A 57,671-nucleotide genomic window follows, 5' to 3' on the forward strand; every position below is an offset into this window, starting at 1 on the left:
ATTTTTGCTTTGGCTTGTTGCTTCCCTGATCTGCTTTTGCTATCTTTGACATGGGCTGGTTTTGGTTGGGTTTTTCTTCGCAAAAGCAAATTTAACCGGATCAGCCTATTTTTTTAGCGGAGATTCATGCAACAACGCCAATTTGCGTCAAAGCAGAGGACATATGTAAGTGAACCAGAAAAGGAGGAATATGGCGTAGATTATGAATACATTGGTCAAATTCCTGCTATCAATAAGTATGTAATTCGAGCGATATACTGGGAAAGTTTGGAATACATATTGATTGATCGAACTAGTGGAGAAGAGTCGATCCGGCCGAATGAATTTCCTCATTTATCGCCAGATGGAAAGTTCCTAATTGTCTTTGACGATGACGTCTTCAAATTTCACCATGAAGTGGAACTTTATACCGTAAATGAGACTACCATTGAGCCAATTGTAAATCTGGCTTTTGCAAATTGGACGCTCCCTGAAGAGCCTGGAAGCAGTGGATTTTGGGGCAAGGATGGTTATTTTTACATCCCGGTCATTCATCGCAATTATCATGAGGTTTACGGAAATGAAATAAAGGATAAAGTTCAGTACATGCGAATCAAAATTTTATGAATCAGCTCGTTTCTAGTTTTCTCATCCTTTTTACCATTGCTGCAATTTTGCAGCCTTTAATCTTATTTTACTCTTTTCGAGGGGACTTAATGGCTGCTCTATTCCCCGCCGTTGGACTCCTAGGCACGCTGTTTTTAATTGGATTCAATTATTGGCAAATAAAAAACTTGCCTAAAGTATTTTTTCCCTGGAGTATCATTATTTTTTTGATCGGTTTGGGAACATTCTCCATTCCAGAAAGGTGGATATATACTGCAGATGGGTTGCTACTGCTCAAACAACGGGAGGAAATTGTAGCTGAGATTAAAAGAAGCCAAAATAGGAATTCTATTTACAGCCAAAAAGGGTGGTTGCCTATTTCGGTTAACAATCAAATTCAAATTCAGGTTGAAGCTGGTGTTTATCGTGAAATCACGTTTCCTACTATAGGCAATTCCTTTTTTGGGTACTTTCAAAAAGGTGTATTGTATAGTGAATTAGCTGAACAAGATATCCCGTTTGATCGGCAGGAAGAGGCAGGAGGCGTGATCACGGAAAGTAAATTGACCTTGCGAAAGATTAAGCCTAGGTGGTATTTTTATACGTACCAACGATCAACAATTCAGGATTAATCGGACGCATGCATTTAACCCCCTACTCCAACAAAAACTCAATATCCCCCCTTGAAAACTCCGACCGATTCACATTTTCAATGATATCTTCCGCCAACTTCGATTTTTTATCCTGCAATTTCAGGATCTTTTCCTCGATGCTGTCTTTGGTGATGAATTTGATGGCGATCACACTTTTTTCCTGCCCGATCCGGTGCGCACGGGCAATCGCCTGTTGCTCGGTGGTGGGGTTCCACCAGGGATCGAGGATGAAGACGTAGTCGGCGGCGGTAAGGTTGAGTCCGGTGCCGCCGGATTTGATGGAGATCAGGAAGGATTGCACCTCGGGGTTCGCCTCAAATTTTTTGATTTCTTCCACCCGTTTGTTGGCGGTCAGGTCACCAGTGAGCCAGGAGAATTGCTGTTTGCGTTGCTCAAATTCCTCGCGGAAGAGGCTGAGGTATTGCACAAAGGAGCTAAAAAACAGTGCCTTGTGGTTACTGCGGCGAATGGTGTCCCATTGCTCCAGGATGTCGTTGAACTTGCCACTTTCTTTGGTATATTCTTCCGAAACCAGGCGCGGGTGGTTCACCAATTGGCGCAATTTGGTCAACGATTGCAGCACCAAAATACGGTACTGTGGACTATTGGCGTCGTAGTTTTCCAATAAGAAATTTCGGGCTGCACTTTTTTCCCGCTCGTACAATTTCTTCTGCTCCGGGGTCATTTCGGAGTAGAAGACCTGGGTGGTAAGTGGCGGCAGGTCTTTGGCTACTTCCTCCTTGGTGCGTCGCAACATATACGGCGCAACCAGGTTCCGCAGGCGCACTTTTTTGTCGTCTACCTGGTGTCGTTCAATCGGGGTAATGAATTCCCGTTTGAAAAAAGAATAATTGCCGAGCAAGTCTGGGTTGATGAACTGCATTTGGGCCCAGAGGTCACTCAAGGAGTTTTCGATGGGGGTACCCGAAAGGGAAACCCGGTGTTTGCCCCGCAAATCGTGAACCGACTGGAAGATTTTGCTCTCCCGGTTTTTGATCTGCTGGCTTTCGTCCAGGATGATGTATTCAAACTCCATTTGCCCCAACAATTCCACGTCGCGCAAGGCAGTTTGGTAGGTGGTCAAAATCACGTCAAACCGCCGCAACAAGCGGATATCGGTGTAGCGCCGCTGGCCCACGTGTTTGTAAATGCTGAGGGTAGGGGCGAATTTTTTGATCTCGGCTTCCCAGTTGAACACCAGCGAAGCGGGCAGGACAATCAGGGCATTGAGCGCTTGTAAAAACTCCTCATCTCCGGCGCTGGTGGCAAACAAATCCATTTGATTACCCGTCGCACCAGGATCTGGGGCTGCTGCTTTTTGTTCTTTGGCATAAAGCAGCACTGAGATGGTTTGTAGGGTTTTCCCCAAACCCATGTCGTCGGCCAAACAGGCACCAAGGCCATTGCGGTACAATTTGATCAGCCAGCGCACCCCTTCGAGTTGGTACGGGCGCAGGTCGGCTTTGAGTTTTTTGCCGGGGACGTAATCGGCGAGGTCGGTGGCCTCGTCTTCGGCACCACTTTTTTGAGCGATGCCCAACTCATCGATCAGCGTATACTGGCTTTTGTTGAGGCGCAAGGCATTGCCTTCTTTGCGGGCAAATTGCATGAGTGCGCGGAATTTTTCCATCCACTCCAGGGGGATGATGAAAAATTCGCCGTTGGGCAGGGGGTAAAAGCGGTTTTCTTCGCGGATGTTGCGAGCCAGGGCCAGGAAGGGGATACTGAATTCACCCACCTGCACTTCGCCATAAATATCGAACCAGTCGTTGATGCGTTCGGAATGGATGCTCAACTGCGCTTTGGCCAGATAGACCTTTTTTTCCTCCAGCTGAACGGGAGCCACTTTGAAGCCCAACTTGGTCAGTTCCTCCCGATTGTCTAGTAGCCAATTGAGCAGGTGAAAGGGGTCGGCACCTTTGTCTGGCGCAGTAAAGTAAGAAGCTTCGGGATTGTTTAAACCCAGGTTTTTGATGGCGGTTACAAAACGTTTTTCCTGCCCCAAATTGCGGCGCACCTGATTGATGCGCACATCGTCTTCGCCAAATTCGAGGCTGGTGCGTTTGTCCCGTCTATCATTCCAATTGAAACTGGCCTGAGCGGGATAAATCATGTGCATGGACAACACCCATTCCCCGCTGAATACACTGGGCACCAGTTCCAATTGGCAGGCTTTGAGCTCGTCCCAAACTACTACATCAAACCCCTCGGCTTCAATGTCGACCTTGGCGGCTACTTTGAGGATGAATTTTTGGAAGTAGGTTTTGACCGAATTGGCGGGAATGATGACCTCGTCGCGTTTTTGGAAAGGTTTGACCATGTTGCCGTTGATTTCAGCAACCTTGCACAAGCGGTAATCGATGAACAACCAGGCCGGATGATTGGTGATGGGGATGACTTCTTTTGCGCTGACTACCCAGGGCTCTTCCTCACCTTCACTCAGGCGGAGGCGGTATTGGACATTGTCCTGGTTTTTTTTGAAATACAAGTGCACGTCTAATTCCGCATTTTTCTCTGGCAATTGCATCACAAAATCCTTCACCAGCCCCCGGCGGTCCACGTTCCAGGTGAGTGGCAAACGGTGCTCCACCACCTGACCCAGCAGTTCATCCAACTTGCGGTGTACAAAGAGGGAGATGGGGCCTTGGATGTCTTTGTCCGCCCAAAGTTCCTCCAGCGGCTTGACCTTTTTTTTGGGCGGGCTGTATTTTTTTTCGAGGTTTTTGGGCTGTAGCTCTTCAATGATGGCGAAAAGTTTGCTGCGAACGGCATCCAACTCCAATTTGAAAGCCCCAATGGTATCGTCCAGGGCTTTTTGCCGGATGTGTGCAAATAAGTTGGACTGATCCACACTGACGATGTAGGCATTGGGCAAATAAAGTCCATCCGCCACTTCCATCAGGTTGTAGACCACCTCGTGTTTGCCCTGTATTTCTGCCGTATTTGAAAACAATTGCATCCTCATCAATCAACAAAATAAATGTTCGATTTTTTGTGCCAAAACCCTGGCATGGCCTTCGTTGGACTCTACGGAACTTCCGCCCAAATGGGGCGTCAGCACCACGTTGTCCGCTTTGCGTAAATACTGAAAGGGCTCGGGAAGTTCTGTTGGTTTGAGGTTTTCGAAAGATTGCTCTTCGTACTCAAAAACGTCCAAAGCTGCACCCAGTACTTTACCCGACTGGAGGTTTTGCACCAAATCAGCCGTGTTCAACACCATCCCGCGGGCAGTGTTGATGAGAAAAATGTTTTTTTGAAAGCGCTGCAAAAAAGTGTGGTCGACGAAATGGTAATTTTCGGGCAGATAAGGAATGTGTAAGGTGACAATATCGGCTTCCGCCCAGATTTGTTCCAGCTCAACTTCCTCTACCAGCTCGTCAGCGTAGTTGGTTTTAAATTTATCGTAGGCGATTAGGCGAGCACCAAAACCGCGAATTTTTTGCGCAAAAGCCGAGCCCATGTTGCCATAACCGATGATGCCAATGGTTTTTCCCTTGATTTCGATGCCTCGATTGGCGGCTCTAACCCATTGTCCATCGCGAATTTGGCGGTCGGCCAGCCCCAGGTTGTTCATCATCATCAGGAGCATCCCTATGGCGTGTTCGGCTACCGTATCCCGACTTCCTTCGGGTGAAGGGATTACTTTTATCCCCCGTTTTTCAGCCAATTCAACATCAATGTGTTCCAATCCGACCCCGCTGCGCGCAATAAATGCTAAATTTTCTGCGCGACTGATGAGCTCGGCATCTACACGCAAGCGACTGCGCAGCACCAGGCCAAAACAATCGGACAATTGAGTTGAAAGTTCTTCACGTGAGGTTTTGTAATGGGCTTCACAATCAAAACCTAAGTCACTAAGGTGTTGAAATAGAAAGGGATGGGTGTTGTCAACAAAGATGACCCTTCTTTTTTTGCTCATGTACTAGATCCTTCAAAATTCAGACAAAATGTAAATATGCAGCGTCTTGCGCAATTGTGCAAGCAAAGCAGGACAACTAACAATTATTTAATCTATTTCACACCCAGTATTTGATTTTTCCCCGGGGCACTATAACTTTGCGCTTCTGATCACTTCTTTTACGTAAGGTGTGATTTTATACAGAAGAGGGGAGAGAACGGGCTCGATGAACCTCTGGCAACCATGCAATACTAAAGATGAAAGATGAGAGATGAAAGATGAAAGGAAAGCACTGTGCTTTTTTCATCTTTCATCTCTCATCTTTCATCTCTTAGGCAACGGTGCCAAATCCCGCCATTAATGGGCATATAAAATCGCTTAAAGTCAATGGCCGAATCACCCAAACTATGGAAGCTTGCACAAGCTTTCCATTTGGAATGTGGCACTACGTTGCCAGAAATCGAAATCGCATACCATACCTATGGTCAACTTTCACCTACAGGCGACAACGTCGTGTGGGTTTGCCATGCCCTGACGGGCAATTCCGAAGCAGCAGACTGGTGGGATGGATTGGTAGGCGTGGGTAAACTTTTTGACCCCGAAAATTATTTCATCATATGTGCCAACATGTTGGGCTCTTGCTACGGGAGTACTGGCCCACTGAGCATCAATCCACTCAACGGCAAAGCTTACGGGCACAATTTTCCGCTGGTTACCGTACGGGATATGGTGGCGGCGCACGAATTGCTGCGGGAGGAACTGGGCATTCAAAAAATCCATGTCGCCTTAGGCGGCTCGATGGGTGGTCAACAAGTGCTGGAATGGGGCATTCAAAAGCCGGATTTGTTTGAGCACCTGGTGCTTTTGGCCACCAACGCTCTGCACTCCCCTTGGGGTATTGCTTTCAACGAATCGCAACGCATGGCCATTTATGCGGACAGTACCTTGTTGGAAGAAAGCAACCCCGAAGCGGGTAAAAAAGGATTGGAAACTGCTCGTTCCATTGCCATGTTGTCCTACCGCAGTTACGACACTTATCAATTGTCACAAACGGATGATGCTGATAAACTGGAAGATTTTCGGGCAAGTTCTTATCAACGGTATCAGGGCTTAAAACTTTGGCGGCGTTTTAATGTTTTCTCTTACCTGGCTTTGAGTCGCGCGATGGACAGTCATAACGTGGGCCGGAGCCGGGGTGGTGTAGAAAAAGCACTCCAGGCGGTAAAAGCAAAAACGCTGGTGATCGGCATTGCTACAGACATCTTGTTTCCGATTCGGGAGCAGGAGCAAATTGCCAAAGGTATTACCGGTGCGCAGTATACCGTGCTGGAAAGTATTTTCGGACACGATGGGTTTTTGGTTGAATTTCAACGCATTGAAACCTTGATTCGCCTTTTTTTATTCTCCCCCGAGGCTAAGGTAGACGCCAGTCCCAGACCTTCGCAGGCTTGGACGGTGTCGAATGTAGCGCTGCCGGGGTCGGAAAAATTCTAATTAGCGTTGAGGAAGGTTTAGGGAGGTTTAGGGAGGTTTAGGCTACCGCAGCGACTCAGACAAGTACATTGTCAAAATCCCTCGCGGTAGCCTAAACCTCCCTAAACCTTCTAAACCTCCCTAAACCTTTTAATCCAAACAAATGCTCATTCAACTCGAACGTCTCGACGATGCCTTCAACCTGAAGGCGACCAATGAACAAGGAAATACTGTAGAAACCGACGCTTCGCCAGCCATTGGCGGCGGCGGCAAAGGTATGCGCCCCATGGAAATGCTGCTGAGTAGCCTGGGGGCTTGCAGCTCCATTGATGTGATCGATATCCTGCGCAAAATGCGCCAACCGCTGAACGACATCAAAGTGACCCTGAACGGCGAACGCGAAAAGGACAAAACACCAGCACTCTTTACCGATATCCATGTAACCTTTAACCTGTATGGCGATCTGGATATAGACAAAGCCAAAAGGGCGGTAGATATGTCGATGGAGAAGTATTGTTCGGTGGCCAAAATTCTGGAAAAAACGGCGAAGATTACTTGGGAAACAAATATTTTGGAGAAATAAATCCTTTCTCTTAAATTGCAACAGTAAACTTGTATTTTAAACTCCAGGTTACTTGCCGTATCCCCACTTCCTGCTGCAAGCAATCCTGATAGACACTGTTGTAATTACCATGAAAAAGACAACCCTGTTGCTATGCCTCAGCTTGAGTAGCCTATTCCTGGCCACTCGCTTTGCCGCTGCACAAACCCTCGTTGCCGACATCAATCCATTGTCCCGAGGATCCAATCCACAATTCATTCGCACTGCGCCCGGAGGGGTAGTTTTTTTAGCCAATAGCGCGGACTATGGGCTGGAGCTATTTTACAGCGATGGCACTGCCGCTGGGACCAAACTGATCCTTGATGCCGCAAAAGGTACAACCAGCGGCAATTACCTTTCCCTGGAAGTGATCAACGAACGGGCTTATTTTCTCACGCATCAAGGCACGACCATGACCTTGTGGAGGTACAATTTTTTAAATGGCCAACTACAAGCTCTGAAAGATTTTACGGGAATCAATGATGCTAATTTGGGCAATCATGGTTTATTTACCCGCGCGGGAAATGAAATTTTCTTTTGGATCAAAGTGAACAATGGGGGCGAGTTGTGGAAAATTCGCGCCAATTCCACCCAGGTTGATTTGGTGACGAGTTTTCCTGAGTTGATTCAGCCAGTCGAAATGGGGAGTGTAGACAATACTCTGGTTTTTAGTGGCCGTCACTTTACTGGAACGGTACAAGTGTGGAGCAGCAAGGGCACCAATGCCAGCACTCAATTGCTGAAAGAATTTACGGGCAGCAACCCGATGGCTTCAGGCATGCGGTTGTACAAAGGTAAACTGCTGTTTATTGGTCGGGAAGAATCTTATGGTCAGGAGATTTGGTCAACCGATGGCAACACGGCCAGTATTTACCTGGATGTGTTGCCTGGATCAACCAGCAGTTTTGCGCAATACCTCGTGGTGAACAACCAGACGCTTTTTTTTGTGGCGCAAACCACCAATGGCGGCGCAGAAGTGTGGCGCAGCGACGGCACAACCAATGGCACCCGACCAACGGGTAATTATTTTTCCAGCAAACAAAGCAGCGGCCAGTTCCGCTCAATCCAGGCGTTTGATCTGGGGGTTTTCACAATAGTATACAACGATAGTATCCGTTCCGACGAATTGTGGTATTTTGATGTGTTTGGCTCGCGTCAGCTCAAGGTTAAGACATTATCTGAGCCAGGCTTTCCTGACGGAAAATTCCTGCAAGGGCTTGTTTCCGCCAATGTATTTTATTTCATGGCCAGAGATGCTCAACGGGGAACGGAATTGTGGGCCATCCGCAATACGGTACAAACGGCACCCCGGCTGCTCAAAGATATTTATCCCGGTAAAGGTTCACCCGGTATTCGCAGCATGGCCGCCGCAAGTGGACGCTTGTTTTTTAACGCTGAAAATGAGCAGCAGGGCCAGGAGTTATGGATGAGCAATGGCACTGATAAAACCAATCTGGTTAAGGTGTTGAACAGTACCAATGGCGACTCTAATCCGGGCAACTTTTTTGTACACCAAGGCTACCTTATTTTCAACGCAACCCAACCTGCTTCAGGACATGAACTATGGGTAAGCAAAGGACTCCCAGGCAGTACCGTGCTGTTAGCTGACATCAATCCTGGCCAGGGCAGTAGCGCCCCTACTGGCTATCTCCCACTGAAAGACCTCAGTTTTACTTTTGCTGCCACTACTGAATCTTCTGGCCGAGAGTTGTGGCGCAGTATGGTGTTTAACGAAAAAGCGACTTTGGTTAAGGACGTAAACCCTGGAAATTTGTCAGGGGCGGTTTCGGTCAAAATGGGCAAACTCAAAGACAAGGTTCTTTTTGGCGGCCAAACACCCGAACAGGGTAGTGAACTCTGGATCAGTGATGGCACTGATGCCGGAACCAAATTGTTGAAAGACATTTGGCCAGGCGTAGCATCTTCTCAGCCTATTTTCTTTGGTGAGGCGGGTACTTTCGGTGACAGTATCCTCATTTTTAAGGCGGACAATGGCAGTTCTGGGATAGAATTCTGGCGTACCAATGGCACAGCAGCTGGAACCTACCTTTTGGCTGATCTGAATCCGGGAATACTGGGCTCGGGCTATTTTCAAAACATCACCCGCATTGGTAGATACGCCTATTTCAACATAATAGACAATAATTACAACATTCAAACCTGGCGCAGCAATGGCAAAACCGTTGAGCTGGTCGTCAATGGATATGGCGATCAATTCGTGGGGTACAAAGGGAAAATTCTGTTCAACGGACATGCTCAGCTTAGTGGCCAAGAGCTGTGGAGTTACGATACCTTGACAAAAGTGAGTAGTCTGGTGCTGGACATCAACCTTGGGGTGACTTCTTCCAACCCTACAGATTTAAGGGGTTTTAATGGCCTGGTATATTTCAGTGCTGACGATGGGGCGAATGGAAGAGAATTGTGGAAAACGGATGGAACCAAGATTGGAACCAGCTTGGTACAGGACATCAATCCCGGTTTTGCGGGCAGTAATCCTCAGGAATTGCTGGTAAACGGTTCGTTTTTATTCTTTAGCGCTGCCGAATCTAACACGGGACGAGAGCTGTGGTATTTACACTCCAGTGCGGGTGCAGCCAAGTTGCTTGCTGACTTGAACCAAGGCAAAGCCTCCTCCAATCCCAGTGAATTAACCCTATTCCACGATGAATTGTACTTCCGTGCAGACAATGGCAAGATAGGTGTAGAGTTGTGGAAAACGGCCATGCCAGATGTGCCTACGTTTAGTGAGCCATTTGCGGATTTGGCGCAAGTGGCAGCGCCCAAACTGGCCAACGCATGGAGTGATCTGCCCAAATTGACGCTTTATCCCAATCCCAGTACGGATTATTTGCAGGTGCAAATGCCTTTGGATAATCTGAAGCTGGAGGTATGGGATTTGTTGGGGCGGCGGGTTTTACCAGTTGTTGCCTTTAGCCAACGTGGAGAAGTGTCGGTGAAAAATTTGGTACCAGGACAGTATTACCTGAAAGTATACGATGCGCAGCAAAAGTTGGTGGCTGGTCAGGCTTTTCAGAAAAGTAAATAAAGAGGTAGTTATTCTTCCTAGTTAATGCACTTGCCACAAAGGCACGAAGGCACAGGATCGATTGTCAAAAATCTATGCTTGGTGCCTTTGAGCCTTTGTGGCTAAAAAATTGATTGTTCATTCTTCAATCCCAAAACCATGCGTATAATCCTATGCCTCGGTATTTGTATGCTACATTGTTTTCCTGCATTTCCCCAATCGGGCGGCAGCTTTCAATCCGGCCAATTTGTGTTACAAAACGGTGAAACCAAAGCTGGTCTCATCTCTGCCCAATTTCAAAACAACAAAGCCCTGCGTTTTAAAAGCTCGGAAAATGCTTCAGAAATCGCCTTCGAACTGAGTCAAATCAAAGAAGTGCGGATTGGTGAGCAGGAGCGCTATGTGCCTTATTGCGCCACGGCGACAGGCTGCCAATGGCTCACCACTATACTGGAATGCAAGGTCAATTTGTACCGCAGCTCCAGTGAAGCAAGCTCGTATTACCTGGAGGAGGCAAATCAAATTTTCATTGACGTATCTGGATATCCCGCTGCTGGTGCAGTATCGTTTTGGGACTGAAAAGTTGCAACCTTTTGTACAAGTGGGTGCACAAATTGGAGTGCCGCTTTCGCGCAAGTTTATCCATACGCCTTATGATCCGAGTCTGGACTATGAAACTCCGTTCCACGTTTTTCAGGCGATGGGTATGGGTTTTAGGGCTGGAATTGGGGTAAATAAGTCCTTGAATGCCAGGATGAAATTACAACTATTGGGGCAATTCATTCGTTATTCTACGTTTTTTGAACATACCATACCTGCATTTGTAGATGGAGACCAGATTGACTCATCGGTGTTTCAAATCTCGGGGGGATTGATGTGGAGGATGAATAAGTAAAAGTACCGAATGCTGGATAATAGCTTTTGAAGCAAATAATTTGGTTATGGTTTGATTTTTATAACTTTGCCCCATGAACAAAACTGAAAGCATCGAAGACTTTTACCGCAACAAACTCAATTGGATGCCCGACAATCTCAAAAAAGGACTGGGGCATTTTAATGTGTTTAAGCTGGACGACTTTTGTGGTCCACAGGCTAAACCTATGCCATATAGTCGCAAAGATTATTTCAAAATCAGCTTTATCCTCAGCAAAAACCGGGCGCATTATGCCGATAAAGTAGTGGAAACCGATGGACCCACTTTGCTTTTTGCCAACCCTCAAATCCCCTACAAGTGGGAGCCCCTGGAGAGTGTTTACTCCGGGCATTTTTGCATTTTTACCGAGGCGTTTTTTACCCAATTTGGCAACATCAAAGACTATCCCGTTTTTCAACCAGGAGGTAACCCTTTGTTTCAATTGTCGGACGATCAAATCGAGCCTATTCGCCTGATTTTCGAAAAAATGCATGCAGAAATGGCTTCGGACTTTAGTTTCAAGTACGATGTACTGCGCACTTTAGCCTTACAATTGGTACACCTTGCGCTCAAGATTCAACCCGCCAAAACCTCCTTGTACGAGGCTTCAAATGCGGCAACCCGCATTGCGTCCATGTTCACGGAATTGCTCGAACGGCAGTTCCCCATCGAATCGAATGGGCAACAAATCACTTTTCGATCACCTACCGATTTTGCTTCCCAATTGGCCATTCACGTCAATCACCTCAACCGGGCACTCAAAGAAACCACGGGCAAAACCACCTCGCAGGTCATCGCCGAACGGGTAACCCAGGAAGCCAAAATGTTGCTCCTGCACACCAACTGGAACATTGGTGAAATCGCCTGGAGCCTGGGTTTTGAAGAACCGCCTCATTTTATCAATTTTTTCAAAAAGCAAGTGGAGCTCACCCCAAAAACCTTCCGCGAATCGGCCAATTGATTCATGGTTGTTTGATTTTTGCAGTTATTGGTTTGATTTGGGCATTTACTGGCATGGTAGATGAGCCTAATTTTGTGGTATCATTTTAAACAACTCAAACAATGATATCCAATTCAAAAATTGCGCTGGTCACGGGCGGTAGCCGTGGACTCGGCAAGGAGATGGCTTTGCGCATTGCCCAAAAAGGGCTGGATGTAGTACTAACCTACAACAGCAAACTGGACGAAGCGCAAGCCGTGGTACAACAAATAGAAGCGCTGGGACAAAAAGCTGCAGCCTTGCAGCTCAACGTAGGTCAAGTAGGCACTTTCAACGCCTTTTTTGCCAACCTGCAGCAGGTATTACAAACGCACTTTGGCACGGATAAAATTGATTTTTTGGTGAACAATGCGGGCATCGGCATCCATGCCTCCTTTGCGGAAACCACCGAAGAACAGTTTGATGAACTCTTGAACATCCATTTTAAAGGCAGCTTCTTCCTCACCCAAAAAGCTTTGCCATTTTTTAACAGTGGTGGTGGCATCATCAACATTTCTACAGGTCTGGCGCGTTTTTCCTTCCCTGGATATGCTGCCTATGCTTCTATGAAAGGGGCCATTGAAACATTGACCAAATACCAGGCCAAAGAACTGGGTTCCAGGGGTATTCGTGTCAATGTAGTCGCTCCGGGAGCCATTGAAACTGATTTTGGTGGAGGAGCGGTACGTGACAACGCGGCTTTGAATGCTCAGGTAGCTTCAATGACTGCACTCGGCCGTGTTGGTTTGCCAGAAGACATTGGTGGAGTGGTCGCTTTCCTGTGTACTGATGAAGCGCGTTGGATGAATGCGCAGCGGATTGAGTTGTCGGGGGGGATGATGTTGTAGGTATGTGACCTACTGTCTAGTGTCAGTTGTACATAAATACAACGAATCAATTGGATTCGGCTGCGCCAAATCTTTTTAACACGACGACACAACGATACGACGACACAACGTCCTCAGCGCTGCGCACTGAGTGTCCCAACGCTTGGCGTTGGGTTGCAGCGGTAGCTTTCGTCGTGTCGTTGTTTCGTCGTGCCGTCGTGTTTATAAAAAAGCAGCGAAGCTGCGTAAAATGACATATGAATGTCGATACTCTCCAGTCGACAAGTCAAACCAACCAATAGAATTTTCCCCGAACCTACACCTTGGTCGGATCTGGATGCACCCAAGGTTTCCGATATGGCCGTTGCAGCAAGGCCGTGGCTTCTTTATCTCCCACTACAATCCGCTTTTTGGGATCGTAAGTCAGTTTCCGTCCTGTTTCCATCGCAATATTGGCCAGGATGCAACTCGCCGTAGAAATATGTCCTTCTTCAATATCCGCTACGGGGCGGCTTTTTTTATCAATGGCTTCCAGAAAATTGAGCATGTGCAGGCGCGTAGCAGGCGCAGCGTTCAGCTCAATACGTTCTTCCGTCAGATCTTCCGGATATTTTTCCTTTTCGTACACCACATCTTTGCGGATTTTTTCTTTGCCATCACCTACTGGGATGAAGTCATAGCGCATGGTGCTGGCAATCAGCGTGCCTTTTTCCCCATAAAGCGTGAATGACCAGGGGTATTCGGGGTTAGGTGGCGTGCCCCAAGTGCGGTGCTGCCAAACGCAGTCCAATTCGTCAAATTTGAAAATAGCGGTTTGAGTATCGGCGATGTTGGATTTGCCCTCTTTTTGTACTAGAATTCCACCACTGGATTCGACGGAGTTTGGCCAACCCAATTTGAGCATCCAGCGCACGGTATCCAACATGTGCACACACATATCGCCCATGATGCCGTTGCCGTACTCCTTGAAGGTGCGCCACCAACGAATGTGTGGCAGGCCGTCGTAGGGGCGCATTGGCGCAGGGCCGGTCCACATTTCGTAGTCCAAAAAGTCGGGCACGGGTTCGACGGGCGGGTTTCCGTTGTTGCGCATGTGGAAATAGCAACACATGTCTACGTGCGATACTTTGCCGAGTAGGCCAGCGTCGACGATGTTGGTTTTGGCATCGATCAGGTGGGGGGTACTTTTGCGTTGGGTGCCTACTTGTACCACCTTGTTGTATTTCCGTGCCGCCGCCAGCATGGCTTCACCTTCGATGACGTCTACACTGATGGGTTTTTGTACGTATACATTCACCCCAGCTTTTACGGCCTCGATGGTTTGGAGGGCATGCCAATGGTCGGGGGTGCCAATGAGCACGATGTCAAGCTGGTTTTCAGCCAGCAGCTTTCGATAATCGTTGTACAATTTGGGAACTTTGCCCGATTTTTGGCGTTGACTCACCAGTTGCCCGGCAGCAGTCAGCATATTTTTATCCACATCACAAAGTGCGATCACTTCTACGGGCACGACCTGAATCAGGCGAAATAAATCACTTTTTCCGTACCAACCTGTTCCAATCAAGGCCACCCTCAACGGGGCTAGTGGATTGATCAGGTCGATGCCATATAAACCCAGCGTGTTGAGTGCTAAGGCGGCAGTAGCACCTTTTAAAAAACGGCGGCGATTGATGTTGAAACTTTCCATGTAGGTGTAGGATTGAGAGTTGAAACCAGAAATGTCTTGCGATCAATTGTGCTGGACAAAGTAGGAAAAATTCTAGCTATTTGGAAGGCAGGCAGGAAAAATTATAGATGCCCAAAATTCTCTTTCATTCCCCTTGATAACCCATGGCATCTCCAGACATTAATTACTATAACACATTAAACACCGTTCAAACCCCAAGCTGCTGTAAACGACCACCACAAAAAAACACTCCGAACAAAGCACAATTAAAAACTTATTCCTACTTTCAGTCATAGAAAATTTTCAAATACCATCAATTATGATCAATCAAAAATGCAAACTAAGCGAAGAGGAATTAATCGTCGGACTACAAGCACGCTCAGAAGAAGCCTTTCGTTGTCTTTACCTTCACTGCTTCCATCTCTGTAAAAATTTCATCTTAACGAATGGAGGAACGGAAGAAGATGCCAAAGACTTTTTTCAGGATGCCATTATTGTCTTATTGGATGAAGCCAAGTTAACCAAGTTTTTAGCCTACAAAAAAGCCAAAGTTTCTACCTTTTTGATCACCATTTTTAGGTACAAATGGTTCAATCATATGCGTGCAGGGAAAAAAATTAAAATCGTGGACATTGAGGACACTTTAAAAGACCACGCTTCGGAAGACCTTATCGAAATATTAGCCGAACCTATTAACGACTACGAAAAAATTTACCAGGAATGCATGCAGACCATCGGAGACGTTTGCCAAAAAGTAATTTTGATGGCTTTAGGTGGGCGAAAAAGCGAGCAGGAAATTGCTACCCTTTTTGACTGGACAATTGACTATGTAAGGGTGAGAAGATTCAGATGTATGCAAATTCTTCGTGAATGTGCGAAAAAATCATTGTTCCCAAATTAGCATAAAATGGACCATCAATTAACTCAAGAAGAATACTTGCTCATTGAGGCTTACCTTTTAGGCAATTTAGAGGATGAAGCCTTGGCTTCCTTTGAAATACAGCTGCAAAACGAAGCTTGGCTGCAAGCGGAAGTCAATGCTTTTCAAGAACTTTACGCGGGAGTCAAGCAATTCCATACCCAACAAGTGCTTACCAGTCTTACTGCCAAATTAGAAGCAGAAGGTTTCTTTTTAGATGAGCAAAGCATTGAACAATATCATTTGGGCGAGCTTTCTCCTGAACTTATTCCCATCTTTGAAAAAAGGCGTGACGAAGACCCACTTTTTGCCCAACAGATTGAGGAGTTTGAAGCCATGATCAAAGGACTGCAAGAATTTCAGATGGAAAGCGAGATCAAGTCAAGTTTGGCCAACGTTGAAGCAAACCTTGAAAAAGATAACTTTTTTGAACCAGATGATCAGCGTACTACGGCTATGGAGTTGCCCCCACAAGTTGCGGAGCCACGTATAAAAACGCTGAAATGGGTATACCGCGTCGCTATTGCCGCCAGCTTTATCCTGTTTTTGGGCATAGGTCTTCGATTTCTGGTTGGAAATCCGTTCCAGAGCATTGAGGCTTTTGCCCAAAACGCCAGTCTCCCGGAGGGAAAGTTACTAGGTGGCGTCAAACGATCCCTTTTAGAAATGGGCGGGCCAGGTGAAGAGGATATGGCCTATCGGGCCACAGCACTTGATGATGCACTGGAATACTACGATAAAGGATCGTACGACACCGCTTATCAGCATTTGAAGCGTTATGTTGCTGATTTTCCTAAGGACAACAATGGCCAATTTTACCTCGGCATAGCCAGTTTGCACAAAGGTGATTATCGAACGGCTGAAAAAGCATTTCAAATGCTCATTCAGCACCCCAATTCCAAGTTTTTTGAAAGCGCCAAATGGTTTTTAGCAGTCACCGAGCTCAAGACGAACCCCGAACAAGGCAAACAACGCATTAAAGCCATTGCCGATGAAAAAACATCTCCTTATTGGCAAGAAGCTCAGCGGACAGTCCGGCGATATCGTTTAAAATAGTAGCCTCACTCCACCACTCGAAACGCCGTCCGCCGGTTCAATTGATGCTCATCCTCACTACACGTTGCACAAGCACAGGTCGCTTCAGGCACCCCTTCACCATAGCCCCGCGCTTCCAGCCGTTGAGCCTCAATACCTTTACTGATGAGGTAATCCACGGCCGATTGGGCGCGTTTTTGCGATAAGGTTTCGTTGTAGGGAACGGTGCCCCGACAGTCCGTATGTGAAGAAAGTTGAATTTTTACCTTAGGATTCAATTTCAGCGTCTCGGCCAATCGATCCAGGGTCGGTTGGGCATCGGCGCGGATGTCCCACTTGTCCAGGTCGTAGTAAATGTTTTCCAGCCGGATCTCTTTGTCCAGGTAGATTTTATCCAGTATGATCTCGATTTCAAATATTTGTTCGGGATTTGCGGGGTCTTTGGCGATGCCTTTGGTCGAGAATTTTGCTGAGTTGTTGAGGTAACCTGGGTGCGAGGCTAGGAAGTTGTAATCCAGGTTTTCCGAAAGCTCCAAACGGAAGTGGCCTTCCGCATCTACCGTAATGGTTTCGGTTTTATTGCCAATTTTGATGTCTACCTTGGATTCGGGTAGGGGTTTGCGGCCAAGCACCTTACTATTGGGGTTATTGGCATCCTGGAAGATTTTTTCCAATACAAAACCATCCAGAATCAGCCTCGCTTTGGGTTCTTCTTTCGGGCGTTCTGCCACTGGTGGTGGGGGAGGAGGGGGCACGTAGCGACGCTCAAAGGTGTAGATGTCGTCATTGCCTTGCCCATCGTTTCGATTTGAGCTCAAATAGCCGATGCTGGTAACGCCCGAGTCGCGTTTGGACTGGTAGTCCACCAAAAAGCCAAAATCATCGCCCATGGAGTTGATGGGGGGCTTGAGGTTAAATACTGGGGCCCAATCCCCATTTTTGAGGCGATAGGTTTTAAAAATATCCAGTCCGCCCATACCCGGATGGGTGTCTGAAGAGAAATACAAGGTATCGTGATCCATGCTGGGGAACATCTCATTGCCCAGTGAATTCACCGAGCGGGGCAGGAGTTTGGGTTCGGTCCATTCGCTACCGACCCGCTCACTCATCCAGATATCGTGTCCGCCCCAACCATCGGGATGATTGGCCGAAAAATAGAGCTGTTTGCCATTGGGCGACAAACAAGGTTGCCCATAATTAACCCCTGCCGTTTGGAAGCTCAAGGGTTCGGGGGCAATCCAAGAAGTCCCATCAAATACACTGTACATGATTTTGCAAAACTGGTCTTCCTTTTTGGTACCCGTGCAGCGGGTGAAAAACACTTCCGTAAAATTGGTATTAAAGGTAGCCGTGCCTTCGTTCGCCAGGGTATTCAACGCTGCGCTGAAATTGTTGGCATCGCCAGTTTGGGGATTGACAGCAAAGAGGTCGCTGAAATCATTGCCCGTCCAGGCGTAGACTTTTTTGTCACCGGTCGCGGTAGTGCGATCGGAGCTGATCACCAACTGGTCTTTGAAAAAAACCGGTGCGTAATCGGCGAACTTGGTATTAAATGTAGCGGTTTCAACGCTGTATTCTGGCGTTTTGATTTTTTTCCAGCCCTCCGCCACGTCACAAGCGGCAATTTCCTTGCGGTATTCATAGGGGCTGCCAATTTCAATGCCCAGGTTTTTGTAAGCTTCTTTTGCGTCGGCATAGCGGCCAGCCATTTTGAGGGCTTGGGCCATTTCTCTCAATGCGTCGGTACCCGCCTGGTTGTCGTAGGCTTTTTGAAACCAATCGATGGCCTGTTCATTCTGGTGGATTGCCTTGAGCGACAGACCCATCATGTAGGCAATCTTCCCTTTTTCGATTCGGGTTTTGGCCTTATTGAACTCTTTTTGCAAAAGCCCGGTGGCTACTTTGTACTGCTTGGCTTCATAGGCGGTTTTGCCGTCGCGCACCTGATTGGCAACACTACATGCGCTAAGCAAAAAAAGCAAGGATAAACTGATGACAGAAAAAATAGCCTTCATACGATCGTTTTGTGACGGGAATATAAGAAAAACGTAGAAATGGGTGGAAGAGTTTATTGGTCGGGTAGCTTACAGAGTCCTAAAAACAAAAAAAACCGGTAGCCAAGCTTACACTCAACTACCGGTTCGGTATATTCAAGAGAATAAATTACACTTTAGCTACAGCTTTACTGCTGCCTTTGCCTTTACCATCTTCTTCCGCAGTGCTGCGTGAAGCAAACTTTGCGTCCAGGTAGTCGCCTTTAGTCAAGTCGGCTACAAGTGGAGAAGCGATAAAGATCGAAGAGTAGGTACCAAAAAGTACCCCCAACATCATGGCGAATGCAAAACCTTTGATGCTGTTGCCACCAAAGAAAAATAGAATCAATACCGTGATGAATACCGTCATCGAGGTGACAATGGTCCGGCTCAAGGTACTGTTGATCGCTGCGTTGATCAGGTCTTCTTTCTTCATGGTTGGGAACTTGTGGATGTATTCCCTGATCCGGTCAAATACAATTACCGTATCGTTAATGGAGTAACCCAACAAGGTCAGGATCGCTGCGATGAAAGCCTGGTCGATTTCCATGTTGAAGGGCAGAATGCCGTGGAACAAGGCAAATGCACCCAAGGCAATCGTAGCATCGTGGAGCAAGGCAATGATACCCCCCCAGCTGTACTTCGCCTTGCTGAAACGCAAGAAGATGTATAAGAAGATGCCAATCAAACCAAACAGACCAGCTTTCCAGGAACTGCGCTGAATGTCGTCGGCAATGGTAGGTCCTACTTTGCTGGCACTGGTGACGTGGGTACCAGAACCATCCAATGCTTTGAAGTTTTCCACTTCCACATTGCCCCCGGCAACTTTACTTACTCCGGTAAACAATTTTTCAGTGACCTGATCCTGTGCATCTTCAGCCGGGCTATCGATCATATAGCTGGTTACCACGTTCAGGGTGTTTTCGGAGTCTACCGCTTTTACCACTGGCGTGCTACCAAACTCCGTCGCCAACGATTGACGCAGGGCTTCTGCATCAACGGCTTTTTCAAACTGTACGTTAAAGGAAAAACCACCTTTAAAATCTACCCCCAGGTCAAAGCCCCGCACCAGGATCGCAATGATGCTGATGGCGACAAATGCACCCGAAATGGCGTAGGAAATCTTGCGGATACCCATCCAGTTCACATTTTGGTTGAGCAGGGTATGGGAAGACCAAGGATAGCTAAAGCTCATGCTCTTGCCTCTTGTATCCGTCCAGTACTCAATCATCATGCGGCTCACCAGGATGCCTGTGAAGAGGGTGGTTGCAATACCCAGCATCAGTACGATGGCGAAACCTTTGATGGGACCTAAACCGAAGGTCGCCAAGGCAATACCTACAATAAAGGTGGTTAAGTTACCATCGATGATCGCTCTGGCGGCGTGTTTAAACCCTTCCTGAATGGCATCTTTTAATCCCAAACCGTTGCGCAATTCTTCCCGAATCCGTTCGTAGATGATTACGTTGGCGTCTACGGCCATACCGATGGTCAATACGATACCGGCAATACCAGGCAGCGTCAGAACGGTTCCCAAGGATGCCATCGCACCAAGCAGCAGGAAGATGTTGATGATCAGGGCCAAAATAGCCACTACACCACCACCTGCATAATACGCCATCATAAAGGCCAGAATCGCCAGGAAAGTAATCACCAAAGAGCCGAAACCCTTGCTAATGTTCTCTTCACCCAAGGATGGGCCAATGACGGATTCCTGAATGATGCGTGTGTTCGCAGGCAATTTACCTACTTCCAGCAGGTTGGCCAAGTCTTTGGCTTCTTCCAGGTTGAAGCTACCCGAAATCTGGGAGCTACCACCCGTAATTGGCTCATTTACACCAGGGCAGGAGATGACCTCATCGTCCAGGGTAATGGCAATTTCGCGGTTGCTGGCTTGTGCTGCCTTGGTGGTCATGGCTGCCCAGGTTTTGGCACCTTCACCATCCATGCGCAGGGACACCACCATTTTGCCGGTATTCTGGTCAGAATCTGCGTAAGCTTGTACCACATTGTCACCACTCAAAGGAGCTTCCTGACGGTTGCCCTCTTTTTTGATGGCGTACAACTCGTATACGTTGGTTGGTTTCTTCGTGGTAGGATCGGTGATTGGATCTTTCGACCAGGCAAAAGTCAGGTCGCGAGGGAACTGCGCCATTGCTTCTGGCTTTGCCAACATCGTATCGATCAATGCCTTTTTGTTCTTTTCAGCATACCCCATCAAGGCTGGTGCCTGACCCTGGGTGTTGATTTGCAACAGTTCCAGCAGTGGATTGTCGGCAGGCACCTGTGTGATGCTGTCGAACTTCCAATTGGCTTTGGCCAATGGGTTACCCAAAGAGTCAACTTTTATCAAACCAATGGTGTCTGCGCGGGTTTTACCCGTACCCATCGTTTTAGCCAATGCCTCATTTGCGCCAATAAATCCTTCGATGATTTGTTTGCTGGCCGAAGCATTTGGGTTGATCGGGTCGCTCAGGCGGTAGATGTTCCAGAACTCCAAACGAGCAGCACCTTGCAAGAAGGCTCGCGCACGCTGAGGGTTGTCGATACCTGGCAATTCTACCAGGATCAAGGCCCGGGCGTTGTCCAGAGATACGTTTAGTCCGGTCACGCCCAATTTGTCGATCCGTTCTTTCAACAAGCGGAAAGTCAATTCAGCGGTTTGATCCGCTTTTTCCTTCAGCACACTGATGACCTTTTGGTTGGGGTCACCAGACTTGATCTCCTCTTTCAAGGCGTCGGTGCGAGAAAACAAATTTGCCAGCGGCTTGTCACCACTGGTTTCTGCGTACGCTCTAGCGAAGAGCGTTACGTAATTGTCTTGCGTTTGGCGTTGATCCAAAGAGGCTTTTTTCAAAGCGCGCTCGAATTCTTGGTTATTCGCGTTAGAGGCAAGTTTACGGATGAAATCTTCCAAGTCAACTTGTAAGACCACACTCATACCCCCTTTCAGGTCCAAACCCATCGCCAACTGTTGACCCTTCAAATCCTGATAGGTGTACTTTTTCAGTCCTTTGAGATCAAAGACTACTTCTGTAGACATGGAATCCAAATACGCAGCGCGTGCAGTTTTGTACGCGGCGTTTTTGCCTTTCACTGCTTTCGCCTTGGCTTTGAGGGCATAGGCTTCGGCGTTCTTCTCTACAGTCGTCGTAGGAATCGTCAGCAGAAACTGAAATAGTGTGACAATCGTCATCAGTATCAGGAAAAACCTTACCAGTCCTTTTCCTTGCATAACTTCTTGTTTACTTTGCTAGTATAAGATTTTTCTAAAAAAAACTGGGCAAATATAAGCTGTTTTATAAAAAAACAGTGCCTCAAAAGCAGAAAACGCAAATAAAATTTCAGGATTTAACCAAAAACCGGGCATTGCCGTTTTCTTTCTATATTTGGAGCAGAAAATTTTCTACCACCAATCAAACCAAAACACCATGGGACTCTTTTCATTTTTGAAAAATGCTGGCGCTAAATTGTTCAATCGCAAAAAAGCAGAGGTAACCAAGCCAGAAGAAGCCGAAGCAGTACACGAAACCAATGTCGAAGCACTGCGTAGTGCAGTTGCTGACTTGGGCATTGAGGTAAAAGACTTCTTTGTAGACCTGCAAGAAGATACCGTGATCGTGTTTGGCGAAGTCAATTCCCAAGCAGACAAAGAAAAAATCGTCCTGACTTTGGGCAATGTGGAAGGGATTGAGCAGGTAGATGACCGCATGACGGTGATCGAACCCGAACCCGAGGCAACCTTTTATGAGGTAAAAAAAGGGGACTCACTCTCCAAAATTGCCAAGGCCCACTACGGTGATGCATTGAAATACCCAGTGATCTTTGAAGCGAACAAACCGATGTTGAAAGATCCAAACCTGATTTATCCGGGACAGGTGCTGCGGATTCCGCAGTTGTAAAACCGGGAGTCTCAAGATTAAAAACAGGACTTGGAAAGGGCTCGTACCAAACTCTTGGTACGAGCTCTTTCCATTGTTCAAATTTTAAGCCCATTTTAATGCGTATTAGCCAAACGATCTTCAAATTTGAACCCTCATGAACTGAAGACAACTAGTATAATGGAGAAAACACCCATTCTTTTAGTGGAAGACGAACCCAAAATTGCCAGCTCTATTCAACAATGGTTGTCAGAGCATGAATTTGGGGTGGAGGTAGCACCGGATGGTGCGGTGGGGCGCCATTTGGCTTTGACCAACGACTATGCGCTGGTACTGCTCGATTTAAATCTCCCCTTTGTAGATGGTGTTGAAGTTTGCCAGGCGATTCGGGCAAACAAGCCCGATTTACCCGTCATCATGGTCACTGCCTTGGGAAGTATGGACGAAAAACTCAACGGTTTCGCCGCAGGTGCCAATGACTACCTGGTCAAACCCTTTGATTTTCGGGAATTATTGGCCCGCATGCGTGTGTTGTTAAAAAACCACCCTCCCCTAAATCCCATTACACCTTCCAACCTGCTTCAGGTTGCTGATTTGGAACTCAACCTGGACACTAAGAACGTATACCGGGCGGGGGATTTGATTCCACTTACACCAAAAGAGTTTGGCTTATTGGAATTTTTGATCAAAAATGAAGGTCGGGTTGTTTCTAAATATGACATCATGGAACAGGTTTGGGATCTCCATTTTGATTCGGGTACCAATGTGGTAGAGGTTTACATTAATTTTTTGCGCAAAAAAATTGATCGCCACTACGAACCCAAACTAATCCATACCAAACCCGGCATGGGATATTACCTGTCTGCCAACTGAATTACCGCTGCATGAACATCCGCCTCAAGCTTAGTCTTCAGTTTGTACTCCTTTCGGCGGGAATTTTGCTTTTGTTTTCCCTGATTATATATTCTCTTTCTGAGTACCATCGTCAACAAGAGTTCTATTTCCGCCTGGGTACCCGTGCGCTGACCACCGCACGTTTGTTGATTACGGTAGAGGAAATTGATCGGAACTTGTTGGAGATCATTGAAAAAAATTCGGCTCGCTCACTTTTTAATGAAACCATAGAAATATACGATTATGAAGACAATTTGATTTATGCCCGGAATCGCAAAGTAGATTCTGTGGCTATTTTTCCAAAGTACATGATTGCCGATACCCGCCAATACACCGATTACAAGAGCCATTTTGGAGCAAACGAATGTGTAGGTTTACATTACCGAGACCTCAAATTTGGCAATTTTGTGATTTTAGTCACAGCTGAAGACCGCTATGGTTGGGCCCAAATCAAAGATTTGCGCAGGGTGCTTTGGCAGGGCTTTAGCATTGGGCTGCTGATCATTTTGCTGGCGGGTTTGTTTTTTTCCCGCCGAGTGTTGGCTCCAATCACCAAGATGAATGCAGAAATCAGCTCCATTACAGCGGGTAACCTCAATCGTCGAGTGCCCATCGAAAACCCCCGGGACGAATTGGGTTTGTTGGCTAGCAATTTCAATCAGATGTTGACCCGCCTGGAAGCAGCCTTCGACGTACAACGCCAGTTTGTGTCCAGCGCCTCCCACGAGTTACGTACCCCACTGATGGCTTTGACCAGCCAAATCCAAATGGTGTTGAGTAAGGCCCGCAGCCCCGAGGAATACCAACTGATTTTACATTCCTTGAATGAAGATACCCAAAAACTGATTGCATTGTCCAATGGCCTATTGGTGCTGGCGCAATCCAGTTTGGAAAAACAAAAGCAGTTGTTTCGCCCGGTCAGGGTGGATGAAATGGTGCTCAATGCTCAGAATGACTTGGTCAAGGCCCACCCCAATTACCGCTTTAGCATTGAATATGATCATTTGCCGGAGGAAGAGGCTTCACTCAATGTCAATGGCAACGAGACCCTTTTGCGCACCGCCTTCATCAATTTGATGGAAAATGGCTGCAAATTCTCCCAAAACCACAATGTAAGAATCCAGATTTCATTCACCAGCAAAGAAGTCCACATCGCTTTTGCTGACGATGGCATTGGTATACCCCTTGCTGAACATGAGTATATTTTTCGGCCTTTTTATCGGGCATCCAATGCCCAAAACCAAACCCAGGGCAATGGCATTGGTTTGGCACTAAGCCGCCGCATCATCGAACTGCACGATGGCAGTCTGCAAGTGCAGTCCAGCCCGGGAGAAGGGAGTGTATTCGAGGTTCGTTTGCCAGTCTAATCTTGCAAAACTTTGATTTTAAAGGGATTTTAAGTTTATTTTAAGGTATCTTAAAACGAACTCAGGTAATTTTGTCTTACCAATTTTTTCTACATTCGGTTCTTTTTTTGTTAATCCAATCTCATTTTTGACCAGTACAGGTCTCCAATGGGTTCCGTCATGGCAAGAGGCGCAGTAGTTCAACTGTGCCTCTTTTTTTAAAATAACGCTGTTTGCAACAAATACACCCCAATTCCCGCAAAATAACTCAACAGCGCAATCCAGCTGATTTTTTGTACATACCAGCCGAAAGTGATTTTTTCCAAACCCATCGCTGCTACACCCGCCGCCGAGCCAATAATGAGCATACTCCCGCCTGTGCCCGCACAGAAGGCCAACATTTCCCAAAAACGACTATCTGCTGGAATATCCGCCAATGAGTACATGCCCATGGCCGCAGCCACTAAGGGTACATTGTCGACAATAGCCGAAAGTATCCCAGTGATGATGACCACCACATCCATATTGCCCACGCTGGTATCGAGCCAACGTGCCAAACTGGGCAGGGTCCCTTGCGTTTCGAGTGCCGAAACGGCCAATAAAATGCCAAAAAAGAACAGGATGGAAGGCATGTCCATCCGCTGTAAAGCATGCAGGACAGATAAGGATTGTTTGTGCTCATGGGGCTTTTCGCGGTGGATGATTTCGGTGGTGAGCCAAAGAATGCCCAATGCCAACATCATACCCATGTAAGGAGGAAGATGGGTAATCATTTTGTAAACCGGCACCATGAGCAATAAGCTGACCCCTAAAGTGAGCACCAGTTTTTTCTCTCCTGGATGGATTTCTTTTTCTGGATTACCCTCGTTCTTTGTTATCTCCTTGAGGCTTCCTTTGAGCTTCCAACTGATCAAAAACAGCGGAACAATCAATGCCGCAATCGAAGGCAAAATCAACTTGATGACGATATTGCCTGCAGATAGTTGCCCGCCAATCCATAACATGGTGGTTGTGACATCCCCAATCGGCGACCAGGCTCCGCCCGCATTGGCCGAAATGATGGTGGCCGCGATGTAGTACAAGCGATCTTTGGGGCTGGAAATGAGTTTTTTGAGCAACACCACAATGACGATGGTGGTGGTCAAATTGTCGAGAATGGCCGACAAGAAAAAAGTAAGGATGCCAATCACCCACAATAAGCGTCGTTTGTCGCGGGTGCGGATTTGTTGGGTGATGACTTCAAAACCCTGGTGTGCATCGATGAGCTCCACAATGGTCATGGCCCCAATCAGGAAAAAAAGGATTCCCGCAATGTCGGAAAGATGATGCCCCAGGTGTTCAGTAATGTGGTGGGTTTCAACCCCGGAAAGACTGTATAAGGTCCAGCACAATACCCCTGTAATAATGGCCGTGGCCGCTTTGTCAATGTGCACATTGTGCTCTAAAGTAATCAACAGATAGCCTACAACAAAAACTAGAATAGTCAGTAGCTCCATGTTTGGGATTTTAGAGCTTACACAAGCTCTCATAAATAAAAAAAGAGGGTAGCGCGAGCATGGGCTACCCTAAGATGGCTGTAAACTTAAGTCGTGGACATTTAAAAACGAAAAAAAAACCTGGTATTATTCTTCCTCTTGGTTTTGTTTGGTGGTTAGGATTTTGTAGAAGAAGAACCCGCAGGCTCCAGCTACGATGACTTGGGTAGTAAGCATCATGATCAGTGCACTTGTATTCATGTGGTTATGGTTTAAAATAAAAGGGAGTCATCGACGATGACCCCTTTTGTACAATCAATGTGGTAAATAACTATTGCCTTTATCTTAAAATCAGCCTGATTGGCTGAGTAATCGACCTAAACTGAAAACTGGACGGATTGCAATGTTACGCTCAAAGCAGGAATTTCCCCTTAAAAGCAGATTAAAAAGCCCTTAAAATTCCTGTAAACATGTAGTTATAAATTGACCACATTTTGAGGTTTTCCCCGCAAGAAGGAGGCTACATTGGTGCCTGTAATGTTGAGCAAACGTTGGCGCGCTTCCCGACTAGCCCAGGCTTGGTGTGGGGTGATGATGCAATTGGGTAAGGCAAAGAGGGGATGATCGGGGCGTGGGGGCTCACCATCCAACACATCGAGCCCGGCACCAGCTAATTTACCTTCTTGCAACGCATGCAACAAATCGGCTTCGTTGATCAATTCTCCCCGACCGGTATTGATCAAAAAAGCGCTGGGTTTCATCCTTTCAAGCAATTTGGCATTGACGATTTGATGGGTTTTGTCATTAAGTGGCACCGTCAGGCTGACCACATCACTGGAGGAAAAAAGGTCTTCGATGCGTACAAAAGTCACCCCTACCAAGGCATCGCGCTCAGGGTGGCGGTGGGTAGCGATTACCCGCATGCCCATTGCCATCGCGATGGAGGCTACTTTTTGACCAATGCGGCCAAAACCCAAAATTCCCATGGTTTTGCCATTGAGTTCGATCAAGGGTTTTTTCCAGTACGCAAAATCGGGCTGATTGCTCCAGTCGCCATTCAACACACTTTGGTGGTGCAGGGCTACATTGTTGCTCAGTTCAAGCAGCAAGGCAAATACATGTTGAGCTACCGAAAAAGTGCCGTAGCCCACAGCGTTGGATACACAAATGCTGCGCTCGCGGGTAGCCTGTAGGTCGATGTTGTTGTACCCAGTGGCACTTACACAAATGCATTGTAATTCAGGCAATTGTTCAATGTGCTCGCGCGTGATCGGCACTTTGTTGACCACCAGAATCTGGGCAGCTTTGGATCGAAGCACCACTTCATCGCTGCTGGAGCGATCGTATACCGTTACACTCCCTAGGTTTTGTAAGGTTTGCCAACTTAAATCCCCCGGGTTGAGGGTATGTCCATCCAATACCACAATGTTGGGTTGCTCAATCATCTTGTATTTCTGATTTAGGTCAAGTAAAAAAAGGGATTTTTACTGAAAAAGACGTAATTTAAAGTTCAGATTTATTCTGCATGATGAAATTTAGTAAAAGTTGAGGGAGGTTGAGAAGGTTTAGGGAGGTTTAGGCTACCGCAAGCGACTTGGACAAGGTCGCGTCAAAGCCGCTCGCGGTAGCCTAAACCTTCTCAACCTTCCTTAACCTCCCTCAACTCTCCAAAAACCGTCCCATGAAACAAGCCATAAATGATTGGAAATTTGTGGTACTGGCCTGTCTTACCCTGGGTTTGGCACCCTTTACCCCTCAACCCCATATCATCAGCAAGCTGATCTGGCTGCGCGATGGGGCCAAAGGTCAATATTGGCTGGATTGGGTCGATCTGACGATGCATGCTTTGCCCTGGTTGTTGCTGGTTCGCTGGGGGCTTTTGTTTTTTTTTCGTCACTTTCAAAAAGAAAAACCCTCGGACATGTAACTTTTACCTTTGATAACGTTAACTCCATTGTACCAATCGCTATAAGCTCAAAACATAAACATCGATGTTTGTTAAAGTATTTTTTCCAGCCAAGCGTGGAACACCGCGACTTCCATTCGCTCAATCATTGTTCTCTACTACACTGCTGTTTTTGTTCAGTGTACAGGTTCTTTTCGCTCAATTTTCCATTACCGCATCTGAGGTAGAAACCTGGACGACGCCTGTGCCGGTGTCTTCTGATTACAACCTTAATTCCGCCTACGTTTACCTCCTCAATCCGACGGCCCTTCAGGCTATTTTTGAGGGAGAAGGCCTGAACAAAGGGGAGAAAAAAGACGTGGGACTCAAAAAAGGGGACTACCCGCAGTACATGTACCTGGCGGTGAACATCAAAGACCCCGTCAACGAAGCGAACACTTTGACCATCCCCCTGATGATTCACGATGTGCGCAATCCCGCCATTTCTCAACGTTTGGTGGAATACGGTGGTCGTTTTTTGGAAAATATTCCCGACGACAACCTGAAAAATGACATCGTAGCCAAGGTCAAGTTTGAAGCCTTCAAAGGCAATAATTCCAATGAATTTTGGAAAAAAACCGCCGAAATTTCCCTCAACCTGGGCCGTACCGCTACCAGCATTCTGAAAAACCCCATCACGGGAACTTTTTCAGCCCTTACGGATCAAATCATTCCGCAGGTGGACAAAGGCATCAAGTCGATGGGCAACCTGGAAGATCCGCAAAAAATCGTTAGCGAGTTTTACATCAAGTTGCTGAACAAGGAACTGAGTGGTTTGTACGAAGAAAAGGTCATTTCGGCCATTTTGTACCGCATCCACTGGGATGTAGAAAAACCGGTGCGTTCCAAGTTCTTCAATAACGCCAAACCCAGCCGGGTCGACGACCTCAAGAAGATGGTCAATACCTCAACTGCGCCATTCCTGTTGGTGGTGAGTACCAAAGCGGAATACAACACCGACCACTCCCAAATGGCCTACAACCAGCAATACATCGAGAAGAAAGCCAAAGACTTCCGCAAAATCCAAAACTCGGAAAAACGTGAAGTGGAAAAATCCTTTCTGGAAATCATGAAGTTGGCCGTCGAACTCAACAAACAAATGGATGGTTTCCAGAACAGCCTCAATACCAAATACCCCGATTGGTTGGCTTATTCCAAAGTGATTGAATTGTACTTCCACGTCAATGAATTGCGCAAGGAAGAATTGGGTAAACTGGTAAAACAAGAGCCGATCATTCGGGAGAAATATACCCGCTTGTACAGCAACGTGAACAATGACGTCGACCTGTGGTTTGGCACCGAGCTGATGCAAAAAGCGCGGACGGTAGCCACTTACCTGCTCAACAATCCTGGCCCTTACAATTATACCAATCGCTCTCCGCGCCACATTTACGATGACATCGAAATGCTGGAATATTATCGCGATCGGGTGAAACAGATCGAAACCCAGGGCAAGCTGCCGAAAGAAATCCAGGCTCTGGAAACCTATGACCTGACTTTGCGCAAGCTCAAGGAGATGGAAACGGCCTTGTTTGAAGCAGATTTTTCGCCCGATCCCCGCCTCGATATGGAATCCAAAAAGAGCTGGTTGCTGACCCGTGCCAGCCAGGTGTATCCGACTTGCCAGATTTGTGGCCAAAGGGTAGGGGAGAAGATCACCGCCATCGAAAACGCTACTTACGAGCAAAACATCCGCCAATACAAGGACATTTCAGCGGGCTACTACAGTAAACTTGAGTGTTTTGAAAACATCATGAACGGCCTCAATGCCTACATCAAAGCCAATAAGGATTCTACTACCATTTCGCCAATGATGTTCGCTTCGATCAAACAAGATCGGGAAGACTTCACCCGCACGGTGAATACCTATAACGAAATTGCAGGTAAAGACCATACCACCTTAAGTTCAAAAGATCTGGCGGCCTTGATTCAGCGCTTCCAAATCAACCGCGAAAAGATGCTCATCATCATTCAACGTTTGAAAGGTTTGTCCCTGGCCAATGGGGGGACGAGTTGTTTGATGGATGAAATAAAACCGTAAAGAGTGAAAAGTGAAGAGTGAAAAGTGAAAAGCTGGTACAGCAGTTGTTTTTCAACTGTTTGGATTGATTTTTCTGAGCTTAAAGTTTGGAATTAAAGTGAAAGCGGATTCTCTTCACTCTTCACTCTTCACTCTTCACTTTTCACTCTTCACTCTTCACTCTTCACTTTTCACTCTTCACTCTTCACTCTTCACTCTTCACTCTTCACTCTTCACTCTTCACTCTTCACTCTTCACTTTTCACTTAGCTTCGCTAAAACCTTCTCCGGCGTAAACGGCATATGCCGCAAAGCTTTGCCCGTAAGCGCCAAAAACGCATTCGCTACCGCTGGCCCAATAAAGGGCAATCCTGCTTCACCCAAACCTGAAGGCGCCTCCTGCGAGTCGATGAACTTCACCTCCAAGGTTTCAGGCACATCCTCCATGCGCAAGATTGGATAATCGTGGAAATTCGACTGCTGCGCCTCCCCATTTTTGATCGTGATGCTTTCGTAAAATATGCTGCTCAAACCCATCAGAAGAGAGCCTTCCGTTTGCGCCTTGGCATTGTCTGGCTGTACAATCACCCCGCCATCCACCGCCGCCCAGATGTGGTGCACCTTAATTTTTCCTGTGCTGCGATCAAGTGAGATTTCACAAATCCCCGCGCCGGGACTACCACTGCGCTCCGCAAAAGTAATCCCCATTGCCCGACCTGCGGGTAGTTTTTTGCCCCAGCCTGCCATTTCGGCTACGGTTTCGAGCACTTTTAAAGCACGCGGATGGTTGCGCATCAGGTGGCGGCGGTACTGGTAAGGGTCTTTTTTCTGATCGTGGGCAATTTCATCAATAAAGGCTTCGATGGCGTATTTGTTGGGGCCATGCCCTACGGCACGCCAGTGCTTGGTGCGCATGCCATGATCTACAGCGCGCAATTCAATCGATAAATCAGGTAGGGTATAAAAAGGCATTTCGGCACCGCTGGCCAAGAGGTTGTCCCCCGTGCCTGAAATGATGTATTTCCAGGCGCTGATGTTTCCAGCTTGGTCTACACCAGCCTCCAGGTATTGCAGGCAAATGGGGCGGTATTGGCCGTATTGCAGGTCATCTTCACGCGTCCAGAGTAGTTTGACGGGTTTGCGCACGGCTTTGGCCAATGCAGCAGCTTCCTCAACGTAATCCGTACTGGAACGCCGCCCAAAACCTCCACCCAGGTAATGCGGGTAAAGAGTGACTTTGGACTCGTCGAGCCCCAATACCCTTGCTGCTGCGGCTTTAGCGCTATCCGGGGCTTGGGAGCCACACCAGACCTCGGCACTGCTGCCATCTGGTGAAAGCGCAACTAAGGCATTCAGCGGCTCCATTTGCGCGTGGTAGAGGTAGTCGTTTTTGTAAGTAGCGCTGTATACCTTGCTGGCATCTTTGAGCGCATTGTTGAGGTCACCCTTGGTTTCCAGGCTGCGACCCTTGCGGTTCTCATCCATGACCAAAGCGGTATATTCAGCATAGGCTTGCTCACTGTTGTGGCTGGCGGCTTTTGCACCCGTACTCCACTGGATTTTGAGTTGCGCTTTGACTTTTAGTGCTTTTTCAAGGGTGTCGGCGACTACACCTATGCCGTGCCCCAGGGTAACCAGGTCAATCACCCCACTGATTTTGCGGATTTCGGCTGCGTTGAGCAAGGTTGGTTTGGAACCATTCACAGGTGATCGGCTGATTGCGCCATAAACCATGCCCGGAATGCGCACATCGATGGCGTATTTGGCGCTGCCGTTTACCTTGGCGGGCATGTCGCAGCGTTCAATGTCGGGATTGCCGATCAGGCGGAAATTTTTGGGATCTTTTAATTGGGCTGCGGGGATTTGGGGCATTTTTTCAGGCATGGTGGCAAAACTGGCCACTTCGCCATAGCTGATCTTGCGATTGCTGGCGCGGTGAATGACCATGCTGGGTTCGGTGCTCAGTTCAGCCAGCGGCACATTCCATTTTTTAGCCACATTGTCCATCAACACAAAGCGCGCTTGCGCTCCGGCTTGCCGCAAACTCTCGTAGTAACCCGAAACCGCTCGGCTGCCCACCGTCATCATGCGCCCGCCCCAGGCACCAGGGCCGTACACTTTGGGCTCAATGGGCGAGTATTCGATCTGTACTTTCGACCAATCGGCGTCCAGTTCTTCGGCAAAAATGGCCGGCAAGGCAGTCATGGAACCTTGCCCCATCTCCGCAGCAGGGTTGTAAATGGTGATGCGGCCATCGGGACGGATGTGTACCCAGGCGCTGATGGCTGGGCCTTTGTCTTCGCTGGTCAATGCTGTTTCGGAACCATCGGTTGCCCATTTGGGCAAAATGGCCGAAGCGGTTACAGCAAAGGTAATGCCTCCGGCAGCACGAAGAAACTTGCGCCGGGAGAGGGCAGGGGAGGAGGGTGTGTTGCTCTTGCTCATGGTCAAATTTCTTTTGCAGCCAGTTCAATGGCTTTGAGGATGCGCATATAGGTTCCACAACGGCACAATACACCGTTCATGTGGCTGATGATTTCTTCCCGACTAGGTTTTTTCTTTTCGTTCAGCAGGGCAGCGGCTTGCATGATTTGGCCGGATTGGCAATAGCCGCATTGCGCGACCTGTTCTTCGAGCCAGGCTTTTTGCAGGGGGTGATCTGCATTGGCGGAAAGCCCTTCAATGGTGGTTATGCTGCGTTTTTCGACCGCAGAAATGGGCATCACACAGGCGCGAATGGGCTGCCCGTCGAGGTGTACAGTGCAGGCGCCGCAATAGGATTTACCACAACTGTATTTGGTGCCCGTGAGCCCCAGGTGTTCGCGCAATACCCAAAGCAGGGCGGTATCGGGCTCGGCATTCAGCGTCTTTTTTTCACCATTGATGGTGAGCGTGTAGGTGGCCATGATATTAGGTTTGTGGGCTAAGATAAGGCTTTTTAGGGGTTTAAGAAAGGATTGAGGGTGAGGGATTTGTAAGGGATTGGGCAAATGGGGGGAAAGATTGGGGGAAATGGTTGAAAAGTGATATTTTGAGTCAGTGTGTGACAATTTGCTCCTCCTCCAACTTTGCATATCTCAATATGTAAAAGCGCTAGGTCTTTTTGTTTCTGAAAAATCAAAGCATGGGGATTAAACTATCGTACCCCGCTAGCACAAGTCTTCCAACTGCGGCCAAAAAAACATCGCGCTACCGCTGGTACAAGTCTGGAGACGTTGAACCTGGGTTGCGCATTAAAGGCTAATGAATAAGAGTTGATCTAGCGGGTTCTGACAATCAGCCAATAAGAATACCATTGCCTATTGCTGAAACTTTTCAGTTATTGGCGAAAAAGCCGAAAGAAGAAAAACACTAGCTAAATCTTGTTGCGACTTATGGCTTGAAATAGGGAGATTTTGATAAAATCAAGCTAAAACCTAAGAAGAAATTAGTTGCATGTGATTTGGAGTTCCTTAGGTCAGTTTAACAAAGTTGTTCTATAATCGTTTCAATGCGGCAGATCAGATTTTAGATGACAGACTTTGTTAAACTGACTTACGTAGTTAACAATTTATAAATCTTAAGTATGAACACATGGAGATTAATCTCTAAAGACCCAAACAAAGAACCAAATACTTTTGTCAAAATTGTTTTGATTTTTGGTTTCTTTGTCTTAATTGGAGGTATTATTTTTGACCCAGTTTTATCCATATTTGGAAATCAAACAACAGGCGTAGTTGATAGATTCTGGTTTAAGACGGCTTTTATTAAATATACTTACAAGGGGAAAGAATGTGAATGTAAAGTGGATGCCATGTCTGTTGATTCAGTGGGAGAAATAATTTCAATTCGCTTTTTCCCCTTTGCGACGGACTGGTGCGTCGAAGAATTCAAAGGAATTAAACCTGTGGATAAAATAAGGCTAAAAAAAAGGTACTAAGCGCAGGACAAAAAAGGAGTACTCGCTAGCAGTTTCAGCATCACCAATAGCTACACTTATGAGCATGCGGGGCACCGCACCAATTTCCTGACCACCGCTGGCGATGCTACGTCCCGTGGCTTCAATGGCAATTTGCCTACTGTAGACAACTCCATGACCTACGACCGCAATGGCAACCTGAACAAAAACTTGCACAAAAATGTCAGCACGATAACGTACAATCACTTAAATTTACCCACGAAACCCTAAATTTGATAAAAAACTAGACCGCATGGAGCATCCATTTTCTCATATTGTTTCTGATCCAGAAATTCTCAGTGGCAAGCCTTGTATTATCGGCACGCGCATCAGCGTGGAACTCATTATGGAATGGCTAGGTACAGGAGGCACCGTGGAGGTCATCGCCGCGAAACACCCTTTGCTTAATGCTGATTTGGTAATGGAGGCTATTCGTTATGCGGCACGTTTTGCCAAAAACGAAATCATTATTGAAGTACAGACGGCGGCATAATCAGCATCAAAGACTTGAAATATCTAACAGATGAAAACATCGATGTTGAATTAATCCTGTCCTTTCTTTGCCTTTTTTGATTGTTGGCGAAAATCATGGCGAAAAGGTAAAATTAAGAATACGTACATTTGAGTAATAGGTGCAATTACCTTAAAATAGATCAGGTTACTCTCGTCGTGGCCAATTTTGACTATTATCCCCAAGCCCACCCCTACAATTCATACTCATTTCCACCCCGTTTTTTCTATTTTTAACCATGAAAAACCAGCGCCTACCCTCCATCGACATCCTCCGTGCAGTGACCATGCTACTCATGATTTTTGTCAACGACCTCTGGAGTTTGACCCATGTTCCCCGCTGGCTACTACATACCGCCGCGGAGGAGGATGGAATGGGCTTATCTGATGTGGTGTTTCCAGCTTTTTTATTCATTGTAGGCCTGTCTATTCCCCACGCATTGAAGGCGAGGTTGGAAAAAGGAGCATCCAAAGGCTCGGTGATGCTGCACATTCTCAGCAGAAGCTTCGCGTTGCTGGTCATGGGCTTGTTCATGGTCAACCTGGAAAACATCGATGCGGCCCAATTGCTCATTCGCAAGGAATATTGGCAAATTTTGATGGCTTTGGCCTTTATGCTCATTTGGAACAATTACCGGAGTTCAATGGCCTTTGGCATCATTCCGACTGTTTTGCTCAAAATTTTGGGTTGGATCATTTTGGCTTTTCTGGCTTCCATTTACCAGGGTGCGTCGGGCAATTGGATGATGATCCATTGGTGGGGTATTTTGGGTTTGATTGGCTGGGCGTATTTGCTGGTTGCCCTGCTTTACCTGTGGATTGGGGACAAAGTGTGGTGGTTGGGCGTAGCTTGCATCGTGCTGCTGCTGCTCAATGTCAACGAATTTGTTCGATTGTTGGGTTTCGATTTCCAATTGGTGATCAGTGCATCCAATTATGCCAGTGTACTGCTGGGCGTATTGACCACGGTGATTTATACTCAAATAGCAGCCAAAGATCAATTGAAACTGCTGATTCCGAGTTTGATTGGATTAGCCATACTGCTGATTGCTTTTGGTTTCGCCACCCGACCCGAATGGGGCATCTCAAAAATTCGCGCCACACCTTCCTGGACGACCATCTGCGCCGGAATCAGCATCCTGGCCTTTGTGCTGCTGCATTTTATTGCGGATGTAAAGGGGCGTACCAGCTGGGCAGTTTTCATTGCTCCAGCGGGATCGAGTACCTTGACCTGCTATCTGATGCCTTATTTTGCGTATGCTTTTGTGGCGCTATTGGGCTGGAGTTTGCCAGCGGCATTGACGGATGGTGTGCTTGGGCTACTGAAATCACTACTCTTTGCCCTGCTGGTTATTCAATTTACAGGCTTACTGAATCGGGTGCAGGTTGGTTTGAAGATTTGAGTACTATGTTGTTCATCACCTCACTTACAATCAAAAACGATTTAAGCTTTGCTGCTTTATCATAAATGTGGCTGGTAATCATCAATTCATCTATACCTGTTTCGGCTACAAAGGCAGATAATTTGCCTTGCAGGGTTTGTTTACTCCCTGTAAAAGTGTAATACATCATGCTTTGGATGGCCTGCGGTACCTCGGGATTCTTAAAAACATCCGGCAACGGTGCCGGGGCTTGCAAAGGTTTTCGCTCATTGGTAATGATGCCCAGGAACATTTTGTACAGGCTCGTAGACAAAAAGTCTGCTTCTTCATCCGTATCGGCAGCCAGCACATTTACACACGCCATTACATAAGGTGTTGCGAGTTGTGCAGAGGGGCGAAAATTGTTTCGGTAAATCTCTATAGCCGTCTTGAACATTCTTGGTGCAAAATGGGCTGCAAAGGCATAGGGCAAGCCCAAACTGGCCGCAAGGTAGGCACTGTCGGTACTGGAACCCAAAATCCATATGGGCACCTCTACCCCTTCGCCTGGAAAGGCCCTTACTTTGGAAAATTTGTTGTCGGTGCTGAAATATTTTTGCAATTGCAAAATCTCGGCTTGAAAATCATACTCAATGTACCCATTGTTTCTGCGCAAGGCCAGGGCAGTCAGTTGATCGGTTCCTGGAGCTCTCCCCAGCCCTAAATCAATTTTGCCAGGATAGATACTTGCCAGCGTTCCAAACTGTTCGGCTACCGCCAAAGGGCTGTGATTGGGCAGCATGATGCCGCCAGAACCTACCCGGATTTTTCCTGCTGTCGCTCCGGCAAGGTGCCCAATCAACACCGCCGTAGCCGAACTGGCAATGTGTTCCATGTTGTGATGCTCGGCTAGCCAGATTCTTTTGTAACCGAGCGATTCCGCATGCCGAGCCACTTCAACTGTATTCCTGATTGCTGTAGCTGCATTGTCCCCTTCTGAAACCACCGCTAATTCTAACACCGATACCGGAACATGCTTCATTGTATATTGTTTGTTGTAAAACTATTCAAATCAAAAGGAACAGCGCTTAAACCAGTGGAGCACGCCCATTTGATTTTGATAGAACCTGAGGTAGCCTAGAATAGTTTAACAAACGCGAAGCTTCTTTTCCTGTAAAGCAGTGAAGAACATTATTCCGCTCTCTGGATATTTAAAAGGTTGATGACACAGCTTTCCATGTTTCCGACAGTGAGTACAAATTCCTGTTTTACTTTAGTGCCATCAGCGTATGCTGCTGGCTTCCAGTATGGCATATTTTGAATCGTTTCCAATAATAACTTATCTATTTTTTCATCTTTGGATGTTTGGTATTCAGAACCAAATATGTGGGCATTGATTATTGCCCCTTCTTCACTAATGGTGAATTTTACGGTCACCAAATCATAATTCGTGAAACTGCTAGCGGGAATTTTATCAATTGCTTTTTCCTGCAAGTATTTTATCAATTGTTGCTGCCCGCCGGGGTATTCAGCTTTATTTTCAGGATCAACCGTAAATGTAAAATCGAATTCTTTAGGATCATTCTGCGTTAATGTGTTCTCCGGTATGTATTTAACCTTAACCGAAATGTTCGTGCCTGCATCAGCCCTATTCATCCTATCTTTTTGTTCTTGGCTGAGGATGTCATTTTTACTGACAGATTTCAACATTTCTCCTTGATAAGTGGTCAATATGTCCACTGAAATAAATTCTTTTATCCAGGATGGTTTATAATGCCGGTTGAGATCAGTTAAGCTGTTGGCTTCCTTTAATGCTGCTTTTGTAACAAAGACATAAGGATTGATTTTGCTCACTTCAAATCTCAACTGAGCAGCTGAATTGCCTTGTGCAGCGCCGAGATTAGGAAAGGCCAGAATGATGGAAAGAAGTATAATTAGTTTGTTTTGTCTGTTTTTCATACGGAAAATTGTTGGTTAATCAATCATGCGCTCGCCCAAAAAATCAGACCAGCACGCACGAAGATAACTTAAAAATCATTCTTCTGCGCATGTTTTGTTTACGCTTAACAACTCTATAACAGGGTACCCTGCTGACACAAATCTTCTGCACTTAAAACCCAAACCATTGCCCCCACTCAAACATTTTTTATCTTTAGCTCGTTGCTCAATCCTCACTCGAAAATTTGCTTCAATGACACATTTGGTCCAAAAAACACTGCTCTCTACTTTGTTTTGTTTGTCTTTTACCCTCATCCTTTTTGCACAATCGACCGATTCCGGGTTTATTTATGGCGATTTGCTGCCGGATGCGCCAGAATTGGCCAAGCGTGGGGCATACAGTGTGGGCGTTCAAACCATTAGTTTGCTGCATAAAAATCAGCTCAATGTGCTGAAACACAAAGACGGCGTAACGCCCACCTACGATCGCCCACTCACGGTAGAAGTTTGGTATCCCGCCTTGATTCCAGCCCAGAAAAAAGAAATAGAAGTGTACCAGGAAGTGATGGGTAATTTTAATGACCCCAAACGCCCCTTGAAACCCTTTACTTTTAAAGGCCGGTGCTTGCGCAAAGCGGTGCCCAAAACCGAAGGAGCACCCTATCCTCTGGTCATTTTGTCGCATGGGTATACGGGATCCCGTTATTTGATGACCTATCTGGCTGAAAACCTGGCCTCAAAAGGGTACGTGGTGGCTGCCATCGACCATACTGAGTCAACGTTTCGCGATGCGGCACCTTTTCATAGTACCCTCTACCACCGCCCCTTGGATCAGTTGTTTGTATTGGATGAAATGGATCGGCTGAGTCAAAAAGGCAGTGGAAGTTTTTTAGCAGGTTTGGTTGATGCCAAAAACACCGGGCTGATTGGCTACTCCATGGGTGGGTATGGTGCATTGAATGCCACGGGGGCTGGATTCAGCAAAAATGCATTCCAATTGTTCAAGTCCATGAGTGGGGGTTGTGAAGCCTTGGCCGAACGTTTGGCAGGTTCCGCAGCCTATGCCAAAACCCAGGATGAGCGCATCAAAGCAGTGGTCGCTCTTGCGCCTTGGGGAATGAACAGTGGCGCCTGGGACTCGACTGGCCTGGCCGGTTTGACCCGACCTACGTTCTTTATAGCGGGCAGTGAAGACGACATTTCAAAGTATGAAAAAGGCATCAAAGCCATCTATGACGGTGCTCGAAATGCCAATCGATACCTCTTGACTTATCAAAACGCACGCCACAACGTAGCGCCCAATCCTGCTCCCCCTGAAGCTAGCGCGGAAGGTTTAGCCATCGATGAATACCTGCGTTATGCGGACTCGGTGTGGGATCAGCGCCGCATCAACAACATCAATCAGCATTTTGTCACCGCCTTTTTGGGCATTCATCTGAAAAAACAAGACCTGGGGGAATACCTCCAGCTCAAGGAAAAAGCGGTTGATGGCATTTGGAAAGGTTTTAAACCGAGAACTTCGATTGGCCTGGAATTGAGGCACGCTGACGCGAATTAACCCAAGGGTTGGTACTTTTTTAAAATGTTGTACAGCTGCTCCGGCTTAAATGGTTTAGTGATGCAATCATTAAAACCGCAGTTCAAATATTCTTGATGAAATTCCATAGACGCCTCAGCCGTAAAAGCAATGATGGGGATGTTGCGCTTTCGATCATCGCTGAATTGCCTAATCACCTGGGTTGCTTCTTTGCCATCCACATTGGGCATTTGAATGTCCATGATGATCGCGTCAAAATCATCTTTTTTCATGAAGTCAATCGCTTCTTGACCATCTTGCGCAACCGTATATTTTGCCTCCCATTTTTTTAAAATAGCAGTTAAGACAAGCACATTTACGTTGTTGTCTTCAGCGATTAAAAAGTTCATCCCGCGCAGATTCATGGCTTGTTTCGCTGGATTATTTGCGACGATAGGTGCGGGTAGGATGTCCTGTTTCTCATACTTCATTTCCACCGAAAAAATGGATCCCTGGCCCACGTTACTTTCCACAGAAATTGTTCCGCCCTGCTGTTCAATCAGTTTTTTGCTGATGGTCAACCCCAAGCCTGTTCCGCCATATTTTCGGGAAGTACTCACGTCGGCTTGCGCAAAATTGTCAAAGATTTGTTCAATTTGCTGCTCAGGAATCCCAACCCCGGTGTCTTTTACGGTGAATTTCACCGATACACTGCTTTCCGTTTCTTCCAGTAGCGTGTAGGCAAATTTCACGGAACCTCTATCCGTGAATTTAATGGCATTGGATAAAAGATTGGATAGTACCTGACTCAGGCGGACGTAATCGCCAGTTAATAGATGTTTGATGCGCGGATCTGGAATAAATGTCAAGCCGATGGATTTATCCTTGGCACTGTTTTCAAAAAGCCTGAATACATGTGTAGCTACCTTGGCCAAATTGAAAGGAATACGTTCAAAAACTAGCTTTCCCGATTCTATTTTTGAAAAATCAAGGATATCCGAAACGATGCTGGACAAATGTTGAGCAGAGAATTTCAGGGTATCTACATATTCCCGTTGAGTGGGGCTAAGCTGCTCTTCCATCAGTAGGTTAGCGATGCCAATTACGCCATTAATCGGCGTCCTGATCTCGTGGCTCATGCTCGACAAAAACTCAGATTTAGCAATGGTAGCTTGTTTTTGAGCCGTAATGTCTTGATCGGTCCCTTTTATTCCCACGATCTGGCCATCACCATTCTTGATTGCTTCGCCGATACAAGCGATGTATTTTATCCTGCCGTCTTTAAAAAGTGCACGATGTTCGACATAGAAAGGCTCTCCGGAATGAATGGTATTTTGTATTGCCTCATCCAGTTTGATTAGATCTACTGGATGACACTTTTTACGCCACGCCTCGTACAATTCCGCATTGGGGCAATCCTCTAGCTCAAAAATGCGGTACGTTTCTTTAGACCAATGCAATTCCGAGCTTAACAAATTGTACTCCCAGTTACCAACCTTGGCAATGGTTTGTGCTTCTTCATACAACACCTGGCTTTGCAGGATTTGGGCCTCAGCATTTTTGCGTTCGGCAATTTCTTCGCGCAATTTAATATTCTTATTTCTAATTATATTGTATAAAAATGCACCAACGATTAATGAGATGCTTACCAATATTAAAATAATGACAGCCATGATATAATAGTCGTGCTGACTATCTATTTCGACCTGTTTTAGTATCAAAGTTTGTTCTCTTTGTTTGCTTTTTAATTCAATGTTTTCAAGGTCAAACAACCCCCTTATTTCGGCGATTTTCTCTGCACTGCCAATGTTGTACAAACTATCATTTGCGTCGATAGCTGAATAGAGGTATTCATTCGCCGATTGTAAATCCCCCGTTTTTTCATGTAATTTTGCAAATAGTAAATTTACGTCTCTCCTTAATTCGGTCAAAGCTGCTTGATTTGCCAATTCTAGGGCCTTATCTAGAAATAGTTTAGCAGTATTATAATCCTTTTTTAAAATGGACAAGGAGGCGATTTTTTTATACCCCATTCCTATGTTTACAACATTGCCCAGCTCCTTATCTATTTCCATGCTTTTATTGGCGTAAGATATGGCGCGATCTATTTGGCCACTTTTTTCGTATATAGAGCCAAGATTATAGTAGGTGTCAGCAATCCCAGACCTAGACTGCAATTTTTGCCTGAGGCCCAATGCATATTCGTGTTCACGGATTGCTTTTTCATATTTTCCCTGTGCGGTATAAAGTGAACCCAACATAGAGTGAGCCCGTGCAATCCCATAATCATCATGAATAGCCGTTGCGATTTCTAAAGCCTTATTGACAAAATTGACGCATTCTTGATCATTGTATTGTTTGAAATAAAGCCAGGCAACATCACAATAAGCCTTTCCCAAATCTCTCCGCAGGCCGAGCCGGTCAAAGATCGCCACTGCCTCAAGATAGTATTTAAGCGCTTGATGCAGTTCGCCACGGTCCAGGTATATCTTCCCCGCCAAAATGTTCATATCCGCCTTAATGTCTTCGTATTGTTCTATCTCTTTGATGGAAAGTACTGCTTTGAGCTGGGTAATTGCAGCAGCATTATTGCCCATATTGAACTCGATATTGGCAAGGTGATAGAGGTAATTAAATTTCACATAACTATAGGTGTTTTTGGGCAACAATGGCTCGGCCTGCATCAGATAGGCATAGGCTTTTTTGTATTCATCTCTTTTATTTTCTATCACTCCAAGTTCAGTAAGCAATTCCGCTTGGTTTGTTGTTGCATTGTTGATTACAGCGCTTGCGTAAAGATCTTCTAAAATCTTCTTAGAGTCATCCAATTGATTCTGATCAAACAACAGACTGGCATAACAGAAATAGCTATAATACTTTATTTCGTAGTTGTTCTCGTATTCTAGTAGTTTAATTGCTTTCTGGAAGTAAACTTTAGCAGAATCGATATTGGCCTCCCCCAGATAAATATTCGCCGCAATGACATAGTTGTACGCCGTATACAATTTTCCACCATCTTTCAGACTGATTTGATCTGCTTGTCGTAAAAATTCGCGCGCTTTTTTTGTGTCACTGAGATTGTAGTAGTATTCTCCGATGAGGGTTAGGGCATGTTTTTCTCCGGGTTTGTTCTTATTTTTTTTGGCCTCTTTGAGCGCTTCTAAGGCGTATCGATGTGCATCCTCAATATTGTAACCATAAAGTTGATACGCAAGGATAAGTAAAGTATTGAGCCGTTTTACACCGATTTGACGGGGTAACAACTGCTCCATACTGTCAATTTCTGTGGACTGGCCACTAGAAAGCAAAGACAGGAGCATGAAGGTTAATAGGATAAAAAAAGCTCTCATCTACAATGCAGGCTGGTTAAAGATCGAATGAGTAATTGCTTCCTAGATGGATCACCTGTAAAGATAATGCTAAGCTTTGAATTATTGTGTGCTTGGAAGCACTCCTTATGTCTTTTCAATAGGGCAAGCTGCTCAAATTGTTTTGAATAATTCGACCCAGGGACACTTATCCTCAGAAATGCTACCAATATCCGCAGAGATTGCTATTTTTAAGTGAAAGTCTATCCATAAAAACAATCCATGCTGCAAAATCACCTCAAACTCGCCTACCGGAACATCCGCAAAAAAGGGTTTTATTCCGCCCTCAACGTATTTGGATTGTGGGCAGGTATCTTGTTTGCCTTGCTCATTGGCGCCCATGTCTGGGGCGAGTTGCAAGTAAACCAACAGCTTCGCAATGCTGACCGGCAATATTTCCTGACCAGCATCTGGAGAAACCCCAACATCGGCATGGAGATTACCTCTGCGGGCCCACTGGGCAAACGTTTGAAAGAAGTTTACCCCCAATTGGTGGCCAATTATTACCGTTGGGATGGCATCAAGTCGGGCGTTGCGAAGGGCGACAAGGTCTTTCGGGAAAACATCCAAATTGGGGACAGCACCTTGCTCACCATGTTTGGTTTTGGACTCCTACACGGTGACCCAAACAGCGCCTTGAAGGCCCCATATTCCGTAGTGATCACCGCAGAAAAGGCACTCAAATATTTTGGCAAAACCGATGTAGTTGGTCAAACCCTCAGCATCCAGAATTTTACGGGCGGCCATCGTGAGTTCATGATTACTGGGGTACTCGGCGAAATTCCCGAAAACTCCGTCACCGACTTGCTTGGTACCGAGCCTAACAGCCTCTTTATCTCGTTCACCACCGCACGCTACTTTTTCGATCGGGACGTGAACGATTGGAACAACATCATTTATCCCACTTACCTCGAATTGCAGCCCGGTGTAACCGGTGCCGATTTGGAAAAACCCATCCAACAACTCATCCAACAGGAGGGCGCCGATTTTGAAAAAGAAAACCTGACAGTGCACCCCATCGCCCTGAAGCATTACCACCTGCAAAAAAACAAAGCTTTGGTCAAGCGGATGTTGTTCGCCCTATCGTCGGTGGGGATCTTCATTCTGTTCATGGCCATCTTCAATTTCATCAACCTGGCCATCGGGCGCTCGGGGTCGCGCATTCGCGAGATCGGGGTGCGCAAGGCACTCGGCGGCTTGAAGCAACAATTGGCGATCCAGTTTCTGGCCGAATCCTTACTCTTGGTGGCGGTGGCCACTGCGCTGGCCTTTTTGTCGTACCCACTTGCCCAAATGCCTTTTGAGCAGATCGTGGGCAAAAGCCTACCCGTGCTAACCGCGTTCCCGATGATTTTTGCCCTCTTGCCCTTCGCGTTGGTGCTCGTAGTTGGCCTCTTGGCGGGCCTGTACCCGGCTCTCTTCCTTTCCTCCATGAAAACGGTCGAGTCCTTGAAAGGGAAACTGGGGACGGCCAATCAAAGCCTGCAACTGCGCAAATACCTGGTCGGATTCCAATTTGGAGTCGCTAATTTGGTTATCATCGCGGCGCTGGTTGTGGCGGCACAGGTCAATTATTTTTTTGGCAAAAACATCGGCTACAACCAGGAGTTTGTCGTAACCGCCCAAGTACCTCGCGACTGGAGCCCGGAAGGCCTGCGCAAAATGTTGACCGTACGCGACGAAATGGCCAAGCTGCCCGGTGTACGCAGCGCCTCCCTCTCCTTTGAAATTCCCAACGGCAACAACCAAGGCCAACCCTCCGTCTATCGAACAGGCACGGATTCTACCACTGCTGTCGTCTGCCAACAGCTGACCACCGATGAGCATTACCTCGACACTTACCAGATTTCGCTGTTGGAGGGGGAATACTTCAATCCAAATGGCCGGAATTACACCAAAGTGGTATTGAATGAACGTGCCGCACTAGCCATCGGTTTCCCGGATGCTGAATCGGCCATCGGCCAAACTTTACGCATGCCTGGAGATCCAATGCTGTACACGATCAAAGGGGTACTGCGGGATTTTCACTTTGGCTCTATGGCTACTCCGATCCAGCCAATGGTGGTGTTTCCTTTACAAAGTAGTGTTTTGTACCGCTATTTGTCTTTCAAAATTGAACCCGAAGGTATGAGTAAACACTTGGTTGTGCTACAAAAAAAGTGGGCCGAACTACTGCCAGGCAGCGCGTTCGAGTACACGTTTATGGATGATACCTTGGCGGAAATTTATGCCATGGAGTTGCAAATGAAAAGGTCGGCCTATGTGGCAAGTGCCCTCGCCTTGTTGATTGCTTTGCTGGGGGTACTGGGGCTCGTGTCGCTCAACCTGCAAAGGCGGGAGAAAGAAGTGGGAGTGCGCAAGGTTTTGGGGGCTTCGGTCTCAGGCATCATTGGGCTCTTTTTGCAGGAGTTTCTGCTCATTTTATTGTTTGCAGGGATAGCGGCCTGCCCACTTGCGTGGTATTTGCTACGCGGCTGGCTGGAAAACTATGCTTACCACATCGAGTTGTCGCCTTTGGTTTTTGCAGCTTCCTTGCTGGGATTGGCCGCGGTCACTGCCATTTTGATTAGTTTGCAGAGTGTAAAGGCTGCTTTCGCCAATCCGATAAAGTCACTGCGCAATGAGTGAGTAACTCAATCACGCAGCCTACCTTTCAGGGCTAGTTCATATTGTGTAATGCGAGTAAATTATGCTGAATTGACCCTTAACCATCAAAAACCATCATCACCCATGAGCACCTTTCCCAGCATCTTCAACGACGTCATTGGCCCGGTCATGCGCGGACCTTCCAGTTCTCATTGCGCGGCCTCCTTACGGATTGCCCGCCTGTGCCGCGACCTGATGGATGAGAACATCCAGGACATCTTCATCGAATTTGACCCCAATGGCTCCCTGGCCACTACCCACAAAAGCCAGGGCTCGGACATGGGTTTGTTTGGTGGTTTCCTGGGTTGGGAGGCCTACGATGAGCGCCTGCCGGAATCCGAAAAATACCTGGAGGCCGCAGGTGTCAAAGTCAGCATCAACATCTGCGACATCAATGCCGACCATCCTAATACCTACAAAATCACCCTGAGCAACGCCCGGGAAATCCGCAGACTCACCGCCATTTCTACCGGGGGGGGAATGATTGAAGTGATAAACATCGACGGTGTGGCGGTTTCCATGGCGGGCGATTATTTTGAAACCTTGATTTATTGCACGAAGCCAGACCAGATCATCCCTTACCTCCAGGCATCTATCCTCTACGATGACATCCAGTTTCGGAGTGGAGATGAATACAGTTTTATTCAAATTAAAGCTCAAAGTTTCCCGGACGCCATCATTTGCCAGGAGTTACTCAGCATGGATGGTGTGGCTTTCCTTAAATACCTCAAGCCAGTGCTGCCCGTAATGGCGCGCCAAAACCTGCAAGTGCCCTTCATCACCTGCGCGGAGATGTTGGAGTACAACGCGGACAAAAACAAAGCACTCTGGGAGTTGGCCGTAGACTATGAAAGTGCTCGTGGCAACCTATCCGCCGATGCTGTTTTTGCAAAAATGCGCAGCATCATCCACATCATGGGCAATGCCATCGACCTGGGCTTAAAAGGCACCCATTACGATGACCGGATTTTGGGCAGTCAATCACTCCAATTCAAAGCTCAACTGGACGCCGAAAGGCTGATTGGCGGTGATGCCAACAACCGCATTATTCTCTATGTTTCGGCCATGATGGAGGTGAAAAGTTCGATGGGTGTAATTGTGGCGGCACCTACTGCCGGGTCTTGTGGTGCCCTACCTGGGGCTTTGTTCGGAACTGCTCATTCTCTGGGGTTGTCCGAAGACGAAATCGTCAAAGCCATGCTGGCAGCCGGGCTTATCGGGGTCTTTATTGCGGCGCACGCTACTTTTGCCGCCGAGGTAGGCGGCTGTATGGCAGAAACGGGATCGGGTGGTGGCATGGCCGCAGCCGCGCTGGTAGGCATGAAAGGAGGTACCCTGGAACAGGCGCTGACTGCTGCTTCCCTGGCCCTGCAAAACTCCCTGGGCATCATTTGTGACCCCATTGGCAACCGGGTGGAAGCCCCCTGCCTCGGCCGCAACGTCATGGCGGCCAGCAATGCGGTTTCCAGCGCGAATATGGCCTTGTCCAATTACCTGCAATTGATCCCGCTGGATGAGGTGATCGAAACCATGAAGGCGGTGGGTGATCAGATTCATCATACGTTGCGGTGTACGAACCTGGGAGGGCTTTCGGTTACCAAGTCAGCCAAAAGGATTGAAGCGAGGTTGGAAGAGGGGGCGAGTGTGGTGTATAAAAGTTGCTAGTTGGAAACCCCAAGGAAAATGAGCACAAACATCAGTCATCCCGATTTTTTTAATTACTTAATGTACTGCCGAGTATCCTAAATAGATAACCTGAGGTGAGTCTATGGCTTCTAAAGTTTCTTAGGTGGTAAAAAAGAAAAAACCTGCGTAGCAGGGTATTCTTTCACCACCTAAGAAACCTAAGGCACTCAAGGAATCACCTAAGTAATGGCCAAGGTACAATTGATGTTTGTGCTTAAAAATAGTAATAATACGCTCGATGTTTTTTAAAATTCTCGATGACTCCTGTCGCGCCAGCTCCCCTACTTCAACACTGGCAGCACAATCTTCGACGCGTACAGACTATTGTGGTAAATCTTGACATTACTCTTGATAAAATCTTGCTCATTGCATTGGTAAATATTAATGAACTGCTGCGGGTTGCGATCCACCAATGGAAACCAACTGCTTTGCACCTGCACCATGATGCGGTGACCCTTTTTGAAGGTATGCGCAAGAGCCGGCAATTCAAATTTTACTTGCTCGACTTTATTGGGTACAAAAGCGCTTGGCGTTTCTAAACTCTTCCGGTACCGCCCCCGGAATACTTCGCCCCTGACCAACATTTGATACCCGCCCATCGGGTAGATTGGAGCTGGATCTGCTTCCGCATAGATATTCACGGCATTGTACCCAAGGTCGTCGGGGAATACGTCGATTATTTTTACCACAAAATCGGCATCCGTGGTAGAGATACTGGTCATCAGATCGGCCACAACATTGCCCGCAATGGTGACATCCTCGCTCAAATTGTCGGTTTGAAAAACCAAGACATCCGGTCTGCGCGCCGCAAAACGCTGATCATCGATCATGTAGGTTCTGCTGCGGTTAAAATGCACGTCTTCGGTGTAGGGCACGGGTTTGGCGGGGTCGCTGAGGTAGGTAGCGAAACCCTGGGCGGCGCTGGGTTTGGTCCAACCCAGTTTTCCATTGGCCTGCAAGTACATGGCCTGGTCGGTTTTCCCGGCTGGCGGCCATTGGTTAAAGGTTCGCCATTCGTTGGCCCCGCTGATGAACACGCTGGCTTCCGCAATTTTGGACACATCACCTTTGCCCTTCAGGAAATAATTGAAGAAAGGAATTTCGATGTTTTGCTGGTACCAGGTAGCGGTATTGCTGCCAAACTGCACATTGCCCAAATGGGTACCGTCGTTGCTAGCCCATTGCCCATGGTACCAGGGGCCTTCCACAATTTTATTGAAGGCCTTGCCCGGGTTGTTTTGTTCTGCCGCTAAGTAGGCATTCCAGGCACCCCAACAATCCTCCGCATCGAACAAACCTCCCACCCAGAGCATGGCGGGTTGCAGGTTTTTGGTGGCATTGCGGGCATCCCGGGCTTTCCACCAGGCATCGTAATTGGGGTGCACCATCAACTCTTTCCAAAAGGCAATGCTGTCGCCCATATACTTTGTAAGGCCTTTCAAACTGCCCGCCTCCAGGTGAAACTTATAATTGTCGTGGGTGCTGTAATTGAACTCTTTGGGGCCAACTGTGGTGGGTTTGGGGCGAGGCTGGCCAAAACCTGAATAAAAGCCAAAGGCGTCCATTTGAAAAAAAGCACCATTGTGGTGAAAGTCATCACCGATGAACCAGTTGGTAACCGGTGCCTGCGGGCTCACCGCTTTTAGGGCAGGATGGTTATTGGCGGCGGCCATGGTGGAATAAAAGCCAGGATAGGAAATGCCGAACACGCCTACGTTGCCATTGTTGTCGGGCAGGTTTTTTAGCAGCCAATCGATGGCGTCGTAGGAATCGCTGGCTTCATCGATTTCTGTTCCTTTTTTGTTGGGGTTAAAAGGGCGGATGTTCACGTACTCGCCCTCACTCATCCAGCGGCCCCGCACATCCTGGGTCACCATGATGTAACCTTCCCGGAAGTAGTTTTTCAGGTAACCATTCCAAACCGGAGCAAAAACAGTTTCTCCATACGGCGCGCAGGAATAGGGCGTTCGGCTCAACAAGATCGGATGTTTTTCACTCTTGTCTTTGGGGATATAGATGGAGGTAAATAATTTTATCCCGTCCCGCATCGGAATCGACACTTTTTTTTTCGTGTAGTTGTTGACAATCCAGACCGAGTCGGCGTTTTGGCCGATGGCATGATAGGAAATGGCGAGGAGGCAAAAGAGGCAAATTTTTCTCATGGTTCGAACTTTGTGTAGTGAAAGTACGCTCAATTTTCAGGGAGTTGAAAATCTTAGGGATGATTAAAAAATAATTTAACGTGGGTTCTGGTTTATTCCTATTGAATACCAATAAATTATCATGTTTTTTTGGCAAAGAAGCCATTCATCTACAACATTTTTACCGCAGAGTTTCTCAGAGTAAACGCAGAGTTTCTCAGAGTTTAGGCCACCTTCGGTGGCTAAGAGTACTCAGAGGCGCATTGAATGAACACTAAATGCCAAACAATCAAATTTTAATCGTACTCGACCTCCAGCCACCAGAGGTGGCAAAACTCCTAGAAACTAATAAACCTCTGCGAAACTCCGTGTTTACTCTGAGAAACTCTGCGGTAAAAAAATTAATTATTCAAAACTCACGTTAATTCAGCGTTTTGCCTTGCTCTTTTGAGCATACTCTTTCCTACTCCAATTTTTGATAGCCCGCCCGGAGCATTACCCCCGCAGTATACAAAATCACCACGATCACCACCCAACGCAAGGTGTCTAGCGGTAAGGATTTGACAACAAAAGCGGCGATGAGTACCGCAAAGATTCCTGGTATGGCCATTGCCACCGCGGCCTTGCGGTTGTAAGCGCCCTCGCGGATGAAACGAATGGAAGCAGGTGGCATCAAAAAAGCACAAGACCCCATCATGATCGGGAAAGCCACCTGAGGCGACATGCCCAGGGCAAACACCAGGGCCATACAGGGTGCGTACAACCCAATACCCACCGTCATCAAAGCACCCAAAATAAAATTGACGACGACGCCAATGATTAATTTGCTGCCATTTAAACCAATGGCAGTGCCTCCGCCCTGGATCCAATCCATGTTGCGGGCCAACATGAAGCCTGCTGTGACCAACAGGGCACAACCCATGACGCGCCGGATCGTTTTTTCTGGCAGTTTAGCCACCACTCCGACCCCTAGTATCGCACCTGTCGCTGCGGAAGCCAGCATCAATACGAGGGTCAATGGTTCTACCTTTATCACTGTAATGAAAATCAGGGCCTGAATCAAAACCGGAATGGTGTTGGCCACATTCATGGTGCCAGGCAAAAGGCGGTCTTCGGTTTGTTTGGTAAACTTCAATAAAGCAGTTTGTGGTGCAAAAGCGCCAATGCCTAATACATCAAAAAAATTGACCACAAAACCAATCAATCCCGTTTTGAGCCAGCTGCTGTCTTCGAGTTCATTTTTGTGTTGATTGACATCCCTGATCAAAACAATGCTAAATGTTATGGTCAGAATGGCCAGGAAAATCCAGATGAGTGTAATCATTTTTTGGTAGAGCTTTAAGGTTTGACTTCTTCAAAATCCCAGCTTGCCAGCAATACGGTTTGAGGATCAAGCAGCACTTTTTCCGGTTTGGCATCCGCTGGAATGCTGATTTCTAGGGTTCGGGAAGACAGCGGATGAACCGATATGCTGGGCAACAGTTCCCCCGTTTTGTAGAGGCCAACTTCGATGGAAAAATCAAAATGATAGGCAGTTGGCTGGGTTTGTTGCAAGGAAATTTTGACCAGTTTGTTGGCCGCATCGTATTTCCAGCTTCCTTTCAGGGCGATGTACCCGCCTTGATACAGCCATTGCTGAAAGAAGGTTTGCAGGTTTTGGCCAGAAGCCCTTTCCATAGCCAGTCGGAAATCCGTTGTCGTCGCATTGCCATTCATGAAGCGCTGATAATAATCGCGAATGCCCGTATTAAAAGCCTGATCACCGATCTTTTTGCGCAACATGTGCAAAATCCAGGCGCCTTTTTGGTAGGTCAATCCACTGGTCACCGGGACTTTTTCCGGCGAACGATCGTCCACAATTTTATAGCCTGGATCTTTAGCCAAAGCGGCATAAGTCGTCTTTCTCGCTCCGAGCAATTGCTGCACAAATTCTTCTCTGCCATAAGCATGTTCGATGAACAGCATGGTGAAATAAGTAGCAAAACCCTCACTGAGCCAGGCGTCATCCCAGGTCGATTCGGTCACCGCATTGCCAAACCATTGGTGCGCCAATTCGTGAATGACCACATTGCGCAGTCGGGTGCTCCGCTTGCCATCTACCAACTCTTCACCGTAAAAGATTGCCGATGAGGTTTCCATGCCACCTTTTACGCTGGGGGTTTCTATATTGGCAATTTTCTCATAAACGTAAGGGCCAATGTAATCGGAAAAGAACCCCATGACCTGTTTGGTGGGCGCCGCAAAATCGTAAAAACCGGCCTCCCGGTCCTGGCTGTACACCCAGGTCTGGATGGATTTCCCTTCAAACCAGCCTACGTATTGTACCGCAAATTTTGCCACGCCCAATACATACAACCAGGAGGAAACGGGCACATTTTGCTTCCAGTGGGTCAGTTTGGTACGGGAGTCCAGGGTCGTTTCTTCCATCAATAAGCCATTCGATACCACCTGATAATGGATGGGGGCAATCACCACAAATTCGCTGCTGGCTTTTTCATAAGGATGGTCGATACATGGCAACCAATGTCTGGCGCGGTTCGGCCAGTTTTCGTTGAAAAAACTGCGATCGCCGTACTTGGTGGGGCCAATGCGCAGGCCATCGGCGGGAATGCCGTGATAGGCAATGATGAGTTGGGTTTCGGTATTGGCAGTTGAAGGTTTGGACAGGCTGATCCACAATTCATTGTTGGTGTGGGTATAACTTACTTTTTGGCCTAGCTGGTACACCGAATCGATGATCATGCCTTTGTTTTGCAGCGCTTGGGTTTGATTGACAAAGTCAAGGCGTATTTTGTCCAGCCCATCCTTTTTGAAAAAGATACGGATGCTGGTTTTACCGCTGATTTCGTCGGTTTCGTCCGATAGTACGAGCTCAAATTTGTAATGAAGCAAATCAATGTTGAGGTTTTTGGGGTAATTGTCAGCATAGCTGGGGAGTGCTTTCAGTAAAAATAAAAACAAGAAAATGAGCAGGTTACAGTTGATTTTCATGTTTCAAAGTTAATCGCCTGGATTTTTAGGTTTTCTGAGTCTGCTAAAATTAATAAAAAACCGGGAGGGCTGATTATTTTCATGCAAACTTCAGCACATGCGCCGAGCTATCCTTTTTTTTACCTCATTGCTCCTCAGTTTCCTTGCCGGATTTGCCCAACAAGCCCTTTCGCCACTGGAGACTTCCTTTGCCCAGTACCAATCCAAAAAAACGGCTAGTACCTTCGGGCTCGATTGGGTGCCCCTCGGCCCTATGCTCAACTCCGCCCGCGCCGATGTAGTGCAAGTGGATGCCAGCCATCCCGGTACCATGTATGTAGGCTTTGGTTCAGGTGGGCTGTGGAAAACGGTCAATCATGGGGTTAGCTGGAATCCCATCTTTGAAGGGCAGTCGTCCTTTAGCATCGGTGATGTGGAGCTGGCCCCTTCCAATCCTTCCATCATCTACCTGGGTACCGGAGAAAACCTCAAAAAGCCGCGCAATTTCACCTTGCCGGGCACAGGTATGTACCGATCTGCTGATGCTGGTAAAACCTGGCAGCACATTGGGCTGGAAGATTCCTGGGCTATTGCCGAAATCGCCATCCACCCCAAAGACCCCAACATCGTTTTGGTGGCGGTTCTGGGGCATTTGTGGTCTAAAAACCCCAACCGTGGCTTGTTTCGCACCCTCAATGGGGGCAAAAGCTGGCAAAAGGTACTCTACAAAGACGACATGACTGGTGCCAACGACATTGTCATTTCACCCAGTAACCCACTAATCATGTATGCCACCCTTTGGGAGGTGTACCCTGGTATCAGTGGCAAAAACAGTGGCGTGTACCGCAGTTCCGATGGGGGTAAAAGCTGGACAGCCTGCACCAAAGGTTTACCCTCCGGGCCAAGGCTGGGGCGCATCGGTCTGGCCGTTTCGCAGTCCAATCCGGCCAAAGCCTATGCGCTGATGGACAACCTGAACAATGCCCGCGACGAAGCGGCCGAATTGTACAAAACCACCGATGGCGGCGCCACCTGGAGCAAAACCCACACTGGCCCTTTCCGGATTTTTCCCGGCATCGGCTGGTACTTCACCGATGTATACGTCAATCCCAAAAACGACGAAGAAGTGTTTTGTTTGGGCGTACGCCTGGCGCACAGTATGGATGGGGGGAAAACGTTTGATTTCATCGGCGGCAAAGTTACGCGCATGAACCCCAGCCTGGCGCAGGGGCTGCACCTTGATCAGTGCGAATTGTGGATCAATCCCCAAAATCCGCAACACATTGCCGTCGGTAACGACGGCGGTTTTTACCTGAGTTACGATAAAGGCCAGTCCTGGATGCACTACAACAACATCCCAACTGGAGAATTTTACGACATCACCATCGATCAGGCCAATTACCTGATCTACGGTGGCACTCAGGATGACGCCACGGTATTTGGCCCGCCTACGGAAATCAACCCCGCTTTTCCAGACCCCTGGAAATACCTCTGGATTGACCCTTGGGATGGTGGCGACGGTTGTGTGAGCCAGGTAGACCCCAGCGACGGCAACATCGTCTACTACAGCATGCAGCATGGTGCGGCCATCCGCCTGGATCGCCGCGCCGATACCACCCATTCTATTCAACCGGAATTGCCAAAAAACAGCAAGGATACCCTGAACTTTAATTACATCACACCCTACTTTATCTCTCCACATCAGGGCCAAACGCTTTACCATGGCGGGAATTTTATCTTTAAAAGTCAGGATCGGGGCGATAGCTGGAAAGTCATTAGTCCGAATTTGGGGCTTTCGGTGATCCCGGAGAAAAAGTCTTTCGCCGCTGGAGCCCTGGTGGAATCACGATTGAGCAAAGGTCTGTTGTACGCAGGTACAGACAAAGGGGCTTTTTGGGTAAGCAAAAACGACGGTGCAAGTTGGGAAGAACATTCTCAGGGCCTGGCCAATAACTACATCCGCAGCATTTGCCCTTCTCGTTTTGTCAAATCGCGGGTTTACCTCGCCATGACGGGGCTCAATTACGATGATATGCACAGTTACTTATACGTTTCCGAAGATGATGGGATAGGCTGGAAAAGTATTGCCGCTGGTTTGCCGGAAGAGCCAGTTAACGTGGTTTTGGAAGACCCGCTGCAGCCCAATGTCTTGTATGCAGGCACACTTCGGGGCGTGTATGTGTCGCTTGATCGAGGCAATACTTGGTCTGTTTTGGGCAAAAACCTGCCCACTGCTGCGGTAGCTGACCTGGAAATTCACGAGGGGTCGATGGATTTGATTGTAGCTACCCACGGCAGAGGTTTGTACAAACTGAATTTGCGCGCGTTGCAGGCGCTGGCGGCAGGAACTTTGCCCCTTGATCAGGATCACCTTTTTGAGATTCCGGCAGCCAGAAGACCCTGGCATAATTCTTTGGGCGGGGAACCCGATTACAGGACAGTGGAAAAAACGCCGATTACGTTTTGGTTGAATGAGGCAAAGCCAATTACACTTTCACTGCGCGACGCGACCAACAAGGAGTTGTGGAAAATGCCCTTGGTCGGCCAGAAGGGTTTCAACCAATACCGCTGGGATCTGGTATTCAGCAAGCAGACCAGTGATTACCCGTATTTCGTGCATTATGAGCGATTTTTGAGGGCTGGAACGTACCAGATGGTGCTCTTGGATGGGGAGCGTGAGTTGCGGCGACCTTTGGTGGTGGTGGAGGGGGTGTCGCCTTATAAAGTGGAGCGGTAGTTCTTACTTTTGGTGCTTGTTTAAATGAGATTTGTAGTCAAAACAGGTATGTATTGGTATTGTGTCTTGTAGTGTGGTGTTTAGGAGTTTTTTTCAACTAAAATTTTTAAAAATAAAAAAATACAATTATTTTTGTTTTTAAATCTCAACCCTATGCCTAAACCCATCGACTACGACGCTTTACTCAAAGATTTTATCACTGACTTTTTCCCTGAGTTCATTGCTTTTGCTGACCCAGAGCTTTATGACGCCATCGACTGGTCAAGAGGCTATACTTTTTTGGAACAAGAACTAATCAATGCCCTACGTGGCAAATTCAAAATACGCGGCAAACGCAAGTTTACGGACAAACTAGTCAGGGTTTATCTCAAAACCGGCGCTGAACACTTGGTATTCATACACGCCGAATTTCAACACCAACCGGAGGTGGGTTTCGGGCGCAGGATGTACGAGTACCGAGCATTGATCGGCTTGCGTTATGGCGTAGAGGACATCAGTGCCATTGCCGTATTTACTGGCGCCCCGCCATCAATGGAAGAGCGGAGCTATCAACGGACCACCTTCAAAACCCGCATTCAATACGATTTCATCAGCATCGTAGCCGTACAAGAAAAAGAGCAAGAGCTGATCGATGCCTCGGATAATCCTTTTGCCATCGCCTTACTTGCCGCATTGTATGCTTACCAAAGCAAAAAACAGCCTAAGTTGCGGTTGAAACTAAAGAGCAAACTATTTGAGCTCGCTCGATCCAAAAAAATGCCCTTTGACAAAATCCTCAAATTGCTTATTTTTGTAAGGGATTTTGTGAATTTACCACAGACATTTGAAAACGAATTTCGCGAAACTCAATATTACCTGACTTTTCCAAAAACAGAAGCCATGACCATTTCAAAAGGAACCAAAGAATTTGCGGCAGGGCTGTATGAACATGTATTCGGCTACGATCCAGCGGTAGCCTTGGAAGAAGAACGAAAGCAATACAAAGAGCTGCTTGAAAAGGAGCGTCAAAAGGCTGAAGAGGAACGTTTGAAAGCCGAAGAGGAACGACTAAAAGCTGAAGAAGAGCGTCAAAAAGCTGAAGAGGAACGTCACCGTATGGAAGCAGAGCGCCAACGCACTGTCCTCTACTTTCACGAAACCTTACAAATGCCTGCTACTGAAATTGCAGAGGTCTTGAATCTGGACTTGACTTACATCGAAGGCCTAATCAGTGCGTTAGAAGATAAGAATGAGGGATAATTCCCCTACTCAAAGCGCTCATCCCGCCGATAAGGCAATCTTTCCAAATACTGCAACACAATGCTAAACACCCCAAACTCCTCGCTAACCTTGCCCTGTAGCAAGTAAATTCCCTGCCCTTTGAGCGGAAACTGTTTCATTTCTGTTGGAAAAACCACGGTATTGAAGTACTCACCCTGCTGATCATACCAGGCGTCAAAACCCATTGGTTGTCCCTGTTTGGTTGTAGTGGTTTTGCGACAAATGAAATAACCGAGGATGGAAATGAGGGCATGGACCTGGGTTTTCAGCTGATTCGCCAGGCTCAGCTTCTCTTTTTTGCCATCCAAATAATCCCAATCCAACAAATCAAAAGGAGAGCAAAGCGGGAATTTAAGCAACTCTATTTCATCAAAAGCCTGGTCGAATGCCCCCTCGTGCAGCTCCGGCAGGTTGAAATCTTCGCTGGCACTTTCAAAAAAAGTAGCCGCCTGGACGAAGCTGTTTTTCGGGTTCAGCACCTTGTTTTTTTCCCACATCAGCTGGTATTTGTTCAGGCCGGTGAAACGGAAGGCATTGACCTTGATGAGCAATTCCAGTTGCGATGCAGATATGGGAACCCGGTTGATAAAATCCTCAAGGCTTTTGTAAGGCCCCTGGTATTTGTATTGGTAGACAATCTCCTCGGCCAGGTTTTTTTCCAGTCCCTGGATGAAAACCAGCCCGATGTAGAGGTTTTCACCCTCAATTTTGGCCAGCACCTCACTGTGGTTCACGCAGGGCGCATGCAGGGTAGCACCCAGTTTTTTGGCCTCGTGCAGGTAAATTTCCGTGCGGTAAAAGCCCCCAAAATTGTTGATCACTGCGGTGATAAACTCCAGCGGGTAGTAGGCTTTGAGGTACAAATCCCGGAAAGACAATACCGTAAAAGCTGCCGAATGCGCCTTACAAAAGGAATACCCCGCAAAACTCTCGATCTGGCGCCAGACTTCCTGAGCCAGATCCTCCGGGTGGCCCCGGTCTTTGCTGTTGTTAAAAAACTTACCTTTCAGTTGTTCAAAGGTTTCGGAGTTGCGGCGTTTGCCACTCATGATTTTGCGCAGCACATCACTTTCTCCCAGCGACAAGCCAGCAAAAGCATTGCAAATCTTCATCACATCTTCCTGAAACACCATCACGCCGTGGGTTTCCGCCAAATGTTCCTTAAAACAGGCGTGCAGGTACTCAAAGGCGTAGGGGTGCTTGTGCCGCTGGATGTACTCGCGCATCATGCCCGAGCTGGCTACCCCCGGGCGAATGATGCTGGAAGCAATCACCAGATCGGGGTAATTGTCGCATTGCAACTTGGGCAACAACTCCCGCATGTTGGGCGATTCGGCGTAAAAAACGCCCACCGTATCGCCAGTACGCAGCAGAGCCTTCGCTTTTTCATCGGCGTAGATTTTTTCCATGTCCTCCACATCCACCGCTTTGCCC

General features: G+C 47.3%; 41 protein-coding genes and 1 riboswitch (1 of these 42 running past the window's edge). Of the genes, 24 read left to right on the forward strand and 17 right to left on the reverse strand.

What is annotated here, in order from left to right; genetic code table 11:
* The first annotated feature begins 126 nt into the window (after positions 1-126).
* Both ACEW9O_RS25260 and ACEW9O_RS25265 read left to right on the forward strand, forming a co-directional pair.
* On the forward strand, positions 127-606 hold the full coding sequence (locus tag ACEW9O_RS25260) for a hypothetical protein (RefSeq protein WP_373553003.1): 480 nt from the start codon (positions 127-129) through the stop codon (positions 604-606).
* A complete protein-coding gene (locus ACEW9O_RS25265) occupies positions 603-1,217 on the forward strand; it encodes a hypothetical protein (protein WP_373553004.1) in 615 nt (204 codons plus the stop codon). Before ACEW9O_RS25260 ends, ACEW9O_RS25265 begins: the two co-directional genes overlap by 4 nt.
* Positions 1,218-1,239: 22 nt before the next feature.
* Here ACEW9O_RS25265 and ACEW9O_RS25270 read toward each other — a convergent pair whose 3' ends face one another.
* Both ACEW9O_RS25270 and ACEW9O_RS25275 read right to left on the reverse strand, forming a co-directional pair.
* A complete protein-coding gene (locus tag ACEW9O_RS25270) occupies positions 1,240-4,197 on the reverse strand; it encodes a DEAD/DEAH box helicase (protein ID WP_373553005.1) in 2,958 nt (985 codons plus the stop codon).
* A gap of 9 nt (positions 4,198-4,206) precedes the next feature.
* Entirely contained in the window at positions 4,207-5,157 is a 951-nt protein-coding gene (locus tag ACEW9O_RS25275) for an NAD(P)-dependent oxidoreductase (RefSeq protein WP_373553006.1), read from the reverse strand.
* 172 nt (positions 5,158-5,329) lie between these two features.
* Positions 5,330-5,511: riboswitch (SAM riboswitch) on the forward strand.
* A gap of 12 nt (positions 5,512-5,523) precedes the next feature.
* Between ACEW9O_RS25275 and metX the strand changes: the two genes are divergently transcribed.
* From metX to ACEW9O_RS25310, 7 genes are all read left to right on the forward strand, one after another.
* On the forward strand, positions 5,524-6,630 hold the full coding sequence (gene metX / locus ACEW9O_RS25280) for a homoserine O-acetyltransferase (protein WP_373553007.1): 1,107 nt from the start codon (positions 5,524-5,526) through the stop codon (positions 6,628-6,630).
* Positions 6,631-6,772: 142 nt separating this feature from the next.
* A complete protein-coding gene (locus tag ACEW9O_RS25285; RefSeq protein WP_373553008.1) occupies positions 6,773-7,192 on the forward strand; it encodes an OsmC family protein in 420 nt (139 codons plus the stop codon).
* Between the two features lie 109 nt (positions 7,193-7,301).
* Positions 7,302-10,256, forward strand: coding sequence for an ELWxxDGT repeat protein (locus tag ACEW9O_RS25290; RefSeq protein WP_373553009.1), 2,955 nt, complete (start codon positions 7,302-7,304; stop codon positions 10,254-10,256).
* A gap of 138 nt (positions 10,257-10,394) precedes the next feature.
* A complete protein-coding gene (locus ACEW9O_RS25295) occupies positions 10,395-10,814 on the forward strand; it encodes a hypothetical protein (RefSeq protein ID WP_373553010.1) in 420 nt (139 codons plus the stop codon).
* On the forward strand, positions 10,765-11,130 hold the full coding sequence (locus ACEW9O_RS25300; RefSeq protein WP_373553011.1) for an outer membrane beta-barrel protein: 366 nt from the start codon (positions 10,765-10,767) through the stop codon (positions 11,128-11,130). Before ACEW9O_RS25295 ends, ACEW9O_RS25300 begins: the two co-directional genes overlap by 50 nt.
* A gap of 73 nt (positions 11,131-11,203) precedes the next feature.
* Positions 11,204-12,109 (forward strand): helix-turn-helix domain-containing protein, encoded by a 906-nt coding sequence (locus tag ACEW9O_RS25305; protein WP_373553012.1) that lies wholly within the window; start codon positions 11,204-11,206, stop codon positions 12,107-12,109.
* 101 nt (positions 12,110-12,210) lie between these two features.
* Positions 12,211-12,975 carry an SDR family NAD(P)-dependent oxidoreductase gene (locus ACEW9O_RS25310; protein ID WP_373553013.1) on the forward strand — a complete coding sequence of 255 codons (765 nt, stop codon included), beginning with the start codon at positions 12,211-12,213 and terminating at the stop codon, positions 12,973-12,975.
* Between the two features lie 295 nt (positions 12,976-13,270).
* Here ACEW9O_RS25310 and ACEW9O_RS25315 read toward each other — a convergent pair whose 3' ends face one another.
* Entirely contained in the window at positions 13,271-14,641 is a 1,371-nt protein-coding gene (locus tag ACEW9O_RS25315) for a Gfo/Idh/MocA family protein (protein WP_373553014.1), read from the reverse strand.
* 298 nt (positions 14,642-14,939) lie between these two features.
* Here ACEW9O_RS25315 and ACEW9O_RS25320 point away from each other — a divergent pair, with 298 nt between their 5' ends.
* Both ACEW9O_RS25320 and ACEW9O_RS25325 read left to right on the forward strand, forming a co-directional pair.
* Positions 14,940-15,521 carry an RNA polymerase sigma factor gene (locus tag ACEW9O_RS25320; RefSeq protein WP_373553015.1) on the forward strand — a complete coding sequence of 194 codons (582 nt, stop codon included), beginning with the start codon at positions 14,940-14,942 and terminating at the stop codon, positions 15,519-15,521.
* A gap of 6 nt (positions 15,522-15,527) precedes the next feature.
* The gene (locus ACEW9O_RS25325; protein ID WP_373553016.1) at positions 15,528-16,595 is read left to right on the forward strand and encodes a hypothetical protein; all 1,068 of its coding nucleotides are present in this window, start codon (positions 15,528-15,530) and stop codon (positions 16,593-16,595) included.
* 5 nt (positions 16,596-16,600) lie between these two features.
* Here ACEW9O_RS25325 and ACEW9O_RS25330 read toward each other — a convergent pair whose 3' ends face one another.
* Positions 16,601-18,589 (reverse strand): OmpA family protein, encoded by a 1,989-nt coding sequence (locus ACEW9O_RS25330; RefSeq protein WP_373553017.1) that lies wholly within the window; start codon positions 18,587-18,589, stop codon positions 16,601-16,603.
* Between the two features lie 148 nt (positions 18,590-18,737).
* Positions 18,738-21,842, reverse strand: a complete 3,105-nt coding sequence (secDF, locus tag ACEW9O_RS25335; RefSeq protein WP_373553018.1) for a protein translocase subunit SecDF — start codon at positions 21,840-21,842, stop codon at positions 18,738-18,740.
* 196 nt (positions 21,843-22,038) lie between these two features.
* Between secDF and lysM the strand changes: the two genes are divergently transcribed.
* The 3 genes from lysM (at position 22,039) to ACEW9O_RS25350 (ending at position 24,749) form a co-directional block, all read left to right on the forward strand.
* The gene (lysM, locus tag ACEW9O_RS25340; protein ID WP_373553019.1) at positions 22,039-22,509 is read left to right on the forward strand and encodes a peptidoglycan-binding protein LysM; all 471 of its coding nucleotides are present in this window, start codon (positions 22,039-22,041) and stop codon (positions 22,507-22,509) included.
* A 159-nt stretch (positions 22,510-22,668) separates the two neighbouring features.
* Positions 22,669-23,361, forward strand: a complete 693-nt coding sequence (locus ACEW9O_RS25345; protein WP_373553020.1) for a response regulator — start codon at positions 22,669-22,671, stop codon at positions 23,359-23,361.
* Between the two features lie 11 nt (positions 23,362-23,372).
* Positions 23,373-24,749, forward strand: coding sequence for a sensor histidine kinase (locus tag ACEW9O_RS25350; protein ID WP_373553021.1), 1,377 nt, complete (start codon positions 23,373-23,375; stop codon positions 24,747-24,749).
* Positions 24,750-24,946: 197 nt separating this feature from the next.
* Here the strand turns inward: ACEW9O_RS25350 and nhaD are convergent, their stop codons facing one another.
* Entirely contained in the window at positions 24,947-26,224 is a 1,278-nt protein-coding gene (gene nhaD, locus ACEW9O_RS25355; RefSeq protein ID WP_373553022.1) for a sodium:proton antiporter NhaD, read from the reverse strand.
* Between the two features lie 455 nt (positions 26,225-26,679).
* A complete protein-coding gene (locus ACEW9O_RS25360) occupies positions 26,680-27,648 on the reverse strand; it encodes a D-2-hydroxyacid dehydrogenase (protein WP_373553023.1) in 969 nt (322 codons plus the stop codon).
* Between the two features lie 236 nt (positions 27,649-27,884).
* Here ACEW9O_RS25360 and ACEW9O_RS25365 point away from each other — a divergent pair, with 236 nt between their 5' ends.
* Both ACEW9O_RS25365 and ACEW9O_RS25370 read left to right on the forward strand, forming a co-directional pair.
* Positions 27,885-28,130, forward strand: coding sequence for a hypothetical protein (locus ACEW9O_RS25365; protein ID WP_373553024.1), 246 nt, complete (start codon positions 27,885-27,887; stop codon positions 28,128-28,130).
* A gap of 64 nt (positions 28,131-28,194) precedes the next feature.
* Positions 28,195-30,189 (forward strand): hypothetical protein, encoded by a 1,995-nt coding sequence (locus tag ACEW9O_RS25370; RefSeq protein WP_373553025.1) that lies wholly within the window; start codon positions 28,195-28,197, stop codon positions 30,187-30,189.
* 233 nt (positions 30,190-30,422) lie between these two features.
* Here ACEW9O_RS25370 and ACEW9O_RS25375 read toward each other — a convergent pair whose 3' ends face one another.
* Together ACEW9O_RS25375 and ACEW9O_RS25380 are read right to left on the reverse strand one after the other, a co-directional pair.
* Positions 30,423-32,612, reverse strand: coding sequence for a molybdopterin cofactor-binding domain-containing protein (locus tag ACEW9O_RS25375; protein ID WP_373553026.1), 2,190 nt, complete (start codon positions 32,610-32,612; stop codon positions 30,423-30,425).
* Positions 32,613-32,614: 2 nt separating this feature from the next.
* The gene (locus ACEW9O_RS25380) at positions 32,615-33,073 is read right to left on the reverse strand and encodes a (2Fe-2S)-binding protein (protein ID WP_373553027.1); all 459 of its coding nucleotides are present in this window, start codon (positions 33,071-33,073) and stop codon (positions 32,615-32,617) included.
* A 659-nt stretch (positions 33,074-33,732) separates the two neighbouring features.
* Between ACEW9O_RS25380 and ACEW9O_RS25385 the strand changes: the two genes are divergently transcribed.
* A complete protein-coding gene (locus ACEW9O_RS25385) occupies positions 33,733-34,086 on the forward strand; it encodes a hypothetical protein (RefSeq protein WP_373553028.1) in 354 nt (117 codons plus the stop codon).
* On the opposite strand, the gene ACEW9O_RS25390 is transcribed toward ACEW9O_RS25385, so the two are convergent.
* The gene (locus ACEW9O_RS25390; RefSeq protein ID WP_373553029.1) at positions 34,069-34,311 is read right to left on the reverse strand and encodes a hypothetical protein; all 243 of its coding nucleotides are present in this window, start codon (positions 34,309-34,311) and stop codon (positions 34,069-34,071) included. The two genes, ACEW9O_RS25385 and ACEW9O_RS25390, sit on opposite strands and share 18 nt — an antisense overlap.
* A gap of 46 nt (positions 34,312-34,357) precedes the next feature.
* Here ACEW9O_RS25390 and ACEW9O_RS25395 point away from each other — a divergent pair, with 46 nt between their 5' ends.
* A complete protein-coding gene (locus ACEW9O_RS25395; RefSeq protein WP_373553030.1) occupies positions 34,358-34,597 on the forward strand; it encodes a DUF433 domain-containing protein in 240 nt (79 codons plus the stop codon).
* Positions 34,598-34,853: 256 nt separating this feature from the next.
* Positions 34,854-36,017 carry a DUF5009 domain-containing protein gene (locus ACEW9O_RS25400; protein WP_373553031.1) on the forward strand — a complete coding sequence of 388 codons (1,164 nt, stop codon included), beginning with the start codon at positions 34,854-34,856 and terminating at the stop codon, positions 36,015-36,017.
* On the opposite strand, the gene ACEW9O_RS25405 is transcribed toward ACEW9O_RS25400, so the two are convergent.
* Positions 35,974-37,017: an LLM class flavin-dependent oxidoreductase gene (locus ACEW9O_RS25405; protein ID WP_373553032.1), complete on the reverse strand. Its 1,044-nt coding sequence runs from the start codon at positions 37,015-37,017 to the stop codon at positions 35,974-35,976. The two genes, ACEW9O_RS25400 and ACEW9O_RS25405, sit on opposite strands and share 44 nt — an antisense overlap.
* Before the next feature lie 149 nt (positions 37,018-37,166).
* Positions 37,167-37,934 (reverse strand): energy transducer TonB, encoded by a 768-nt coding sequence (locus ACEW9O_RS25410; RefSeq protein ID WP_373553033.1) that lies wholly within the window; start codon positions 37,932-37,934, stop codon positions 37,167-37,169.
* Between the two features lie 232 nt (positions 37,935-38,166).
* On the opposite strand from ACEW9O_RS25410, the gene ACEW9O_RS25415 reads away from it, so the two are divergent.
* Positions 38,167-39,471, forward strand: coding sequence for an alpha/beta hydrolase family protein (locus ACEW9O_RS25415; protein WP_373553034.1), 1,305 nt, complete (start codon positions 38,167-38,169; stop codon positions 39,469-39,471).
* On the opposite strand, the gene ACEW9O_RS25420 is transcribed toward ACEW9O_RS25415, so the two are convergent.
* Complete coding sequence (locus ACEW9O_RS25420; protein WP_373553035.1) at positions 39,468-42,701, reverse strand: tetratricopeptide repeat protein; 3,234 nt, start codon at positions 42,699-42,701, stop codon at positions 39,468-39,470. The two genes, ACEW9O_RS25415 and ACEW9O_RS25420, sit on opposite strands and share 4 nt — an antisense overlap.
* A 318-nt stretch (positions 42,702-43,019) precedes the next feature.
* Here ACEW9O_RS25420 and ACEW9O_RS25425 point away from each other — a divergent pair, with 318 nt between their 5' ends.
* Positions 43,020-45,425 (forward strand): ABC transporter permease, encoded by a 2,406-nt coding sequence (locus tag ACEW9O_RS25425; protein WP_373553036.1) that lies wholly within the window; start codon positions 43,020-43,022, stop codon positions 45,423-45,425.
* 102 nt (positions 45,426-45,527) lie between these two features.
* Positions 45,528-47,108 carry an L-serine ammonia-lyase, iron-sulfur-dependent, subunit alpha gene (locus ACEW9O_RS25430; RefSeq protein WP_373553037.1) on the forward strand — a complete coding sequence of 527 codons (1,581 nt, stop codon included), beginning with the start codon at positions 45,528-45,530 and terminating at the stop codon, positions 47,106-47,108.
* A gap of 302 nt (positions 47,109-47,410) precedes the next feature.
* Here the strand turns inward: ACEW9O_RS25430 and ACEW9O_RS25435 are convergent, their stop codons facing one another.
* From ACEW9O_RS25435 to ACEW9O_RS25445, 3 genes are all read right to left on the reverse strand, one after another.
* Positions 47,411-49,291 carry a CocE/NonD family hydrolase gene (locus ACEW9O_RS25435; protein ID WP_373553038.1) on the reverse strand — a complete coding sequence of 627 codons (1,881 nt, stop codon included), beginning with the start codon at positions 49,289-49,291 and terminating at the stop codon, positions 47,411-47,413.
* A 442-nt stretch (positions 49,292-49,733) separates the two neighbouring features.
* On the reverse strand, positions 49,734-50,594 hold the full coding sequence (locus tag ACEW9O_RS25440; protein ID WP_373553039.1) for a TSUP family transporter: 861 nt from the start codon (positions 50,592-50,594) through the stop codon (positions 49,734-49,736).
* Between the two features lie 14 nt (positions 50,595-50,608).
* Positions 50,609-52,261, reverse strand: a complete 1,653-nt coding sequence (locus ACEW9O_RS25445) for a M1 family metallopeptidase (RefSeq protein ID WP_373553040.1) — start codon at positions 52,259-52,261, stop codon at positions 50,609-50,611.
* 97 nt (positions 52,262-52,358) lie between these two features.
* On the opposite strand from ACEW9O_RS25445, the gene ACEW9O_RS25450 reads away from it, so the two are divergent.
* Both ACEW9O_RS25450 and ACEW9O_RS25455 read left to right on the forward strand, forming a co-directional pair.
* Complete coding sequence (locus tag ACEW9O_RS25450; protein ID WP_373553041.1) at positions 52,359-54,977, forward strand: hypothetical protein; 2,619 nt, start codon at positions 52,359-52,361, stop codon at positions 54,975-54,977.
* A 153-nt stretch (positions 54,978-55,130) separates the two neighbouring features.
* Positions 55,131-56,216, forward strand: a complete 1,086-nt coding sequence (locus ACEW9O_RS25455; RefSeq protein WP_373553042.1) for a hypothetical protein — start codon at positions 55,131-55,133, stop codon at positions 56,214-56,216.
* A gap of 5 nt (positions 56,217-56,221) precedes the next feature.
* Here the strand turns inward: ACEW9O_RS25455 and ACEW9O_RS25460 are convergent, their stop codons facing one another.
* A protein-coding gene (locus ACEW9O_RS25460) for a DNA polymerase III subunit alpha (RefSeq protein WP_373553043.1) crosses the window boundary here: on the reverse strand, positions 56,222-57,671 show its end. 1,502 nt of this gene lie beyond the right edge of the window; 1,450 of the gene's 2,952 nt are visible here — the last part of the coding sequence; its start codon lies off the right edge, out of view — the gene reads right to left on this strand; it ends in the stop codon at positions 56,222-56,224.

The organism is Haliscomenobacter sp. (assembly GCF_041740695.1).
Classification (GTDB): domain Bacteria; phylum Bacteroidota; class Bacteroidia; order Chitinophagales; family Saprospiraceae; genus Haliscomenobacter.

Bases quoted from the DNA above. Each gene is read 5' to 3' on its own strand.
- ACEW9O_RS25315 (WP_373553014.1), bottom strand. From the start codon at position 14,641: ATGGAAAGTTTCAACATCAATCGCCGCCGTTTTTTAAAAGGTGCTACT.
- nhaD (WP_373553022.1), bottom strand. From the start codon at position 26,224: ATGGAGCTACTGACTATTCTAGTTTTTGTTGTAGGCTATCTGTTGATT.
- ACEW9O_RS25310 (WP_373553013.1), top strand. From the start codon at position 12,211: ATGATATCCAATTCAAAAATTGCGCTGGTCACGGGCGGTAGCCGTGGA.
- ACEW9O_RS25395 (WP_373553030.1), top strand. From the start codon at position 34,358: ATGGAGCATCCATTTTCTCATATTGTTTCTGATCCAGAAATTCTCAGT.
- ACEW9O_RS25360 (WP_373553023.1), bottom strand. From the start codon at position 27,648: ATGATTGAGCAACCCAACATTGTGGTATTGGATGGACATACCCTCAAC.
- ACEW9O_RS25350 (WP_373553021.1), top strand. From the start codon at position 23,373: ATGAACATCCGCCTCAAGCTTAGTCTTCAGTTTGTACTCCTTTCGGCG.
- ACEW9O_RS25400 (WP_373553031.1), top strand. From the start codon at position 34,854: ATGAAAAACCAGCGCCTACCCTCCATCGACATCCTCCGTGCAGTGACC.
- ACEW9O_RS25260 (WP_373553003.1), top strand. From the start codon at position 127: ATGCAACAACGCCAATTTGCGTCAAAGCAGAGGACATATGTAAGTGAA.
- ACEW9O_RS25345 (WP_373553020.1), top strand. From the start codon at position 22,669: ATGGAGAAAACACCCATTCTTTTAGTGGAAGACGAACCCAAAATTGCC.
- ACEW9O_RS25295 (WP_373553010.1), top strand. From the start codon at position 10,395: ATGCGTATAATCCTATGCCTCGGTATTTGTATGCTACATTGTTTTCCT.
- ACEW9O_RS25455 (WP_373553042.1), top strand. From the start codon at position 55,131: ATGCCTAAACCCATCGACTACGACGCTTTACTCAAAGATTTTATCACT.
- ACEW9O_RS25450 (WP_373553041.1), top strand. From the start codon at position 52,359: ATGCGCCGAGCTATCCTTTTTTTTACCTCATTGCTCCTCAGTTTCCTT.
- ACEW9O_RS25270 (WP_373553005.1), bottom strand. From the start codon at position 4,197: ATGCAATTGTTTTCAAATACGGCAGAAATACAGGGCAAACACGAGGTG.
- ACEW9O_RS25290 (WP_373553009.1), top strand. From the start codon at position 7,302: ATGAAAAAGACAACCCTGTTGCTATGCCTCAGCTTGAGTAGCCTATTC.
- ACEW9O_RS25405 (WP_373553032.1), bottom strand. From the start codon at position 37,017: ATGAAGCATGTTCCGGTATCGGTGTTAGAATTAGCGGTGGTTTCAGAA.
- ACEW9O_RS25285 (WP_373553008.1), top strand. From the start codon at position 6,773: ATGCTCATTCAACTCGAACGTCTCGACGATGCCTTCAACCTGAAGGCG.
- ACEW9O_RS25325 (WP_373553016.1), top strand. From the start codon at position 15,528: ATGGACCATCAATTAACTCAAGAAGAATACTTGCTCATTGAGGCTTAC.
- ACEW9O_RS25420 (WP_373553035.1), bottom strand. From the start codon at position 42,701: ATGGAGCAGTTGTTACCCCGTCAAATCGGTGTAAAACGGCTCAATACT.
- ACEW9O_RS25425 (WP_373553036.1), top strand. From the start codon at position 43,020: ATGCTGCAAAATCACCTCAAACTCGCCTACCGGAACATCCGCAAAAAA.
- ACEW9O_RS25275 (WP_373553006.1), bottom strand. From the start codon at position 5,157: ATGAGCAAAAAAAGAAGGGTCATCTTTGTTGACAACACCCATCCCTTT.
- ACEW9O_RS25415 (WP_373553034.1), top strand. From the start codon at position 38,167: ATGACACATTTGGTCCAAAAAACACTGCTCTCTACTTTGTTTTGTTTG.
- lysM (WP_373553019.1), top strand. From the start codon at position 22,039: ATGGGACTCTTTTCATTTTTGAAAAATGCTGGCGCTAAATTGTTCAAT.
- ACEW9O_RS25370 (WP_373553025.1), top strand. From the start codon at position 28,195: ATGTTTGTTAAAGTATTTTTTCCAGCCAAGCGTGGAACACCGCGACTT.
- ACEW9O_RS25330 (WP_373553017.1), bottom strand. From the start codon at position 18,589: ATGAAGGCTATTTTTTCTGTCATCAGTTTATCCTTGCTTTTTTTGCTT.
- ACEW9O_RS25445 (WP_373553040.1), bottom strand. From the start codon at position 52,261: ATGAAAATCAACTGTAACCTGCTCATTTTCTTGTTTTTATTTTTACTG.
- ACEW9O_RS25385 (WP_373553028.1), top strand. From the start codon at position 33,733: ATGAACACATGGAGATTAATCTCTAAAGACCCAAACAAAGAACCAAAT.
- ACEW9O_RS25380 (WP_373553027.1), bottom strand. From the start codon at position 33,073: ATGGCCACCTACACGCTCACCATCAATGGTGAAAAAAAGACGCTGAAT.
- secDF (WP_373553018.1), bottom strand. From the start codon at position 21,842: ATGCAAGGAAAAGGACTGGTAAGGTTTTTCCTGATACTGATGACGATT.
- ACEW9O_RS25365 (WP_373553024.1), top strand. From the start codon at position 27,885: ATGAAACAAGCCATAAATGATTGGAAATTTGTGGTACTGGCCTGTCTT.
- ACEW9O_RS25305 (WP_373553012.1), top strand. From the start codon at position 11,204: ATGAACAAAACTGAAAGCATCGAAGACTTTTACCGCAACAAACTCAAT.
- ACEW9O_RS25410 (WP_373553033.1), bottom strand. From the start codon at position 37,934: ATGAAAAACAGACAAAACAAACTAATTATACTTCTTTCCATCATTCTG.
- ACEW9O_RS25375 (WP_373553026.1), bottom strand. From the start codon at position 32,612: ATGAGCAAGAGCAACACACCCTCCTCCCCTGCCCTCTCCCGGCGCAAG.
- ACEW9O_RS25440 (WP_373553039.1), bottom strand. From the start codon at position 50,594: ATGATTACACTCATCTGGATTTTCCTGGCCATTCTGACCATAACATTT.
- ACEW9O_RS25430 (WP_373553037.1), top strand. From the start codon at position 45,528: ATGAGCACCTTTCCCAGCATCTTCAACGACGTCATTGGCCCGGTCATG.
- ACEW9O_RS25320 (WP_373553015.1), top strand. From the start codon at position 14,940: ATGATCAATCAAAAATGCAAACTAAGCGAAGAGGAATTAATCGTCGGA.
- metX (WP_373553007.1), top strand. From the start codon at position 5,524: ATGGCCGAATCACCCAAACTATGGAAGCTTGCACAAGCTTTCCATTTG.
- ACEW9O_RS25265 (WP_373553004.1), top strand. From the start codon at position 603: ATGAATCAGCTCGTTTCTAGTTTTCTCATCCTTTTTACCATTGCTGCA.
- ACEW9O_RS25435 (WP_373553038.1), bottom strand. From the start codon at position 49,291: ATGAGAAAAATTTGCCTCTTTTGCCTCCTCGCCATTTCCTATCATGCC.